This is a genomic window from Streptococcus sp. 2021WUSS109 (assembly GCF_044427305.1).
Lineage (GTDB): Bacteria > Bacillota > Bacilli > Lactobacillales > Streptococcaceae > Streptococcus > Streptococcus suis.
Window position 1 is genome coordinate 57,672 of record NZ_JAOTGF010000002.1, and the last position, 57,671, is coordinate 115,342.

A 57,671-nucleotide genomic window follows, 5' to 3' on the forward strand; every position below is an offset into this window, starting at 1 on the left:
TCTAAATGGATTTTGTAAGTCGTCTGCTCTCTTAAACGTTTCGCAGCGTCTTCCAAATTTCCTTTGTTTTTAAACGTGATTTGTAAAATACCGTGTATATCTTCACGGTTCTCTTCATTGATACGAATATTGACAATGGAAATACCCCGTAAGACTTCCAAAACCTTCAAAATCGTATCTTCCTCATCAGGAACACTAAGGAATAAATCGTAGAAAGAATCAACACCTGCACGCTTGTGAATTTCCATGGCTCTACGAGTTTGACGTCCTTTATCAAAAAAGTCCCAAATTGCTTTTTGATCGCCAGATCCGAGAACATCTGAAATTTCTGAGAGACGTGCTTGAAATTCCTCGATTCGATTTAGAATAGAATCTGCATTGGTTAGCAAAATGCTAGTCCACATGCTCGGCTCACTTTCCGCAATCCGTGTCATATCTCTAAATCCTCCAGCTGCAAAATTATTCGTAAAGGGATGATCTTGCGCAAACTCTCCAGCTTGATGCATCAAACTAGAAGCCAATACGTGTGGAAAATGTGAAATTTGACTGGTCACACGGTCATGTTCTGCTGCATCAATCTGAACAAAACGTGCCCCCGTTCCAGATAACAAGTCTGTCAATCGGGGAACCGCATCCTGCTTGGTAGCCTGACACGGTGTCATAATGTAGTAAGCATTCTCAAATAGATGGAGATCTGCTGCACTGGCACCAGATTTATGACTACCTGCCATAGGGTGTCCACCGATAAAATTAATTTGTCTTGGCGCCAAATGTTCCTCAGCAGCAGCCACAATTGCAGACTTCGTTGAACCTGCATCTGTAATCAAGACCGTATCCTTCAATTCAAGGGCACTCAATTCTTCAATCAAACGCAAAGAAACTTGAATTGGAACACAAAGAAGAATTACATCAGCCTGCTTTGCTACACTCTCCAATTCCGTTGATACCTCATCAACCATCCCCTTGCCCAAGGCAATTTGGCATGATTGTTCGTTAGGATCAAAGCCAATGAGGTGAGAGTCAGGATGGTCTTTGCGAATACAGAGCGCAAGTGAACTTCCAATCAACCCTAGACCTACAATTAAAATCGTTTTTTTCATTAATTACCTAGAAATTTTTGACATAGTCGCGATGACTGGCTACTGCAGCTTTCAATTCCTCCATATTATCGGAAGAGAACTTCTCTAGGATTTCTATCGCTAGAGTTGTAGCTACGACTGATTCCATGACTACACCAGCTGCTGGGAGAGCCGTTGGATCTGAACGCTCCACAGTAGCTTTATAAGGCTCATGAGTATCAATGTCAACCGACATCAATGGCTTATAGAGGGTCGGAATTGGTTTCATAACACCACGAATAATCAGAGCCTCGCCATTGGTCATACCGCCTTCGAAACCACCTAGATTATTGGTTCGGCGTGTATACCCTTTTTCTTGGGACCAGAGAATTTCGTCCATGACTTGGCTCCCTTTGAGATAGCCAGCTTGGAAGCCTACTCCAAATTCTACTCCCTTAAAAGCATTGATTGAAACAACAGCCTGCGCTAATTTTGCATCTAACTTTTTATCCCATTGCACATATGACCCCAAGCCAGCTGGAACTCCTCCGACAACAGTCTCAATCACTCCGCCAATAGTATCTCCATCTCGCTTGATTTGATCAATATAAGCTTTGATTTCTTCTTCACGCTCTTGGTTGACAATGGATACTTCTGACTGGGCTGCACGCTCTTTGATTTCTGCTACGCTTAAACCATCTGGGACATCAATTTCCTTCCCTCCGAAAACGACTACATGGTTAGCAATTTCAATATCCAACTCAGCCAAAATCCGTTTGGCAACCGCACCAACAGCCACACGCATAGTTGTCTCACGCGCGCTAGAACGCTCCAAGGAATTACGCAAATCATCAAAGCGATATTTCATACCACCAACTAGGTCAGCATGTCCTGGTCGTGGATGTTTGATACGACGCTTACTTTTGAGTTTCTCTTCGATGTCCTCAACTGCCATAATATCCAACCATTTTTGATAGTCTTTGTTGGTCACATTCAATGTAATCGGGGCACCGGTTGTCTTACCGTGACGAACACCAGCTGTAATCTCTACGCGATCTGTTTCAATCTGCATACGACTACCACGACCGTATCCACCTTGGCGCCGTTTTAAATCTTCATTAATATCCTCGGCTGTTAAAGGAAGACCCGCTGGAACTCCCTCAATAATGGCTGTTAGACGTGGTCCATGAGACTCGCCAGCTGTTAAATAACGCATAACTTAATTCTCCAAAATTTCCAGAAACTTACGAGTATTGCTTAAAGACATTTGTCCTGGTGCAGATGTTTCATCTAAGCTGGCAAAAGTCCAGCAGGAGCCTGTAATCACACCTGCAATACGTGTTAACTTCCCTAGTTCACCCATGGCGATTGTCGCAAATATCTGCTCAGTGTTCAGTGATTTAAAACCACGAGTATAATTCATAACATCTAGGACATCCTGCTCTGTCTTAGCCATTACAGCCATTTTAACAACAGCTGGTGATAGGCTAGTCAGTTCAGACATGATTTCCATATAATTAGACGGTGTTTCTTCAAAATTATGATAACTCAACACAAGATTAGGAAACTCCAACATCTGCTCAAAAACCGACTTATAAGAGTAGTATTCAAAATCAATATAATCTGGCTGATAAAGCGTTGCTACTTCTTTGATTACATTGACATATTCTTGATCGTCCAAATCCAAGTGACCGCCTTCACGTGTTGTCCGAATGGTGAAAACTACTTCCTTACCACTACATTTTTCAAATATAGCAGGTGCTACTCTTAAAATATCATCTTTCGGAAGATAGTCTGCTCGCCATTCAACAATATCTGCCTCTGCTAGACGTTCTACATCAATGGTCTCTACCTCTTCCAGATTTCTAGGCATAATAGGAACTACTATTTTCATTTATCTACCTGTATCGTAAAGACCTTTAGGTAATTACTACTTTCATCATTTTTATTGATTACAAAATCGGCTGGCAAGCGATAAGTTGCCTCATAGCGATGTTTTCTAACATCAAACCCTTTTTCAATCTGCCGCTTAAATTTTTCAACAGAAACATTTGCGGCGTTGGTCGAAGCGATAATAGTTCCACCTGTATTTAGTATTTCCAAAGATTGAGAAATCAACTTGTGATAATCTTTGGCTACTGAAAAGGTTTGTTTCTTATTTCGTGCAAAGCTTGGCGGATCCAAGACAATCACATCATAAGTTAAGCCTTTACGTTTGGCATATTTGAAATATTCAAATACATCCATTACTACAAAGTGGTGATTATCTAAGTCTAAACTATTAACCTTAAAGTGAGCTTTAGAAAGTTCTCGCGAGCGTTTGGCTAAGTCAACAGAAGTCGTTTCCTCTGCTCCGCCCATGGCAGCAGCAATAGAAAATGCTGCCGTATACGAGAACATGTTCAAAAGTGACTTGCCTGCCGCCAGGCCATCCACCAAGGAACCACGTACCTCATGCTGATCCAAAAAGATTCCCGTCATCAGTCCATCATTCATAAAGACCTGATAGTGAACTCCATTTTCCAACACAGTGAAATACTCAGGGGCTTCTTCTCCATAAAGATGAGCAGACTCAAAGGCCAAACCTTTAAAACGAATCTTCTCATAAGCTCCTCTTACTTCTGGAAATACCTGTTGAAATGCAGCAACAATCATCTCTTTGACAGAATAAATAAAGGTATTATACCATGAAAAAACGGCATATTCATCATACAAGTCAACCGTCATTCCACCAAAATTATCTCCATCTTGATTAAATAAACGAAACGCATTCGTCATCTCAGATTGATAAAAATGTTGACGTTTCTGTTTAGCATCCACGAATAATTTAACAAAAAAATCCATGGTCAAGTCTTGATTGCTTCTACTAAACAGCCAGCCTATCCCCTTATTCTGTTTGGACAAATAAGCCTGGCCCAAATAGCTTCCAGATTCTGAATACAAAACAGCCAGCCTGTCTTCATCAAACGAAAAACCTGAAAAATCAGCGCTATCCAAGAGTTGAATCCCTCTGTTTATTTTCTGTTCTGCAATACGGTTTACCTTTATTTTCATAGAATTATTATAACATGTTTCTTCATATATGCCAAAAAAACTCTAAACTTTGAGGCTTATTTTAGAATTATGGTATAATGAACTAAACTTTTAGAAAGGACCATGAGGTTTTATTGTGAAAAAACTAATTGACTATGTCAAGAAGAGCGGACAGACTAGACTTGGTTTCGTCTTGATTTTGCTAATCATTTACTGGCTCAAAACACTCTGGGCCTACTATGTTGATTTCAACTTAGATACACAAGGGTTTTTCCAAAATTTTATTGCTATTATGAATCCTCTACCAGTCGGGATTTTATTACTCGGTCTCTCGCTTTATATAAAGAATACAAAAGTCTTCTATAGCGTAGCGATGATCATTTATATTATTCTTTCCGTCTGGCTCTTTTCAAATGCAGTCTATTACAGAGAATTTTCCGATTATATTTCCATCTCTACTATAATGGCTACCTCTAGTGTATCTGCTGGATTAGGAGAAGCAGCTCTTAAGTTATTTAGGCTATGGGATATTATCTATTTTCTTGATTTTATCATTTTTGGAATCCTAGTCTATCGTAAACTACTCCGGTGGGATAAAAAGACATTTCATAAAAAATCTAGCTTTGCTATTACAGCACTATCAGTCATGCTTTTCTCCATCAACCTCTTTTTAGCAGAAATTGATAGACCAGAGCTACTTACGAGAGGATTTTCTAATACTTATATCGTCAGAGCCCTTGGTTTACCTGCTTTCCTTGGTTACAATGCTAATCAAACCTACAATGCCCACAAGAATCGTTCTGGAGCAAAATCTACAGATTTGGAGCCTGTGAAACAATATATTGCAGAACATTATGCTCAACCGAATGACAACTACTTCGGCATTGCCAAAGGGCGAAATGTTATCTATCTCCACCTAGAAAGCTTACAACAATTTGTTATTGACTATAAGTTGAATGTCAACGGTGTCGAGCACGAAGTCACACCTTTCCTCAATTCTCTGTATCATTCTAGCTCTACTCTCGCCTTTTCCAATTTCTTTAACCAAGTTAAGGCAGGTAAGACCTCTGATGCCGAAACCATGATTGAAACCTCTCTTTTTGGACTCAATCAAGGCTCTTTCATGGTCCAATATGGCGGAAGCAATACCCAACAAGCTGCACCATATATTCTCTCTCAAAATGGAGGATATACATCTGCTGTATTCCACGGTAATGCAGCCAGTTTCTGGAATAGGAACAACACCTATAAACAATGGGGTTACAATTACTTCTTTGATCAATCCTATTTCTCTAAAGCCACTGCTGAAAATTCATTCCAATACGGTCTGAATGATAAAATCATGTTCGCCGACTCTATCCAATATCTGGAACATTTACAGCAACCCTTCTATACCAAATTTATCACAGTTTCCAACCACTACCCCTATACAACCAGCTTGATTGGGGATGAGATTGGCTTTCCATTAGCCAATACAGATGATGAAACCATTAATGGCTATTTTGCTACTGCAAACTATCTCGATGCGTCCATAAAGGCATTTTTCGATTACTTAAAAGCGACTGGCTTGTACGAAAACTCCGTCATCGTCCTCTATGGTGATCACTATGGAATTTCTAATTCACGCAATCCTGACTTGGCACCGTTGATTGGAAAAGATTCTCAGACTTGGTCAGATTTTGACAATGCCATGATGCAACGTGTTCCATATATGATTGTTGTACCTGGAATGACCAACGGTGGGATTTTTGATACCTATGGTGGTGAGATTGATGCACTTCCTACTCTCGAACATCTTTTAGGAATCAAATCCGATAACTATCTTCAAGTTGGTCAAGATCTACTTTCCAGCCAACACAGCCAAATTGTGGCTCTTCGAACCGCTGGCAGTTTCATCACACCAAAATACACTAGCTACGAAGGTAAAATCTACTATACAGAAACTGGTCTTGAAATTACAAATCCAGATGAGACAACTCAGAAAGAAATTGATGCAATTAAAGAAGCTACCGCAGCACAACTAGCGACTAGCGATGCCATTCAAACTGGTGATCTTATCCGATTCTTCGACAATGGATTGCCAGCCTTGGATTCAAGTCAATATAACTACATTGACTCATTGGCTGCCGAGATTGCTCTGGAGAATAAACTTGGTACACAATCGACAAGTTTGTATAGTAAAAACGGCAATAAATCAACAATTGAACTATTTAAAGCACCAAGCTACCTAGAACTTCACGGTAGTACAACTGCTACCAGTACACCAAATACTGGTACAAGCACTAGCTCAACAAGTACCAGTTCAAATTCACGGTAATACACTAAAAGGCTTAGAATCATGTCAGTTACTACATTGATTCTAAGCCTTTTTATACTCAATGAAAATCAAAAACAGACTAGCTCCAAAGGTTTGGGGAACCTTTGGAGGTTGGAGATAGAGCGAACGTAGTTCGTTTCTACTTAGCAGATAAAACCCTGTTACTATTTTGTTTCAAGGTAACAGGCTGAAAGGCTCCACTGGAGCCTTTCACTCATCAAATCAAGTCAACAACGTCTGATTTTGATTTTCGAAGAGTATTAGACCACTAATTCAAATCACTCATATCTATTTCATCAAGGAAATATAAAATCCTCACTAGGCTCTTCCTCTGTTGATGATTTTTTAGGGATATCTATGGGAGCAGCAGTACTACTTTCAGTTGCTTTTGTATCTTCTGTTGTAGTTTCAGCTTCTGTTACAGTTTCTATATCTGTCGCTTCTGGACTAGGTGTCAACAAATCATCTAACCAGCTATCTGCGTCCTCTTCTCCATTAGGGACATCTGGAGTATTCGCCAATGGATTCCCAGGCAACCAAGTATCACCTGGCTCAACTGTCCCATCTTTGCTATCACTTTCAACTTTATCGAAATGAATATCGTAGACAGTATCTTCCAAAATAGGTGTATCCCATGCTACATTTGGAATAACAGGTTTTGTATAATCTCGTTTATAACCTGTATCACTCTTCAAAGATGGCGGAAAAATTCCAGCTTGGTTCAGTGTTAACCCTTTTCTAACAAGGTAAACAACTGTTTTACTAGTTCCCAAATGTGTCTGAAGTTGACCACCTTCACCTGCTCGAAATGCGAGGGCTACATAATTCTTTGGATCATGCCAATAGTAATTTGGATGTCTACTTGGGTCATTGATGTCCGTTGGATTCTCCGTATTGTTAGCAATGTAAGGTCCTATACGAGGAGCCGTTGTCCCAAATGCTGCCAAGCTCGTTGTGGCACTAACATAATCTGTATCTTTTTCTCCACCAGTAATAACTGTCCTAAACTCAATGAACTCATAATCTTTGCTTGGAACCGGTTCTGGTACAACAAGCCCCTGCTCCTTAGCTTGTTTCCAAGTTAAGTCAGATTTCACAAAGTATATGAACCCTGCTCGAATCTCACCATTTAATTTTAAACGACCATTGGCTATCGCACTATATTTAACAGGTACATAGTCTGATAGATCAATATTTGAAACATCATCACTTGGAGTGTAAATATTTTTGGTTGGCTTACGATAAACATTATCAAAATCAGCATAAAAACTTTGATGTTCTCTTGCCATCTTGCCGGACTTTGGCAAAGTAGCATTCCAACCATTAAAGACACGTCCCTTTTGTTGAAGGGTCTGCGGATAGGCGATGTTCAAATCCTCCCAATTTAAATCTTTACGAACCAAATAATAAACTCTCTTCGTTTTTTTACCATTAACGACAAAATCACCAAAATCACTATTTGTACTGAATGTTACTAGAATGAAATTTTTAATATCCTGAAGACCTTCCGGATGATACTTTTGATGGACACCATTACGTGTTAAATTTTCTGTCGAACCTTCTGTATAAAAAGGTCCATATACTGATTGTTTCTCAATAGCAAGATTTACCGTTTCGGTCTTAACATCACGCTCAGGATCATCTGGCAAACTAGGATCAATTTTATAAACGTGCGCATGATCCCCATGGCGTACACTCATATAGTTCCCATCAATTGTAATGTCCTCACGTTTTACTTTAAAACGCTCCATGTACTGTTTAATGAGACGTTCTTTTCTCTGTTCAAGAGTTTCTCCATCCTTTTGCTTAAGAATACGATCCTCCGGACTTTCAAACGGCTTCGTTGCATCAATTTCCTTTAATAAAACAATATGTGTGTGATCGCCATGCGGATATTCTAATCCAATTTGACCGTCAACAATGACTTTCTTAAGACGTGATGGCTCTAAATTCAGTTCTTTTGCTAAGTAGTCCAATTTGGTTTGATACTCAGTATTTTCTACCTCAGGTTGTGACTTCTTATCCGATTCAACATTTGGTTTATACTGATTCACAAGATAAGACCATTTACTCCTTTTCAATGTTTCAAAATGAATAAGATGCAAATGTTTCCCATGCCTTACTAGAATCCCGGTTTCCGTTACACCGCTGATATTTTGCCCATCAAACAAGAAACCATCACTCGTTTGAAAATCAATCCCCGGAATCCCTTCCTGTTGGTGAACGATAGGAACAGTTGGCGATTGACGACTATCAGAGGTCAATTGTCTGTGTGTCGTGCCACCTAAGCTTGATTTTAAAATATAGTGATAATGATCCCCATGCCGAACAGTATAGCCATTGGCATCCTCTGCGACAATATCTTTAGGATCAAAAACGTATTCATCTTCGGTCTGTTTCGAGCCTGACGATAATTGACTTCTCTTAGGTTGAGAAGAATGGTTTTTTTCTTGATAATTTTCAGGAATTAAATAAGCCCATTTTGTATTCTTTAAATCTGAATAAAAGAAAAAGTGCTTATGATCACCATGATTGACAATAATTCCTAAATCAGTTTTTTCCTCAATTTGTGACTCATCAGTGAGTAAAAAACCATCATCCGTCGCCTTATCAATCCCTGGAACTTCCTTTTTCGAATCTGAAGGAATCTCTTTTGATTGCTTTGATTGCGATGTTTCTATGCTTGTTGTTTTTTGATGGTTCGATTGCTCTCTATAGTTAGACGCTTGATAAGTAACCAATGCTACAGCACAAATAAGCGATACTCCTGCTACATAAAGCAAAGTCTTACCTTGTTTCATATCTATGTTTCTCTCCTTATTTACCATTATTATATTACCGACATGATAAATGTAATCAACTATTGTAAAATAGCATCACCACATCCACTTATTATAGTCTTTTAGTTTACTTTTATTACTAGCTTCAAAGGTTCGGGGAACCTTTGAAGGTCGGAAATGAAACAAACGAAGTTTGTGTCAACAGCCGCAGGCATAACTCAATGCTTTCTTATTTCTAGGCATTGACTTGAAACAGTCCCCCAGACTGTTTCAATCAGGCAAGGCGAGTTCAAACACTTCAGTGGAGTGTTTGAAGTTGGAAATAAGGAAACGACGTTTCCTCGCTCGTCGAAATAATAAAAGAAAAACTAAATGACGATAAAGTTAAAAACCGTCGATTTATTTACTAGTTAAGTATATCACCCATATCGAAATTTAGCAAGTGGTGAGCTACTTTCCAAAAATAAAGAACCTGGTTCATCACTACCAAGTTCTTTAGATTTTTATACTTATTTAGCAAGTTTTGCTTTAGCAGCATCTGCAAGAGCTGTGAAAGCTGCTGCATCGTTTACTGCCAAGTCAGCAAGCATTTTGCGGTTTACTTCGATTTCAGCCAATTTCAAACCGTGCATCAATTGTGAGTATGACAAACCGTTCATACGAGCAGCCGCGTTGATACGAGTGATCCACAATTTACGGAAATCACGTTTTTTCTGACGGCGGTCACGGTATGCATAGTAGTAAGAGTTCATGACTTGTTCTTTCGCAGTGCGGAACAAGAGATGTTTAGCTCCGTAGTAACCTTTAGCTAATTTTAAAATACGTTTACGGCGTTTACGAGAAACAACGCCACCTTTAACACGTGCCATTTAATTTTCCTCCAAATAATCTAAATTCTAGTAAGTCGGCTTATTTCAAACCTGTAAGCATTGATTTGATACGCTTGAAGTCACCAGCATGTACCATACCTGCTTTACGAAGGTGACGACGTTGTTTTTTAGTTTTACCGTGGAAACGGTGTGAAGTATAAGCGCGGAAGCGTTTCAATCCACCAGAACCTGTACGTTTGAAACGTTTAGCTGATGCGCGGTGAGTTTTTTGTTTTGGCATGTTAATTCTCCTTTTGCTTAAAAAGCTTATTTTTTATCTGAAGCTGGGGCCAATTGCATAAACATTTGACGTCCGTCCATCTTAGCACGTTGTTCGATAATGGCAATATCTTGGGTTGCTTCAGCGAACTCAGCTAATACTTTCGCTCCAACTTCTTTGTGGGTAATCATACGACCCTTGAAACGGATCGAAACCTTAACCTTATTTCCTTTTTCAAGGAATTTACGGGCATGACGAAGTTTTGTCTCGAAGTCCCCTTTATCAATAACTGGACTTAGACGCACTTCTTTTACAGTGACAACACTTTGTTTTTTGCGTTGTTCTTTCTGTTTCTTCTGATATTCAAATTTGAACTTACCGTAGTCCATAATTTTCGCTACTGGTGGTTTAGCTTGGGGTTGAATCAATACTAAATCCACGTTGGCGCTATCAGCAATGGCCTGAGCCTCATTGAGTGGTTTGATTCCCAACTGTTCACCCTCAAGACCGATAAGACGAACTTCACGCACTCGAATTTCATCATTGATGAACAAATCTTGCTTTGCTATGGCTTTTCACCTCATTTTGTATTTTTCGAGAAAAACGAAACGGACTTGCTAAACAAGTCCGCACTACACCATTATTCTTTCCGAAGAAATCTTAATCCGTAGAGCCAGACAACGTTAGTCGCAAGGCGAGAAGTTCTCACTTCTGCTTTTCTCAATACAACTATTCTAACATGTCTAAAACTACTTGTCAAGAATTTCTTTCGCTTTTTCTGAAATAAATTGAACAACACCTTCTATGGATACTCCTGTTGTATCAAAGGTAATGGCATCATCTGCTGCCTTTAAAGGAGAAACTTCTCGATGAGAATCTTTATAGTCACGAGCCGCAATTTCCTGCATTAGAGATTCCAAGTCTGTCTCAATGCCACGTTCCGTATTTTCCTTAAATCGACGAAGGGCACGCTCTTCAACAGAGGCAACAAGGAATATTTTGAGTTCTGCTTGTGGCAACACAACCGTACCAATATCACGACCATCCATGACAATACCACCAGCTTGCGCAATGTCCTGTTGCAGGCGGACCAATTCTTCCCGTACTAGAGGAAGCGCTGCTACCGCTGATACATTATTTGTTACTTGATTATCTCGAATAGGCAAAGTAACATCTTCACCACCGACAAAAACAAGTTGCTGACCGTTTTCATCACGCCCAAATTGAATGGGATACTGGGCAAGCAAGTCCACGATTCGTTTTTGATCTGTGACCTCTACACCGTTTGTCAAGGCTAGATAGGTAGCCGAGCGATACATAGCTCCTGTATCTAAGTAAGTGTATCCAAAATTTTTAGCAATAATTTTAGCAACCGTTGACTTTCCACTTGAAGCTGGACCGTCAATTGCAATTTGAATTGATTTCATAACTCCTCTTTATCTAATACGAACTACATCCCCAGGATGCGCAATCCAAGACCCTGTTGTCATTTTCTCTGGATTCAAACGCTCTAGCTCTGCAATTGAAATCCCACCACGAGCAGCCAGTTGTCCTACACCTTCACCTGCTTGAACAGTAAGGGTAGAGCCATCCGTTGCTTCCGCTGGGCTAGAACTTGTTTCTGTCGTGTCAGTCGAAGTAGATTCTTGTGTCTCAGCAGCCGATGAAGAGCTCTCTGCTACGACTGTTGTAGTGCTTGGGGTATAAAATTCTTTTGTTGAATCTGTTTTACTACCGCCACCGATTGAGAGATAGACAGCCATAATTCCAATAATCAGTACGATAACAAAGAAAATAATTGCCAAAACTGTAAATACCGTTGTATTCGCTACCCCCTTACTCAGACGTTCTTTACGACTAGTTGTTTCTGTGTGGTAAACTTCTTCATTCCATGGCTCTTGTGACATTATTGAGAAAACTCCTTGTATTTTTATTAAAATATGATTACAATACTAATATGAAAGTAAAACTTATTCCTGAACGGTGCATTGCTTGCGGGCTCTGCCAAACCTACTCATCTCTGTTTGATTATGATAACAATGGTATCGTTGTTTTTTCAGACGACTCACAATTAGAGAAAACAATTGAACCCAATCCAGATATTCTTAAAGCCATCAAATCATGCCCTACAAAAGCCATTTCAGCGGATTGATTTGGCTTTTTTTGTATAATACTCTTCAAAATAATCCTGTTTTATTAAATGGTCTATTAATTCAATTTTACCCTTGAAGCAACTATGAATAGCTAAATGGTTAATAAAGTATTTTTTTGTCCATTTACGCATATAATACATCCGTCCGTTGGGAAACTCTTTTGCAAATATACGAATGGCTAAATAAGAAACTTCAATTTTTTCTATGGTAGCAATTTCAATTTTCTGCACTGCAAAAGGATTAGCCGAAGCAATCCGTAAATGCTCATCTTTTATCTCGAAATAGCGATGTAAGCCGAGCACTACTAATACAGCAAAGAGTGAGACAAGTAGAATAAATAATCTTGAAACTTGCAACTTCTCCAATAAAAGTGCCATACCAATAAAAATAGGTGTGAAGGTAAGTGACCAGTATATGATGGCCCATGATAAATCCGGTTGCCAATGGTAACGAATTTTACCAAAAATTTTGATCATATCGGACCTCCATCTATTATTCTAGCACAAAAAAAGAGATTTTCCTATGAAAACCTCTATCTTTTGAAATTTTTTATTACATTTACATGACAATGTTGAATGTTTTGTAAAATTTCTGAAATGTTTTTGAAATATTTTGAGTAGGAATTGGTGGGAACACAATGATCAACAACCAAAATATTTTAGTCGTTCGTCTCTTGACTCTTAACATAGTAACTCAGGAGAAACTTGGCAATAAACTTTGGCCAAAACAACAAATACATTTCATAGTCTTCTTTTGTACGAATATTGTTTTCAATGCTATTTGTCGTCTCAGATTCTTCATGGATACGATGATACATCAAACTCTCATCTACAAAGGTAAAGCTACCATTTTTTTGTGCAATCTGATACCAAGCAAACCAATCAAGAGAAACTTTCATTGCTTCATTAAACTTGAAATCATTCAGTTTCTTCAAATTATAGGTCACAGCTGGACAAGAAATTGGATTACCAAAGGCTAAAACCCTATTCCGCCAAAATTTCCATTTGGGAAACATGGCCATTGTCCGTAACATGAGTTGCTTGATTTTCAAGTTTGAAGTTAAGGGAATAGCCACACCTTCCTTAACTTCCTGATAATCTGAATAAGCAATCAACGTTTCCTCTGTCATCTGAGACATTATTTTTTCACAATAGTCTGGTAAATAAATATCATCTTGATGAGCAATTGTAGCATAAGGGGTTGTTACAAAAGAGAGTGCTAAATTCCAATCTTTTCCAATACCTCCTCCTTGTGCGGTATGCATTACGATTGCATTCTTTTGGCAAATTTGTTCTATATATTCACTCGGAGTACTAGTGTATAGGATGAGTTGTGATTGAAGTGTTTGCTGCCTTAACGAATGGATGCATTCTTCTAGATACTTACTATCTCCATAAGCACAGATAACAAATGTATGGTTATTCTGCATGATGCTCCTCCAACTCAGAGATTCTTTTTTTAGCCATTGATACTTCTTGAATTAAATTTTTAATCTGCTGCTTTTGTTGAGATAAAGCCATACTATGCAAAAATCCAATCACCAAGAGAACAAAAATTGCCACAGATAACAAGAAATTGGAAGTCAGACCAAACCCGAATAAATAAGCCAATTTAATAGGAATAACATCAAAGAGTGCAAAAACAATCAGTCCGAAGCCAATAACAATCCACATAAAGGCATGTTCGAATAAAATCTTATTTTTATTAATATTCCTAAAAATAAAATACAAAAAACCTAGTGAGGCAAGAAACATAGCTAATGCTTGTATAGTCATTATTCCCCCTCCTTCATAAGCGAAGCAATCAAAATAGATGAGCAAACTTCTACCATGTAGCGGATGGACTTAAATGGAGTAATCGAAGAAACCCCTCCTGCTCTCTCAAACATATTAGCAGGTGCTTCTACTACTTGGAAATTTTGCTTTAGTAAATGAACAGTTGATTCTGGTTCCGGATATTTCGTAGGGTATCGTCTGGCGAATTGAGCAATTACTTTTCTATTTCCCAAACGATAACCAGATGTTGTATCCCAAATGCGTTTTCCAGTTGTTATTTTTATCATATTTGAAATAACGCCTATTCCAAATCTTCTCATAAAACTGGTTTGGAATTCTGACAAGGTTTCACCAACAAAGCGTGAGCCAATCACCATATCAGCTTGACCAATTAAGATTGGCTGAATTAAGCTATTTAATGAACGAATGTCATGTTGACCATCACCATCGAATTGAACAGCTACATCATAGTCATTATCCAAGGCATATTTATATCCTGTTTGAACAGCTCCGCCAATCCCCAAGTTTTGTACCAAGTGAATTGCATTTAATTTATTGTTTATCAAAATTTCTTTCGTGCGATCTGTTGAGCCATCATTAATGACAACATAATCCAATTGAAAATTCACACTATTTCTATAATCTATAATTCCCTGAACAGTTTGAAGGATACTTTCTTCTTCATTGTAGGCAGGAATAATCATTAATACTTTCATTTTTTCTCTCTAAAACTAGAATTCTATATAACTTTTCAGATTCTACTTACTCATTTGAAGAAACTATAATATACATATTTTAGCATAGCTATCCTATTATTCATTAAAGTCGAAGTTTATGTCTGATTTTTGTCGCGATATTGCTGATTAATCTTGCATAACGCTCCAATCTTGTTGGATGCATATTTAAAGTCAGTAACTCTTTTATGTGACTTAAATTTGTATTTTGGTATCCAATATATTCTAAGTGATTGATGCTGTTCAGTATTTCTTTATAGGCAACTTCCGGTGTATATAGAGTACGTAAACGTTCCACATCAAGCCGAGCCCTATCTGAAAAATCTCTAAAGGATTCAATCACTTGCTCTAACTTAGTCACCAAGTCTTCTATATCGCCCAATTTATAAATTTGACCTGCTGAGAATATTTCAAATGCCGTCAAATGTCCTAAATTATCTGATAGAATTACGGGAAGCCCTCTTAAGATTGCTTCAACATAGACTAAGCCAAAAGTTTCCATTGACGAGGGGAAAACACAGATATCTCTATCAGTTACTTCTTCCCATGGATTATCTAAGTTACCTAAAAATTTAACATTTTTCTGTAATTTATTTTTATGGATATATTCATCACAAATAGCTTTGTATTTACTATCCCATCCTCCAATAAAAACCAATTCAATATCCAATCTATTTAGTGTCTTATATGCTTTTATAAGTTCTAATTGATTTTTTCCTTCTGTTAATCGACCAACAGAAACAATTCTAACTTGGTTGCCTTTTTTTAAATCTTTTGTTTCTTGCTCAGTATAAGAAATAAACGGATGGACTTTCTTATTAAATAGTGGTGTTAAAAAATTATTTAACTCTCCAGTCACACTAAATAATTCTGAAGAATACTCTTCTATGAAGTCAATTTTATCAGCATAATAAGCAAACTCATTTTTAGGGAATTCATGAATTAGCCAAAAATGGGGAACCTTTTGACATGAGGCAGCAATTGCTCCCTGAAAAACATTAACAGTATTTGAAATAACCAAGTCTATCTCATTTTGCTCAATAATTTCAGCTATGTCCTGAACATTCTGGCGATAGTAGCTTGTAGCCTCTTCTCTATTAAGGATTTCTCCACCTGGTGCATCCGGCCACCACCACTTGACAGTTGGCAAATAGTAATTCTTAACCCCTATCATTTTATAAAGTTGCTCATGCTTATCTTGCGGTTCCCCTCCTATTGCATGAGTAACATTTATAACTGTGTGTCCCAGTTGAATAAGGTACTTCATTAGATAATAAATAGACTTCTCCGCACCATTATCCATACTAGTTGTAGGAGAAATAAACAAAATACGTTTCATTAGACTAACTCTTCTTTCAAAAAATCATTAATTCTATTTGCTGTAGTGCAATGATTCATTACAAATTCAAAAGCATTTTCTGCTATTTGTTCTCTCAGGTCTTGTTCAAGAATCAATCTCTCCAATTTACTTTCCCATTCGTTATCATCTGCTAGAACTCCAGTCACTCCATCTTGAATCATTTCTTCAAATGCTCCAAGATTACTTGCAACTGTCACAACTTTAACTGCTGCCGCTTCTATCCATTTAATTTCCGACTTTGCTTCATTAAAGGTTGTGGTTACAAGCGGCGCCAAATTAATATCAACTTGTGAAATTAAAATTGGAAGCTTTCTCCAATCAACATACTCATGACTTACAATCTGTTTTTTGAATTTTTGGAATGGTTTAGGAATGTCTAAATATCCTACTATATGTAATTCCACTTGCGGGTACTTTTGAAGTAGATGTAGCAATGCTTGACTAATTAAATCAAAATTTTCGTTGTGTGTAATTGACCCTGAGAAATATCCTATTTTGACTTTATTGTCGTTCGAATTTTTCTTAACTTGTAAACTACGCTCAACTAATTCTTTAGACATGACGTTGCGATTCAAGATAACCTTGTTTTTATATTGTTCAAGCTCGTCTTTCAATTTCGAAGTCGATGTGATAGCATAATCGCAGAGAGAAAGCATTTTTTTGTAAGCTAAGACACTTGTATCATAACCTTTTTTCTCTCTCTTGCTCAAGCCTTGGGTAAATTCAAGTTCATCTGTAAATTTTGTATCAAAAACCAAATCATCAATATCAAAATAAACAGGTCTGTTCTTTATGTGTGCCGCCCTACATATTTCTTTCAGCATATCATTGAATGGAGCACGATAAATAATAATATGACTAGCAAACTGTGCATCCTGAAGTTGTACAAGAGAATTATTTATCACTCGAACTGTATAACCAAGTTCTCGCAATTGCTCAGCCTTATTTAACACACGATAACGTGTACATTGTGGAATAATATTTTCGACACCATCAATAATCAAAATATAAGATTGATTTTCTCTAGTTTTAAAATCTTCTAATATAGAAGACACCACTTCAATCGGATAATCTGTTTCCTTAGCAATATACTCCATCAAATCCGGAATCTCAGATTCTCTTTCTAAACCATGCCAAAAATATTGTTCTCTGTCATAATTTCTAAAGGCCGAATACTTAACTAATGGACAACCTTGCTTTAATAATTTAAGCGGATGAATATACAATGCACTATCTTTCGTGTCTTTAATCAATGCATCATACTTAAAGCCTCGATCATAAAAATATTTTGCAAACACAGTTTCATGTTTTCCAATTGCCTTATTACGAGAATCCGTATCAGAGAGCTTTTCCCAATAATCATAAAATCCTTCATACCTAAGCAAGCTATTTTCAATAACAACAAAATATGATTGTAAGTGCTTAGGAATTTTACCATAAGGGTTATAACCAGTAAAGTCTAGCTGCTCCTCACCCATCGAAATTCCCCAAAAGTCTAGCTGATTGGAATTAAACTCAGAGAAAACCTCTTCCAAATCCCTAAAAGGACCAATATTCGTATCATTAACCAAGATGAGCTGATTATATTGTTGTAACGCCTCTTTTCCAGTATGTATTATCCCATGTCGGAAAGCCGCAACATCATACCCCTCATTTTCTCTTTCCACAACCTTACCATATTGTGCTAAACGATTTATATCAGCCTGTGGAAGTTTACCATTTACAACAATTAAAACATCTCGAGAAATTTTAGCCAATGCCTCTAAAAAAATTACTTTATAGTCCTGTAAAGACGATTGATGTTCATAAATTGTGTAAATCAAGTATCGATTTTTGATATCTGAATAATTATTTCTACGTTGCTTATCACGTTGCAAAGCTAGTAGAGTTCGCTTTATATATTTTGGAATTCTCCAGAAAAACTTTGCAATATTTTTGGTAAGCTCTAATATATAAAACAATAGCTTGTATTTACCTGATAAGATAAATAATCGCGTTGTGAAATTTCTAATCCACCTTTTCACAGTGTTACCAATCACTTTCTATTATTATCTACTTTTATAAATTTTCAAAAGTTTGTTTTGAATAAATGTTGATACATATATCCCCAGAACTCTGGTCATTAAACCTGAGATTCTAAACGAAACAAGTTCTACCCTCTGTGAATATTTTAGCAAATATCTAAATTTTTTCACAAACATTTTTATATCAGAATTATTCAGATATGGAAATACAAATGGCAAGATGGAAATATAAGAATTTGATAAATAAATCAAAAGTGCTTCTTGTTTCTCATTCGATAGTTGTTTAAAATTCTTTAAATTTTCTTCAATTCCTCTAAAGGCATGATAGACTTTTTTTTGTGTAATTTTGTTAGTAAAACTTCCATCTCTATTTTGTCTATACATATAATTAGAATTTTCAATGACACAACAACAAGTTATTATTTTTAATAGGTCTGCACACCAAATACCATCTTCGTACATTAACCCGTCTGGAAACATCAAAGAATCTGCAAATAGTTCTCTGCGGACACACTTGTTCCAAACAGGAGCAATCAATGCGCCTGTTTCTACAAGTAGAACAGAATCAGTAATAATTTCATGTCTAGGTAATTTTTGAGGGAAATCACGAACTCTTATATCAGCATTACCATACCAGTATGAAAATGGATAAATTACTGCATCTACCACTTCCTCGTGAGAATGTAGTTCATCATTGATTTCATCTAAAAAATGCACATCAGTCCAAAAATCATCACCATCTAGGAATAAAATATAATCACCACTAGCATTTTTTATTCCTGTATTTCTCGCAATTGATTGCCCACCATTAGACTGATGAAATACCTTCACCCTATCATCTTTAGCTGCTAATTTATCGCATATATTGGAGGTTATACCATCTGTAGAACCGTCATCTACCAACAATATTTCAAATTCTTCATAAGTCTGATTCAGTACACTATACACACATTCTTCCAGATAATCAGCAACATTGTACGCTGGGATAATAACGGAAAACTTCACACCTAGACTCCTTTTTGTAATCTAATTTTCCTATATTTCATGAATACAGGAATTAAGACTGTAATAATTTTATAGCGCAACATAGGAAAAGGCTTCATAACCATGTTAAAAAGATTAAAGCAGAAAAAGTAAAGCTGCCAACCACTCTCAAATTGAGTACCTCTCCATGGCGTCTGATTTAATGCAGAAACATAGTCCTCTCTAAATCGATGTTTATTTCCGATTCTCCATGGGCGTTCTTCGCCTAAAAAATGAACAATACGTGGTTGCTTACGAATTTTTACAAATTCTTCTTTTGAAATAAACGTTGAAGGCCTACTTAATTTTTCCAATGTACGATATGGATAAACATCAAAAATATTAAAATAATTATAAGTGATTGAGAGTGTTTTTATCTCTTCTTTCAACGCTCCATTCAGTGCATCTTGATCATTAGCAAAAAGCTCTCCATTTTTTTCTTTATAATAATCAAAAATAATTGTTCCTATACTTTTTGAACGCCACCGTTTCAAATCGATTAGAAGAACTCCCGCATTATGATATGTATACGTACCCAAATTTAAGCCTTTTCTTCTCTCAGACGAAGCTGTCGGTTCTGGGCACATTCCAAGGACTTTCCCCTCCAAATCTACTTCCCATAGCTCCCGAATATTTTCTAAAACTAAAGTATCTCCATCTAAATAGATGATTCTTTCAACTTCTTCGGGCAGTAATTTATCTACAAGTAATCTTGCAAGTACAACCGAAGCCCAACCATTTGTGTCAATTTCAAAATCAAAATATGATTCCAAGTTTTCCAATTCAACGATTGTCAATTTATTTCCTCCGTCGGTAACAAATTGATGAAGTTTTTCTTTATTCTGTTGACTAATACCATCTGAGAAAAGATAAAAATGGCATGTATCGTCTTCGTTTAATGTTCGCATGATTGAGCCCATACAAGCTGCTACTTGCGGGACAAAAGCATCATTCAATGTAAATAATATATTCACGTTTCCCTCTTCCACTATCTTCTTACAACCAATAATAATCCACTATCAAAAATAGATACATGATAAAGTTAATGACTACTGTGACAGTGATCAACCGTATCAAATACTTCTGTTTTACCGATACACTTACCTGCTCTTTTAACATTAAACATGCCGGAAATAGATAGACTAAAAACGGAGTAAAGTATCTTCCTTGTGCCCCCTGAGAAATTATTGCATTTGGTCCAATAGCTGTCGGTGTCCATGCAAAATACATGCCCGCTACAATGATAGCTACCTGAACAGGGAGTACAAATAACGAAGCAAGACCTTCTGTTTTACTTATCTTTAAATTTCCATCATTAAATAATAATAACGTAAAAATGAAAATATCTATGAAAATTAACCAAAGAGGTAATTGAGTGACAAACCAGCCAAAATAACCAAAAATACCAACCGTTAAAATACCATTAAGATGATCATTTCTATTATTGATAAATAAACTGTTTATCATCACTTTAACAAAGTGCACGACACCACCTCTATTATGTAGGAACAGATAGCTAACAAGTAAAACTAGTCCTAATCCCAAAATAAGAATTGGTAATCTTCTCTTTTGAATCCATTTTAAAATCGAATTAAACTTAGATAAGACACCTTCAAATTCAAAATCAACAAAAAACAACAATGCCAAAAGTAAAATATTATTTGCTTTTGTTAAATATAGTAGCAAGGATAATAATATTAAATTAATAAATTTCCTGGTGGTCAGTACCTTGTCTACCAATAAGTTAACATAAAAAACAAAAAATGCAACAACAGCCAGATAGTTCACCACATCATAAGACAGTGAGCCAGCCTGCTGAATCATCATAGGTAAAAGTGAGACAAAAAACAGCGTCATCTTCCCATACTTTATTTTTTTTATCAAATAGTAGATACCTATAATATAGACTATTGTATTAAAAAGGCGCCCTATAGTGACCATCATACCATATGACGGATAAATCAATTTACCTACAACTAGACCAATTAGCTGAGGTGTACTCATTAACGATTTCAGAGAAAAATCGATAGATAATTTGTCCTTTGAAAAATCACGAATTTTGGTAAAAAGGCTTGAATATTCTGTAGAATCAACTGCATGAATCTCCGGTTCTGAATACGTAAAATCTGCTGCCCGTAATTCATTCATTGCCTCTGTATCTCTACTTGTAGGAGAATCAAATAATATATTCCACGACATAAAAGCATGTGTTGCTTCATCAGGAACCTTTGTCACAGGCATAACAAATATTGAAATTAACAAAAAGGGGATTGCTAACCTTAAAAATAATTTTTCTATCTTCATTCTTGTACTTCCCAATTCAAATGTTTTTGCAATTTTAGATATATTACTAAAGAAATTAAAAACCAAGTCCACATCGAACTCACAAAAGCAATAGCTGCCCCCAATATTCCATAATATTCTACCAGTGGATTAGAAATCAATATGGATAATAGACAAGAAATTGCAAATGAAATTACGAGATACTTTTGCTTCCTCAAAACAGTAAGCATGTTATCACAAATGGTTGCAAAGGTACTCGCAATTCCCCCAAGCATTGTTATAATAAAGCTTAGCCAGTATTTATTAAGATTCGTTCCATAGAGAATATTTAATGCTGGAATCCCCAATACTATCCCCCCGACCAAAACTAACACAGCCAACCCGACAACCATTTTAACGATACGCTTCTGATATTGTTTAAATTGATTATAGTCCCCAGCTCTTCTATATATAGCCAACTGAGTTATCATGGGTCTAAACAAAATCAATAAAATATTCATTGAAAAAACAGGCATAAATAAAATGTTAAAATCCCTTTGAACACCTGTTCCTATAACACCTCTCTCAAAAAAAGTATTGAGAGCATATTTAGGTTGATTATAGATAGTAACAAGTAAAAATGCATTAATAAATAACGGCAAGCATTCTAACAATATATTTTTAATGGCTTTCAAATTAATTTCTTCTTTGATAACCCTCGTAAATTGAAACAAATTCGGAACATCAAAAAAGAAAACAAATAAATATGAGCTAATGACTAGATAGATTAATGAGAGTAGCAGGTTATTGGTTATAAACAAACCAAGTCCAAATGTCAAAATCACAATAGAGTTTCTCAAAAAAAGTGATTTACCTGCAATATCTAGCCGAGCATTTTGTTGGAACAATCCTTGAAAAACATCCGACAGAGCGTCACTTCCACGATACAAACATATTAGGAAAATACAGGCAGATTTTTGAAATTCATATTTAGACAGAAAAATATAGCTTAAGGCAAGTAATAGCATAATAGTGATTGTTATAAGCCTTGTTGCAAGATACTGGCTAAACGAAAACTTTTTCGAAACATCAGTCGCTTGATAATCTCTTACCTGAAAACTAGCAATGATTACAAAAAGATTTGCTACTGCATAAGCAAAACTAAAAATATCAGCCTCTAATTCCGTCAACAAACGTGTTACTAGTAACAATAAAAATATTGATATTGCTGCTGAAGAAATACTTCCTAATAAATTCCAAATAAATATTGTTTTTGGTGATACTATTTTGCTCTTCACACTATCTTCCCCTTGTTTGTCATCCGTTATCCCTAATTTTTTAATAGAGATTTCTTTATCATCTTAAACACACTCACAATCCCAACAGATATTATCTTTAGTGTCCTTCTCAGTCCAATTTGTAAAAATTCCTTCTCTTCAATAATTAAACGCAATTCCCTTTCGCTGAAAAAACTAATCTTTTCCAATATTGGACTCACATTTTCAGTATTCTCGACCACTGCATAATCATTTGATAAATCCCACGCGCTATAAATAAATAATATTGGAACTAGCAATAATCTATCTTCTTTTGAAAAATCAATGTTTCTAAATTTCTCCTCAATCTTTTTATAGTGTTCTGTTTTTATCCAATACCAACTTACTTCTTCTCCGATTATATAAGGCACTTTATAAAAATCAACTTTCTTAGTTCTCGCAAGTGATTCATAAAGTATATTCAATTGACGAATAAGTTCTGGATTGGCCTCACGAAGACTTTTTCTATCATATCTTTGATTAGTTGTTAAGTCTGGAATAACTACAGACAAATTAGATTGTGATTCAAAATTAGAAATCACTGCATCAAATGATGTAAAAAACATTTTCCTCAACTGATACCTGTCAATAATATCCTCTACAGAATATTTTATTTCGTTTGTTTGTTTGACAGTTATATGAGCAAGATATTTGGCATCTCCCATATAGTTATTTACTATTTCAAAAAAATGCAATTCATCTGTGAGTTTTACAATCTGTGCTCTCAATTGGTAGGTGAATAAATATCTCTCAACTATACTAAAATTATTTGAAAAATCAGTTTCTGGCAATGTTATTAGTAACTGGCACCTATCGGCTATTTTGCATAACTCTTCAATATACTCTTCAAAAATAGACACTGATTCTATGTGAACATGAAGAAGTACCGATGTCGAAGATAGAACAGTTTCCATCGTTTGCGAAACCCGTATTTGAGGAATAAAACTCGTACCCGGAATAATTATCTGCCTCAAATGCCTCTCAATTAATTCAACTGGATATTTCGTTTTCATCCTAATAAGATGTAATAAAGAGTATATTCTGTCTGGGTATTCGGTAAAACTCTTTATTTTTATGAATGGAACATTATTTTTAAGTATAACTTCTGGATATTCTAGTGTAACATTTCTATTTTCAAGGGTTTTACAACAAATGGATGTATCTAATACACACTTATAGCTATAGCCCTCTGATAAAAGTATTTTTGTCAATTGACTCTCGTATAATTTTATAACATCTTGAATATCTGTTAACTCACTTACCGATGACCAAAAACCAACAAATGCTTGACTCTGCAAGATTCGTTTTTTAAATACCATAAAATATGACTGTAAATGTTCAGGGACAACTACACTATCTATTTTTGTCTCTAAGTGATTGGTCATTCCCCAAAAATCTACATCAACATCACTGTCAAATTGACTATAATAATCCTCTAGGTTCCAGAGGGGGCCGAAACATGTATCATTCATCAGAGTTACCGAATCATATTGATAAAATGTTACTTGATTCAGCCCTTCTTTCCATGCCGCAAAATCATAACCAATATTATCTCTTTGGATAAAAAAATCAATCAATCGTTCCGACTGTAAATATTGTACTATGTCCTTTGAAACATGGCTGTTAGAAACAAAAACTATGTCTGAATAAATACTTCGTATCGACTTTAATTGATAATAAATATATTCACTGACAACATTATATTTATTATAGTGAACATATACCAACAAACGCGACATTCTGCCTCCGTTATATTTTATTATTCTAGTAGCTCCCATTGGCTATTTCTCTGAATAAACCCGGTTGCTGCGTCTTCCTCTGCAATATTATCAGTGCTAAACTTCCTACTAATAAAAATAGCTGGTGTGTCAGAAGTCTTTGCAAATAATAACGGCTGCTTATTACTATTTCGTACTGACACCGCCATTTTTAATTTAGCCTGATTAATTGAAGGTAGCTTACATTTCACTCGGATAAACTTCTCACCTTTGCCAAACGTTTTTAAATCCATAGAATTGTCGTTATATACATCAAAATGACGTTCTAAATCTAAAAATGTAAATGCAACATGTGTTTCAATATCTTCTAAAACCGTATATTTAAACTCGATTTCAATTGATTCATCTGGTTCAATTTGATTTTTTGAGACCAGGTTAATCTCCAAATCTTTTACAATATCACTCTGATGCAGAGGTTCTTCGTTTTCTGTAACTTCGCTTATTGAGGCAAGCACATTATCAAAACTGTATTGATTAGCTACATCATCAGGTTCTCCTAATGCCTTGACGTATCCTTTCTCTATAAGAAGAGCTTTATTACAATACTTTTTCACAGCTCCCATATCATGGGTGACAAGAATGGTTGTTTTTCCACTTTTTTTACGCTCTAGGAAGTAGTCATTACATTTACGCTGAAAGGCCTCATCACCGACTGCTAGAACCTCATCAAGTATCAGAATATCTCCTTGAGCTTTAATGGCAACTGAAAAGGCTAAACGTACCTGCATACCACTAGAATAATTTTTCAGCTTTTGATTCATGAATTCACTTAATTCCGCAAATTCAACAATATCATCATACATTGCATCAATTTCTTCTGCAGTAAATCCTAACATCGCACCGTTTAGGTATACATTTTCCTTACCAGTTAGTTCCGGATTAAAACCAACACCAAGTTCAATAAAAGAAACTAATTTACCATCCACAGCTACAGTCCCTCTTTCAGGAACATATATTTGAGATAAAATTTTTAACAGTGTCGACTTACCAGAACCATTGCGACCAACAATTCCAAAAAAGTCCCCTTTTTCAACTTCAAAACTGATATCCTGCAAAACATTATACTCTACGTAGCCTTTAATCCCTTTAAATAAATTGACTAAAGTAGTTCTTAGACTCTGACTACTCTCCGTTGGAAGCTTAAAACTCTTGCTAACATGTTCTACTTTTACAGCAATATTATTATTTTTTACCATTACAAAATCTCCGCAAACTTTTTGGCATTTTTTCTAAACACAGTTATACCCAATAGGTAAACAACGACTGGAAGAATATACGGAATTGCCACAATAACAGGATTTTCAATCAATTCACTAACTGTAGTATTCCCAGAATAAACAATAAAATGTCTCAAGTCTTGAATAATTTGTGCAACAGGGTTCAACATCATCAATTTAGCAAATGTTACTTGCCCACGCTGTAAAATAAATGTCAATGAATAAATAATTGGTGTCGCATACAATCCAGCCTGTAAGAACACTTCCCAAATTGGACCAATATCTCTAAATCTTACAAATAAAGAAGATAGGATGAAAGCTATACCTGTTGCTAGTAATGCCAATTCAAAAAACAGTGGGATTATAACTAAAACGGACCAAGTAAAGGGAACCCCGTTAATAGCAGCAAATACAAACACAACCATTAAGTTAATGGCGTAATTAATTGCAGCTCCTGCAACTGAAGAAAGGACGATTATCTCTTTCGAAAAATTCAACTTCCGCAACAAATCCCCGCGTGAAACAATAGACATCATCCCCATATTAGTTGCTTCTGTAAAAAAGTTCCATGTTACCATACCCAATAGTAGCCCTACTGCATAATGAGGAGTTCCATCATCAAAGCGCAAAAAACGAACAAATACTAAATACATAATTGTAAAAAGTAACATCGGTTTCAAAATCGACCAGAGATGTCCAATGAGAGAACCTTGGTAACGTAATTTAAAATCTGTTTTAATCATCTCTCTTAAGAGTATTTGATTTTCTTTATTTAATAAATTCATAGCTATTCCTTATAAGCAAATTTTGTAATAATGAGTGTTGTAAATACCAATGTATGGAAAGCCTTATTTTTCCTCAATCCATATTTTCTTAAAATCCTGAATCGTTCAAGCATTGGTTTATCCATAATGGTTACAAATGCTTCAATTAATTCTCTATTTGACTGAGATAGAGGCATTTGTAGTAAGTGTCGGGCTTGTTTTTGGCTATTTTTGATCAAGTCCCAATAGACCGCAAATAAAATGTGAGGACGAATCCATTTTTTAAAGCGTTTTGAGAGAGTTCGAGCACCTAGTACATTATCCGAATGTTGGCGGTACAGTTCCCCTGGTTGATCAATAAACACCAAATTCCCAAAGGCTGAAGCAAGTAAGGCCAAGTACCAATCGTGCATGAGTATACCATCCGTCTCTTGCCACATTTCAGCGAGAGTATGATTAATCATGGCGACACCGCCAGTCACAGTATTCTCAGTCAACTCTTGCACCAATTCCGTATTGGCATGATGAGATTGAGATTTTACCATGCTTTCAGTCATAATCTCTAAATCTTGATTCACCACTTTTAAATCCATATAAACCATTAAGGGGAGATTAGCTGGATAGTTTTGGGCTTCGTTTAGACTGAGTTCCAATTTATTTGGCAACCAAACATCATCCTGATCACTAAAAAAATAATAGTCAGCCCTATCGTGGTTCACTAGTTTGTGAAAACTTTTAATAACTCCAAGATTGTCACTCTTATCACTATCAATAAGATGAATTCGACTATCTTGACGCTCAAAATCTTTAAGTATTTCTTTTGTATTGTCACTGGAACCATCATCACGGATGAAGAGAGTCCAGTCTGTGTATGACTGTTCTTGAATAGAACGAATTTGCTCAGCTAAGAACTGTTGACCATTGTAGGTCGACATGAGTATGTTTACTTTCATTGTAAAAATAATTCCTCGTACTCACGTGCAATTTTTTCCCATGTATAGGCTTCTTGCATGTGTTTTTTTGCAACTTTTCCAAGCTCAATGGATTCCGCTTGTCCATCTATTTGATCAATCAAATGAGCCAAATTTCCTGCTTCTTTGCTCCAATAATGAGCACCTTGCAGGGCAACTTTTTTATTAAAATCAACACCTAAAACCAAATTTTCATTGGTTTGTGCCAAGGCCTCAAGTAGACCAGGATTAGTACCACCAACTTCATGTCCATGGATATAAGCACGACACTCCTGTCGAAGATATTTAAGCAGTTCTTGATCGTACACCGTTCCAACAAATTTGATACGTGAATCAGATACAAAATCTGTTTCTTCTTTGAGCTGTTGGAAATAAGCAGAGCCTTCATGATTGGCTATAATGACCAAATCGCGTTTTGTCTTGCTGGCCATAAATTCCTTGATAGCTGTTACATAATTATTTTCTGGAACAAAGCGACCAACTATCAGGAAATATTCTTTCTCTTTAATGTTCCAATTTGCAAAATATTGGCGAACTTGTTCAGATTCTTTTGTTAACTTAGTCGGACTTAAATCTGTACCATAGGCAATAAAAGTTGTATTTGTAGCTGAGTATTCAGACTGCAAGTAATCTTCAATACCTTCATTGTCAGCGACAATCAAATCCGCATAACGAACCATCATTTTCTCAGAAAATTTTAGATAACGTTGAACTGGTTTAGCCCATTTTGCTCGTTTCCACTCCAAACCATCTGGATTGACAAACAAGGTACCTCCAACAGAGTGAATCATTTTTGCAAAAGGCACTATGAAGCCACCTATGGTATTTCCCAAAATATAGAAAATTGGTCGCTCTATCTGCTGTTCCTTGATGATTTTAAGGGCATAAGTAATCGCCATCATATCATAAGCAATCACACGAGCCGGTCCAAGTTTTGGTGGATTAATGGTGAAGCAATCTGCACCCAGGTAGGTCGAATGTTGGTGATGACTTGTATCAGACAAGCACGCCACATGGTAATGAATCTTTTCAGATTGTTGGTGACTGACCAATTGTTGGACAAAGGTCTCAAAGCCACCATATTTTGCTGGCAGTCCACGACTACCGATAATAAAAACGTGTTTCATGAATCCTCTCCATCAAATTGCAGTTCTTTTCATTATACCATTTTTTAGTTTTTTTTCCTAATTCTATCCTAGTTTGGTTATAAAGGCTTTTCTTTTTCTACGCCTCTGACTCCACAGTATAGATAAAAACAAATTTTGAGTTAATAAGAAAAATTTGATATAATGTGTACTGGATTTTACACAAAAATATAAAACTTAGAAATGTTAATAAATATGAAATTAATCAAACAGCTTATTCACATACTAATCTCCATCGGATTGATTGGAAGTTTTTTTCTCTATGCACATCTCATTCGAAACGAATTAGGTTCTACAAAAAATGATGGAATGATAGAAATCATCGCAGAACAACCAAACCAAGTAATCGACAGCATCCAAATAAATGGACGCTATATTCATTCATCAGAAATTATAGAAAACCAATGGGGAATCAATGATGCTGATTTAATCCCTAATTTCTCTTCTCTAGGTGAGGAAAATTCACTCATAATTAAATCTTCCTCTTCTGTAAGAACCTTATCATTTGAATACTTTGTTAGTGAAAATCCGACTATTGTAAAAATTAAAGTTGGTGGACAATTGGTTGAATCTGTTGACACATCAACTGGAGATAAATATAAAAATTTAGCCTTTATTGAGCTTCCCTATACTTTACGGATAACTAAAGATAATCAATTTTGGTACCTCCACTTAATAGTCCTTGCTTTAGGTCTAATATGCTTTATCTTAAATGGAGTAACATGGAGAATCAAAAGAAGAGATATCCGTATCTTAACAATATTATTAATCGTTCAATATATATTCACTACTTTTACATTTCCACGTTTATATCGCAATGAATTAGTGCTATTTAATTCGAACTTTAATAAAATGGAAACTCAACAGCTATTAGTTGCACTGACTTACCTTATATTTTTTAGTCTTTTGGGATACAAACAACTCCGAGGTCATATCTCTAAAGCCTTCAAAACGATTAGTCTATCAGTGATTTATCTTCTAGTTCCCATTTTTTCATTATTTATTATTGAAAATAGCTATTCACAATTCTCTACTCTTTCCCCAAACAGTCTTTGGAACAATCTAATCATTATCGGAGTCCTCTACCTAATACTGGTCTTTACAACTAATCTACGATTTGCCAGCCTATTAATTCTATCTGCTTCAGTATTTATTGGTATAAGTAACCAACTTTTGATTGACAGCCGTGGTGCTCCTCTATTATTTTATAATCTTTTTCAAATTACAGACGGATTAAATGTAGCTTCTAGCGTAGCAATTAATATCAACAATCGAATGCTACAAAGCATGGTATTTTCTTATATCTTATTGACCTTCTTTTTCTTTATCCCCAAATTATATTTACCAAAACTTCTACCTTCTAGAACGTTTTATTCTAGTTATGATTTCAAATGGCCGAAACGTTTCAGCAGAATTTTACTGGGCTATATAACTTTAATAACAATCGTTCCAATGATTAATAAAACTGTCGTCTCTAATGCAAATATATCATTAAACTACTGGAGAATGTACGTCACCTATGGTCAATTTGGGCTACCACTCTCACTCGCCTCTTTCTATGAAGATAGTAAAATAACTAAGCCTGAGGGATATTCACTCCCAAAACTTAATGAAGTTCTTGAGAAGTACCCTCCTGAAACAGAAAATCAAACAATCAGACCTAATATTATCTTTATACAGAATGAATCACAGAGTGATTTTTCAAACTTACAGGGCTTAAATATGGAGCCTAATCCGCTATCAAACCAACATGCTTTAACAGACAATACTATTCATGGCACCCTAAACGTCTCTGTTTTCGGCGGTGGTACTGCAAATACCGAGTATGAAGTGCTGACAAGTAACCCAATCAGTTTATTATCCTCTAATTTATTCCCATATCAGCAGATTATCACACAAGAACGTCCAAGTTTCGCAACTTATCTAAAAAATAAAAATTACGACACCGTAGCTCTACATCCTCAATCTGGAAATAATTACAACCGCAATGCAGTGTATCCTCTACTAGGGTTTAATAAATCTTATTTTTTAGATTCGGAACCTGCTATTAGTAGCTTAGCACCACTAACAATTGATCGTGGCTGGCCATCTGATCAATTCTTGTTCAACGGAATAAAAGAACTTTATACCCAAAAAGGAGACCAGCCTCTATTTAGCTTTGTTGTTACCATGCAAGGACATGGAGGCTATCCAAGTACGGAAGAAATTTATCCTCGCGAAGTCAGCATTAATGGTTCAACATCTGAATACTTAGCTGAAACAGAATTTTTGACCAGCATGAAAAGAACAGATGAAGCATTTGCAGATTTAATTACTTTCTTTAGCACTTACAAAGAGCCAACGGTCATCGTCATGTACGGCGATCACCAACCTAGTTTGACTCAAGAATTTTACGCACAATTTATGGATGAAAATAATCCTGCCGCTAAATATTCTACCCCTTTAGTGATTTGGTCGAATTTTGATATTAGGGAGCGCGAATCTACAACAATCAGCCCAAACTATCTCGTTCCATATTTGATGGATATTTTATCCGAATCCGACTATGCCCTTCCTCGATCACCTTACCAACAATTTTTGAGTGATATGCAAATCCAAGCACCTATCATTACTAGCTGGGGAAATATCGATAATAATGGCCAACAAATTGAAGATCTATCAACCCTACCACTTTACCAAACATACTTACAACTAGAATACAATAGTGCCATTGACAAACAACCTTTAACAGATTTATATGAGTGATAAAAATAGCCTTGCTCGTTCTTGAGCAAGGCTATTTTATCATCAATCATCCAAAAAACTTAATTATCTAAAAGATAAAGCTTGTAATTCTCGATAATTGATCGTAATTTTTCACCATATTTCGGATCAGTAGCATATCCTGATTGTCTTAGCGCAAGAATCGCTTGTTGATAATCAGTTGCCTCTCTGAAACTCTGGTAATTTTTTATTCTCCACGGAGTAGAGGTAAAGAACTTAGCATAGTCTGCTACACTTTCATTCCATGAATTATATTTTCTAAACAAGTGCTTTTCTTGCTTCTTCTCACCATCACGGTATTCATTGGTAATGATTTCAATTGTAGCACCTGTCCACGCAGCATCCGCTTTGATGCCAAAAAGATTATTCCCATGAGTTGCCAAGTATGACGTTCCCCATGCACTTTCGAGGATGGCTTGAGATAACATGACGCTCGAAAGGATAGAATTAACTTTTGAACTTTGTTCAATTGCAGGTACTAGATTAGCTATGAAACTTTTTTGATCATTAGAAAGTTTTCCTGTTTCAATACCTGTACCTGCAATTTCTACTTTCCCTCAACAGCACCATACCAATTCATTACGCCTTGTGCCAATGCTTTCGCAAGGCGAGTGTGGTAAGAATCTTGTTTGATAACTTGCAACTCCGAAGGATTATCCATAAATCCTAGCTCTACTAGAATAGCAGGAATTGCTGTCTCACGAAGGACTGCAAAAGTTTCTCTTCTTACGCCACGGTTAACTGCACCTGTTTCTTTAATTAAACTCTCCTGGACCTTGTTGGCTAAAATCTCACTTTCAGCTAAACGAGTAGGGTTATTATGCATTTCTTTATTAATTTTAGGTTGGTATTCTGGATTATATTGATACCAGTATGTTTCGATACCAGTCGCATTCGAAACTCCTGCTCCCGTCGCATTAAAATGAATACTAATAAATAAATCTGCGTTACTTGCATTCGTCATTCGTGAACGCTCTGTTTTGAAGTCTACATCATAATCACCTGTACGGGTCATCAAAACATTGATTCCATATTTCAAGAGATTTTCACGCAACTTATTTGAAACAGACAATGCAAGATTTTTTTCATGTACGCCACCGTAAGAAGCGCCCGAGTCTCGCCCTCCATGTCCTGGGTCAATATAGACTGTGTAGGATCGCTGTGCTGACGGATTTGATAAGTGAGTCGTTGTACCACCTGCACCTGTCAAACCACCATTTGAATCTTTATAATATAAATGAACCGTGTAGGTACCTGTGCGGTACTTATGGTCCTTCTTATTGACAGTTAACTTATAACTGCCATCTGATTGACGAGTGGCTTCATACCAACGTAAATCATCCGTCTGGGACCAAGTAGGTAAAATAACACTTGCTATATCTTTCGGCGATGAAACATTAGTAACACGAACATCAAAGGTACCTTGGGCATCGTTACGATTTTCAATTGTGATGGTGCCTGTTGGCTTCGCTTCTGATAAATGAGTCGTTGTACCACCTGCACCTGTCAAACCACCATTTGAATCCTTATAATATAGATGAACCGTGTAGGTACCTGTGCGGTACTTATGGTCCTTCTTATTGACAGTTAACTTATAACTGCCATCTGATTGACGAGTGGCTTCATACCAACGTAAATCATCCGTCTGGGACCAAGTGGGTAAAATAACACTTGCTATATCTTTCGGTGATGAAACATTAGTAACACGAACATCAAAGGTACCTTGGGCATCATTACGATTTTCAATTGTGATTGTACCTGTTGGCTTCGCTTCTGATAAATGAGTTGTTGTTCCACCAGCACCTGTCAAACCACCATTTGAATCCTTATAATATAAATGAACCGTGTAGGTACCTGTGCGGTACTTATGGTCCTTCTTATTGACAGTTAACTTATAACTGCCATCTGACTGACGCTTTGCTTCATACCAACGTAAATCATCTGACTGCGACCAGGTCGGCAAGATAACACTCGCTATATCCTTAGGAGAAGAGATATTGGTAACACGAACATCGAAGGTACCTTGGGCATCGTTACGATTTTCAATTGTGATGGTGCCTGTAGGTTGTGTAACATTGACCGAACTGGAAGCTGTACTGACTCGAGCACTTGGAACACTTGTAGAGCCATTCGAACTTCCTGCAATCGTATTGGAAGAACTTCTGGTCAGCAAATTCGAAGTACTACTTGTTGCACCTGTTGTCAAACTAGAATTAACCGTTGAGCTTGTAGTAGTCGAAGTTGCTTCCTCCTCAATTTTAGACGAGATTGCATTGCTATTATTCAAAGCAGTAGGCTTCTCAGCCGCGCTTACGACATCCTTCTTCCATTCAAAACTATAATCTGATAAGGTCTGAAAACTTCCATCTGTTAATTGTGCCGTTAACTTCAGCGAAAAGACTTGGTCTTCCTCCGCAAATACAGACCGATCCAAAACCGCTACGTATCTACCTTGCTCATCCATTGAGAATGCGACAGTAATTCCGCTATTTGCTTCAGAGCGAAACTGGGCTGTAACACCAATAATTTCCCCTTGAATGTTCGACAGAATAGCTTTAATCTGTCCAGCCTCATCAACGACAGATAACTGCCCGCCAGTTTCAGCAACCTGAGATGAAGAAACTTGACTAGATGGGGCATTTACCACATCCGCTTGAACAAGCTGAGCATTCAACGCGGATGCACACAAAGAAAGAAATAATAACGTTCTTTTTTTCACAAATATCTCCTTTATGTATTTCACATGTAAAAACAACTATATTTCTCAAAATAGATGCAATTACACTAATCTTCTATTTTTCTTCTTGCTTCTTTGTCAATAACCAACCAGCAAAAATTGTTATGAGTCCTAGTACAGTTAATGGAAGACTAGATTTCCCTGAAGTTTTTGGCAATACCTTAGCATTATCATTTGGGATAACCTTTTTCTGACCTGCTTCGGAAATATTGCCTTTGCCTGTAGCTACATCAGAAATCTGACCGCCCCCTTGACCTGGAACGGTCTGCAAATCATTTGAGCCATTTGTAGCGCTTTGACTTGTTTGTACCCCGGTATTTTCAGTCTTAGCTGTACTTTTATCCTCGACTTTTGATTGTAGACTAGCAGTTAGTTCTGCAATCTGTCGGTCCATTTCTGAAAAGTCATACGGAAATTTTGGTTGCGAAGCAGTTGCAAGAGCTTGACCATATCCTATAGTGGCAGATGTAATAGTTTCTAAATTAGAGTTTCCACTTTCCAACAATCCAGCTAATTCTTGTCCGGTTGCTTCTGCATAAGCAATATAATTATCAATCGCTGCCGACTCTTTATTCAGTAGTTCAACGATAACTTCTCTAGCGTATTTCAATGCAGCCAATTCTGCTTCAGGAGTACTTGCATCATCTTCAGCCTCGTACTTAGAAACTATAGCCGCTGCTTCTTCTCTTCCGCTTTTTCCAGCGACTGTAAGTGTCTCAAATAAGTAATGGTAATGTTGGGCTATGCTACCAATTAAATTTGCTTTAAGTTCATCTAAAACAACAGCTTGCTCTGCTGTTAAGCTTGCCTTCAAGTCTGCAATTTCTTCATCCCATGCAGCTTCAGCACTACCCGATGCCATTTCTTCCATCATTCCCTCAAGAAACGCTAATCCATATTCTTGCATATCGATAGTCATTTTAGCTTGAATATATTCACGTACGGCAACTTTTTCATCATCAGTTAAATGATAGGTCGTACTTTGACTTGTCTCTGCTGCTACAACTGGAACAGCTCTGGACGGTAATGTAGCACCTCCTAGTAAAGCCAGAAAAATTCCTGACATCAACAACGACTTAACAATCGCTTTCTTTTTCATACACATCTCCTGTAAACTATTTCTTTTCTTGTTTGTAAAATGCTTCCAAAGCTTCTTGCCAAGTTGGGATGACAAAGCCTGTGGCTTTTGCCTTGTCCAAGCTCATGGTTGAGTTGAATGGACGTTTTGCCTTAGCTGGGAATTGGCTAGAATCCACTGGCAATACCTTGGTATTGGTATCCTTGAGGATTTCCGTAGCAAAGTCAAACCAAGTCGTATCTTCTGCTGCATCGTTTGACAAATGATAGTAGCCAAATGCTTGCTTGGTGTCCACCAAGTGTACCATGAATTCCGCAAGTGTGCGTGTCCAGGTTGGGCGACCGTGTTGGTCATTGACAACCGTCAAAGTATCGCGGGTTTCCGCAAGATTTTGCATAGTGAAAACAAAGTTTTTACCGTAGTTCCCAAAGACCCAAGCCGTACGAACAATGTAGAACTTGTCTGCAAACTTCTCAACTGCTTCCTCACCCAAGCGCTTGGTACGACCGTATTCAGATTGCGGATCTGGTTGGTCATCTACTTGCCACTCTTGACCCACTGGCAAATCACCATTGAAGACATAGTCTGTAGAGATATAAACGAGGGTTGCACCGTATTTAGCAGCTACCTTGGCAACATTTTCAGAGCCTGTTACGTTAATCTTGTAGTTGAGTTCTTTGCCTTCATCTTCTGCCATATCAACAGCTGTATAGGCTGCACAGTGGTAAACAACGCTTGGCTTAACTTCTGCAAAGAAGGCATCCACCTTGTCTGCATCCGTGATGTCCATTTCTGCTACGTCAGCGGCAACGTACTCAACACCACGCTCATCCAAGAGATAACGCAATTCTGTACCCAACTGACCATTTGCACCTGTAATTAAAATCATATTTGCTCCTCATTTCAAGAAAGGCTTGGGCATGAGCCCCAGCCTTCAATTGTCTTATTTAATAACTTCTTGCGTCTTCGCATAGTTGGCTTCAACGGCTTCTTTTTCAGCCATCCACCAATCTTGGTTGTCTGTGTACCACTGGATTGTTTCTTCCAAACCTTGAGAGAAATCTGTGAATTGTGGTGTCCAACCAAGCTCATCACGAAGTTTGCTTGCGTCAATAGCATAGCGTAAATCGTGTCCTGCACGGTCAGTCACGTGGTCATAAGCATCTTTTGGTTGACCCATTTTTTCAAGAATCAATTCAAGCACTTCTTTGTTGTTCTTCTCACCGTCAGCACCGATTAGGTAAGTTTCACCCATACGGCCTTTTGTCAAGATCGCCCAAACACCAGTCGAGTGGTCATTAGTATGAATCCAGTCACGGACGTTTTTACCTTCACCGTAAAGTTTTGGCTTGATACCTGCCAAGATGTTGGTGATTTGGCGTGGGATAAATTTCTCGATGTGTTGGTATGGACCGTAGTTGTTTGAACAGTTTGAAATAGTCGCTTTAACACCAAATGAACGCACCCATGCTTTAACAATCAAATCTGAAGCAGCCTTGGTTGATGAGTAAGGTGATGATGGGTTGTAGTTGGTTTCTGCAGTAAATTTCTCGCCTGGACCTTCGCCATGACCTGGCAAATCTTCACGCAAAGGAAGGTCACCGTATACTTCGTCGGTCGATACATGGTGGAAACGGATGTCGTATTTACGAGCCGCTTCAAGAAGAGTATAGGTACCGATAAAGTTGGTATGGATAAATGGGCTTGGATCGTTGAGAGAGTTGTCGTTGTGGCTTTCTGCCGCATAGTGAACAATGGCATCTGCCTTAGCAGCCAATTTGTCAACCAACTCAGCATCTGCAATGTCGCCAACAACCAGCTCAACACGGTCACCAAGAATAGCTTCCAAGTTAGCCTTGTTTCCTGCATAAGTAAGTTTATCCAAAACAGTTACGTGAACGTCTGGATGATTGTTATATACATAGTGTACAAAGTTTGAACCGATGAAACCAGCGCCACCAGTCACGATAATATTTTTAAATTGAGACATTTTTTTCTCCGAAAAGTTTTTTTCTTTTTTGTGTGTCATCTTAGGTAGTGGGGTCGTAAGCAACCACCAAGGTGTTTCATTACTAAACCATGAGCCTAAGGTCTCATGGTTTCCCCCGCTCCTTAGCAAAGCAAAGGAGCTTCTCACTACGGCGATGACACACAGAACTGCTCGCTTCGCTCGCTTTTTTACCTCAAGATTTCCTTCAAGTAAGCAATCTTGGCAAAATCTTTTTGATTGTTATTTTCTGCACGGTAGGAATCTTTTGAAGAGGCTTTGTAGATTTTCAGGTATTGTTCGAGTGTCGGTAGGTAATAGCGAACACCTGCAGTTTCTAGTTCTTCCAAATCTTCTAGCTCTACACCAGCAAATTCAGGCAGTGAATGTAGACCTCCGAATTCAACAGATAAGCCATCTTTATGAAATTCATGTTCGTGACGATCAACCAGGACATAGCCGAGTTGATTCATCATGGCAATCAGCTCATCTGCACGGTAAATCCGCTCCTCATCTGGCGCTTCCCATCCCCGTGGATCACTAGGCACATGAATATCAAGGTCCCTTGCCTGCCAATCTCGTCCTGTCCGCCTTTCCAGGCCGACAGAGCCCATCAGCAGGGGAGTGATCCCAAGCTTGTTTAACTGCTCTGCTATTTCTAAAAAGGCTTGAAACATTAGAGGTCCTCTTTCCTTAAAGGCTTAACGTCTTTGAGGAGTGGGTGGTTTTTATCTGCTTCTGAGACTTCTGCTTCTTCTAGGTTCTCCCATTTAATGTCGAGACTAGGGTCTGCGTAGTTGACAAAGGCATACTTGGGCTTGAGTTCCAAAGCCCAGTAGTCGTTAACCAAGTAGCTGTATGATACAAAGTCTGACAGAACTTGGAAACCATTGGCTACTCCGCGCGGAACGAAGATACCTTTTGAAGCATCTATAATAGTTTGATAGGTATTCCCAAAAGTCTCACCCTCACGAAGATCGACCCAAGTTCCCAAGACCTTACCACCGTCCGCCACAGAGATGTATTTATCCCAAGGCTCTGCATGAAGACCACGAAGAACGTTTTTGCGAGAGAAGGAAACATTATTTTGCAATTTTCCTTCTGCAAAGAAGCTTTCAGGGAAGCCGAGCGGCACCATTTTTTCCTTTTGGAAGTTCTCCTTGAACCAGCCACGGTTGTCACCATGAACAGGAATGTCGAATTCTAACATTCCTGGAATGGCTTCAACAGGACGAGCTGCTAGTGTTTTACCGAAAAAGTTTTCTGTCATTAGGCTTCTCCAATCAAACGGAGCAAGTATTGTCCGTATTCATTTTTCTTAAGTGGCTGTGCCAATTCATGTACTTGTTCTTTTGTAATGTAACCCATGCGGTAGGCAATTTCTTCCAAGTTAGCCACTTGAACGTTTTGCAAACGTTGAACCGTTTCAATGTACTGTGCAGCTTCCAAGAGGCTTTCATGCGTACCTGTATCTAACCAGGCAAATCCACGGCCCATAAGCTCAACAGATAAGTCACCACGGTCTAAGTAAGCCTTGTTGACATCTGTGATTTCCAACTCACCACGAGGTGAAGGCTTGATATTTTTCGCAATCTCCACCACATCATTGTCATAGAAATAAAGACCAGTAACAGCAAAATTCGATTTTGGCTCTTCTGGCTTTTCTTCGATAGAAATAGCATTCATATCTGCGTCAAACTCGACAACACCAAAGCGTTCTGGGTCTTTTACTTGGTAACCAAAGACAGTCGCGCCCTTTTCTTTGCTGGCTGCACGTTGCAACATCTTGGTCAATCCATTGCCGTGGTAGATGTTATCGCCAAGGATCAAGGCTACATTGTCATCACCGATAAATTCTTCACCGATAATAAAGGCTTGCGCCAAACCATCTGGACTTGGTTGTTCTGCATATGAAAGTGAAATTCCAAGTTCAGAACCATCTCCTAACATATCCTTAAAACGTGGAAGATCTTGCGGAGTTGAAATAATCAAAATATCTTTGATTCCAGCCAACATCAATGTTGACAATGGATAATATATCATTGGTTTATCGTAAATTGGCATCAACTGTTTTGAAGCTGCGCGCGTTAAAGGATACAAGCGTGTACCTGACCCACCAGCTAGAATAATACCTTTCATATAAGAGTACCTTCCCTAAATTAATATCAGTTCATTATACCATATTTTTAAAGATATTGTCATAAGAAAAAAGCCTGTGACGACAGACTTTAACAAATTATCCTAAGGCAACATCCAAAATCATCATGATGATAAAACCGACCATTAAGCCCAGAGTTGCAATATCCGTATTGCCATTTGTCTGCGACTCTGGAATGAGCTCTTCTACGACGACAAAAATCATGGCTCCTGCCGCAAAGGAGAGGGCATAAGGTAAAATAGGTGTCATAAAGGTAACCGCAAAAGCACCGATGACTGCTGCAATCGGCTCGACAATCGCTGACATTGATCCCCAGTAAAAAGCTTTCCACCTAGATGCGCCGTCTGTACGAATTGGAATAGCTAAGGCTGCACCTTCAGGAATATTTTGTATACCAATCCCAATAGCAAGGCCGATTGCGCCGATAAAAGCTGCTGGACTATAGTTAGAAGCAAGTGCACCAAATGTAACACCGACTGCCAAGCCTTCAGGAATATTGTGAATTGTAATGGCTAAGAAGAGCAGGGCTGTTTTGGATAGATTTTTTCTCTCCTTCTCACCACCGCCTTCTGCCTTATCTTTATCATTTCCCAAATGCAAATGCGGAACCCAGGCATCTACCAAGCGTAAAAAAATACCACCTGCTGCAAAACCTACTGCTGCTGGTATCCAAGCCAAATTGCCGTATGAACTTTCAGCATACTCAATCGATGGAGCTAATAAAGACCAAAAAGAAGCCGCAATCATAACACCTGCTGCAAAGCCTAGCATGGTGTCTAGCAAACGACGGCTAACTGTCTTAAAGAAAAATACAACGGCAGATCCCATAATCGTACAAAACCATGTGAATAAACCACCTAGCAAAGCCTGTAGAACTACAGACTGATTAGTAAACCAAGTCATAACTAACATCCTATCCTGTTTAATCTTGCATATCCTATAAATTAAGATACCCTAATTTATTATAAAATTCAAGCTTTTTCACTTAAATAAATAAGAAAATATCTAAAAAATAAAAGACCTAAAACTACATTAAATGTCGTCTTGGTCTTTCCATAATTAGGTACTGATTAATTTATCACAAATGTCTAAACGGATTGGTTGAAACAGTTGAAGGTAGAATTTCGACATCCCAACCTTCATTTGCCTTCCATGTTTCCAACAATTCAGCAATTTTCTTGATAAACAAGGCTTCGATATGATGACCTGGATCAATAGCCAGCAAGCCTTGTGTCAACATATCCTGACCCGTATGGTAGTAAATATCGCCTGTGATATAAACATCTGCTCCCTTGGCAAGAGCCTCATGGTAATAGGAACCACCACTGCCTCCACAGATGGCTACACGGCTGACATATTGCTTGGCTTGATGCCCATAGGTCACTAGACGGACAGCATCTAGACCAAAGACAGACTTGACTTTCAATGCCAATTCTTCCAAGGTCTGCTCTGCTATTGTCCCCACACGACCAAGCCCCTGCCCCTCGGCAGTTTCAATCAAGTAGGTAGTATCTTGAATTTCTAATAGTTCACAGAACCAGTCGTTAAGACCACCCTCAACCACATCAATATCTGTATGACTAACATAGACTGCAATATCATGCTTAATCAAATCAAGATACATTTTAGTTTGCGGATTATCAGCCACTAAATCCTTTATTGGACGAAAAATCGGAGCATGCTTGACGATAATCAAATCCACCTTTTTATCAATCGCCTCTGCCACTGTTGTCTCACGAATATCCAGAGCCACCATGACACGTTGAATCTCTTTATTAAGGGTACCGATTTGCAACCCTTTGACATCGCCTTCCATAGCCAAAGAAGGGGGACAAAAGGCTTGATAGCGCTCAATAACTTGACTAGCTAACATGGACTACCTCCTGAATTTGTTGGATCTTTTGGGAAATGGCAAAGCGGTCACCTTGGCGTTCAGATGGAACTTGTTCCAAAGCAAAACTTAATTTTTCAAGTTCTCTTCTCCACTTTTTGACGAAAACTGGTGAGGCCTCCTCTAGTAGATAGGGACCAAAACGATGTTCAACTTCTGACAATCTCATCTGTCCTGATTCTGCAACGAGGACTTCATATAACTTGCCATTTTCTTCCAGAATCTTTTCAGCAACCAATCTAAAACCATTTTTTTCCAACCATCGCCGCACATCATCTTCACGATTATTTGGCTGGAGTATCAAACGTTCAATAGTCGCAAGTTTTTCTTTACCTGCTTCTAAGATTTCCGCAATCAAGCGTCCCCCCATACCTGCTATGGTCACGGCAGTCATCTGGTCAGACGTCTCAAATGCGCCTAAGCCATTTGCCAAACGGACTAGAATTTTTTCTGTTTGTCCCGCCTGCTCTACATTCTGGAGCGCTGACTGATAGGGACCTTGAACGACTTCCCCCGCAATGGCAAAATCAATACGCCCCTGCTCTACCAAAAAAAGAGGGAGATAAGCATGGTCACTCCCTACATCAACTAGACGTGCCCCTTGTGGGACAAAACTTGCGACTGTTTCCAGCCTTTTAGATAATTTTGTTTCCATATCAATCTTTCCAGAGATCCATTGCATCAAGAAAGTCACTTGAAACAGTCACATTCTTAGGAGTCTGAATTTCTCTTTCTGCATTTTTCGCTTCTACTTGCGCAACTGTAGTAATTCCCTCACGGCGCCAGTTTCGTAGAATAGCTTGGATGTATTTCCAATTTGTTTTGTTGTTAAAAACAGCTTCTTTCAAGGCTGCACGAACCAAATCAATCGAAGTTTTGTCTTCCTCAATAGTCTTCTGCAAATCTTCGATTTCAAACGGCGATAAAAAGCGGCCCAATTCACGTTCAAAATCACCCACCAAGGTCTTCAAATCATTCTCTGGTTGCACAATCTCAACTGCCTGTTTTGGAGTTAACAGAACATCCAATTTTTCAAAAGCAGGAAGTGCATCGAATATCATTTCAATTTCACCAGCAATACTGATTGTCTTAAATTCTAAGAGTCCAGCATCTTGGAGATTTTCAATAGCTTGATTGACCTGAGCAACTGTTTTACCAGTAGCTTGAGCAATCTCACTAGGCGCTAATGATTCGATAGCTGAAGAATTTTGATATAAGAAAAACTGCCAAATCAAAAAATCATCTGCCGACGGAAAAAGCTCTTGATAGTGGAATAATATTGCTGCTGGCAGGACCAAATGTCCCTGACGAAATTGCTGTGAATAGTTCATACTTCCTCTTTAAAGACTAGCTGACTGGGCTGATTGTTCAAAGATATGCCAGTCGTATGGAGTTTCTTGATAGACAGCATAATTCACCCAGTTGGTAAAGAATTGTGCTGCTGGTAAATTCCAAGAGAGAGATGGTTTGCTTGTAGGGTCATCTTCTTTGAAATAATTTTCCGGTAAATGGGGATTTTTTCCAGCTATACAATCACGTTGATATTCCTTAGCTAGTGTATCCCTATCATACTCTAAATGTCCAAAACTATAAATTTCTCTTAAATCCTTGCTGGCTAAGATGGATAGGCCAACTTCTGGACCTTGTGATAAAATCGTCAACCCACTCAGATGGGCAATATCTACCTCCCTTACTTCCGTATAACGGGAGTGTGGTGAACGAAATTCATCGTCAAATCCACGCATAAGAGGGCTAGTTGGATTAGTCACTTCTTGACAATATACGCCTGATAGTTTTCGAGACATACTGTGTTTGGGTACACCATAGCGTGCATACAAACCTGCCTGTGCACCCCAACAAATGTGCAATGTTGAATAAACATGTGTTTTTGACCAATCAAAAACTTGAGTAAGTTCTTGCCAGTAATCAACTTCCTCAAAAGGTAAATTTTCAACTGGTGCTCCTGTCACGATGAGCCCATCAAAATAGCTATCCCTGACCTGCTCAAAAGTCTTATAAAACTGCTTCAAATGGTCCGAGTGTGTATTTTTGGACTCGTGACTAGCCATGTAGAGAAATTCAACCTCTAGCTGTAAAGGAGTGTTAGCCAAAAGACGGAGCAACTGAGTCTCCGTCACTATCTTCTGTGGCATGAGATTGAGAATAAGGATTTTGATAGGACGAATGTCCTGATGACTAGCTCGGTCACTATCCATCACAAAAATATTCTCTTTTCTCAAAATTTCAACTGCTGGTAATGATTTTTCAATTTTAATTGGCATAAGCAACCTCCCAATTTTCTTATATTTATTATAAGACAGGTTGCTATGCAATTCAATTAGAATAAAAATAGGACCAGTTATAAGTTTTGGCTATAACCTTAGATTAATAGTGCATCAAAACCTTGTAGTCGTAATCACCGATTGCTTCGCGGCCTTTCAAATCATCTAGCTCAATCAAGAAGGCACAGCCAGCAACGATACCGCCAAGCTTTTCAATCATTTCGATCGTTGCTTTTACAGTACCACCAGTCGCCAACAAGTCATCGACAATCAAGACACGTTGTCCTGGTTTGATTGCGTCTGCATGCATCGTCAATGTATCTACACCATATTCTTTTTCATAGTCAGCTGAGATAACCTCACGTGGTAACTTACCTGGCTTACGAACTGGTGCAAAACCGATTCCCAATTCAAAGGCAACTGGACATCCAACGATGAAACCACGCGCCTCTGGCCCAACAATCATATCGATTTGCTTATCTGTCGCATACTGAACGATTTCACGTACTGCATAGCTATAAGCATTTCCATCTGCCATCAAAGGGCTAATGTCACGGAATTCGATACCTTCTTTTGGATAGTTAGGAATTGTTGCGATGTAATCTTTTAAGTTCATTTGTCTCTCTCTTTTTAAAAATAATTTTTACTCTTCATTATACCATGAAATTGTTATTTGGTACATTTCAGACCTATATCTTTAGCAAATCGTCTCCTCAAATTCGCAACACAAGCTGCCCTACTATGTCCACCATAGGAAAAGCTTCCTTGATGATTAAAGTAAGACCGCTCCCAGCCAACCTCATTTCTTCCTTTATCAACTGATAAAAGCTAGTTGAGGCAAAAATAGTAGCTTCTTTTATGAAATTTTGAACAAATGCTGGGATGTCTTCTTGTTTTAGAGGCAACAGTTGTTTCAGGAAAACCTTTTTGATAGCTCTTTCTGACCATCCTACCCGCCGTAATTCAATTAGTGCGTGCTTTATTTCGGTTATCTGTTCAAGATTTTTCAACAAACCTTTTTGCCTGATAAACCAATAAGTGTAGAGAAGCGTTCCAATCACTCCAACAACAACCAGAGCCTCTACTGTCATCAAACGCGACCACATAGCCATTCATAAATTTCCTGAACGGTGCCAAGCGCCATCAACTCTTGTTGGATAACTGTTTCTTTCAATTCTTGATATATTTGACTTTCTGAAATCTCTCGCTTCTGTGCCTCTTTGTTGACCCGCATGACCCCATCCGTAATCGTGACAAATTCTAATTCTTGGAAAATCTGAATCATTTTAACCAATAGACTGTCCTTAATTTTTAAGTAAACAGCCAAATCTTTCAGTTTGTAGCGAACATCAAACTCATCAAATTGGTAAATAGTCTTATACAATTTAGCGAATTGTTCTCGGCTACCATAACCATCTAGATAGTACGGTTTGGCAATTTCGTTTTTAAAATAAATGGCTTCAAATTCTCTTTCCTGAAAATAGCTACGCAGACTACTGAGGTCCTCAGGCAAGTTAGCCAAGACAATTGCTTTGTTATCTGCTACTGGATTTTCAATGTCCAAAATTGGGACTCCTGCAGGAATAGGATGTTGTTTTCCACGAATATTATAAAGTTGAACACCGTTGACCCGAGCATCAACCAACATGAGCTGAAGACTAGTATTGCCATTCCATTGATTGACAGACAAGGTGACAGCTAGTTCTAAGCCCTTGGCCTGTGAAAATTCCAAGGCTAGATTGCCCTTACCAAAAGCAACCACATCAAATCCTGCAGCACCTTTAGTAATGCGTAGTTTCAAATGGGCATTATTCTGCCCCATGGTTCTTGCTGATTCCACCTGAAAGTCTCTGATGTAGAATACAGGCTTTTTATTATCCATGCCGTAAGGCGCAAGCTTCTCGAAAGATTTTAGAGTATCTAGGGTTAATTCCTCTAAATCCAATTCTTCATCTAAGACCAGCGAAGACTTGCTGGATAAATCCAATTTATTTTCGATAATGTAGTCTGTCAAGGTCAGAGCAAGCTCTTCAAGTTTGTCAACTTCCAAGGTCATACCTGCTGCACCAGCATGACCACCAAAGGCGATAAATAGGTCCTGATGATCTTTAAGTGCCTTGAAAATGTCAACTGCTTCAACAGAACGAGCCGAACCCTTTGCCTTACCATCTTCAATAGACAAGACGATAACAGGCTGGTGCAATTCTTCTAGTAGGCGTCCTGCTACAATCCCTAAAACACCTGGGTTCCAACCTTCTTTAGCCAGAACTTGAACAGGTCTATCATGACGGAGCATGGTTTTTGCTTCATCGTAAATTGCTTGGACAACATCCTTACGCTCGACATTCTTACTGTCAATCATGAGAGCAATCTCATGGGCCTCTTCGTCATCAAAACCAGTCAGTAATTCGATGGCTGGATTAGGATCATCAAGTCGACCAAGGGCATTCAACCTCGGAGCAAGTTGGAAACCAACTGTTTCTTCATCAATACTGTCGATGTCAATACCAGCTATCTTTATCAACTCTTGCAAACCTGCTCGCTCAGTCTGTTTGAGAAGCGAGAGACCATATTTGACCATGACACGATTCTCATCGGTCAAGCTAACCATATCAGCGATAGTGCCAATTGCGACCAAATCCAGCAAGTCTGCATGAACCGTTTCAAGAAGGGCACAGGCCAATTTGAAAGCCACACCGCAACCTGCCAAATGTTTGAAGGGATAATTTCCCTCTGGATGCTCTGGATGTACAATCGCATAGGCATTGGGAAGGGTTTCCTGCATGGAATGGTGGTCTGTCACGACAACATCGACACCCATTTCCTGGGCATAGGCAATCGCTTCATGACCCGCTACGCCATTGTCCACCGTCACAATAAGAGAAATCCCCTGCTGCTCGATAAAATACTTGTAAACTGATTGATTTGGCCCATAGCCATCTGTGAAACGATTGGGAAGATAAACTTGGACTTCTGCCCCCATTTCCTCCAGGGTTTCTTTCAGAATAGATGCCGAGGTCATGCCGTCTGCGTCATAATCTCCATAAATCAAAATTTGTTCGTAATCTTCGATTGCTCGGCGAATCCGCTCTACCGCCTTGTCCATATCATGTAGTAAATAGGGATCGTGAAGGTCTTCTAAGCTTGGTTGTAAGAAAGTATGCAATTCTTCCGCCGAATGGATGCCACGTTCATACAGCAACTTAGCCGCTACCGAGTCCACTCCTTCTTTTTTAGCAATTTTGATAAATTGTTCATCAGAAAAACCGGTCAATAATTGCCAGTCATAATTGGGTTTTATCACGTTTTTTTACTCCTTAATACTCAAAATCACAAGTAACCTGTAACTTTTCCGAGTATAAACTATCTTTCTATTATACCATTTTCCAAGAAAAATGGAGCAAGGTAAGACCGAAACAGAATGTCGATCCCTTGCTCCATGAAGAACTAATAGTGCAATTTATAATAAAGGTGAAATAATTCGCAGTAGGGCTCCTCCCAAACGCTTATACCAAGAGTACGTTTTATGGAAGGTTAGAAGGTTAATTTGCTGTGATTTTTTGAAAGAATGAGTAAAGTCATCCTTAATAGCTGCCAAAACTGCCGAATGATTGTAAATATAGAGACCACATTCAAAATTAAGATAAAAAGAGCGAAAATCCATATTCACCGTACCAACAGTAGCTTTCTTATCATCGACCAAAACAACTTTGGAATGGACAAATCCAGGCTGGAATTCAAAGATTTCAATTCCTGCTTCCAAGTAAGTAGGAAAATCAGTACGGGCAGCCAAATAGGCTGATTTTTTATCATAGATATGCGGGAGCAGAATGCGAACCTCGACTCCACGCTTCGCAGCATAAGTCAAATTATCAATCATTTCATCATCCAACACTAAGTAGGGTGTCATGATATAAATATAATCCGTTGCCGACTGAATCATGTCTAGGCAGACTCGTTTGGCTACCTCATCTCCATCAAATGGATTCTCGCCATACGGAAGGAAGAAACCTTCAGCATCAACGGTTTCCGTCTCTAAATCTTTATGCGTTTTGAGATATTTTAGATCATCTGTCTCTGTCTTTTCATTGTAATTCCACATTTGAAGGAACATCAATGTAAAGTTTGCAACAGCTTCTCCCCTAATCATAATCGCCGCGTCTTTCCAGTAACCAAAACGCACTTTCTTGTTGATGTATTCATCTGCGATATTAATGCCACCAGTAAAGGCAACCTTTCCATCAATAATCGCAATTTTTCTATGGTCACGGTTATTTTGCACCGTAGATAAGGCTGGGATAATTTGAGAAAATACTTTGGCTTTTATCCCATATTTTCTCAAGGTTTTATAGTAATTATAGGGAAGATTGGTCAGTGAATTCATCCCATCATACATAAAACGAACTTCCACTCCTTGCGCTGCCTTTTCCTTCAAAATGTCAAGGATGGAATCCCACATATATCCCATATCGACAATAAAGTACTCCATGAAAATATACTGCTCTGCCTTTTTCAATTCTTCTAGTAGAGCTTCAAATTTTTCCTGACCTGTCGAAAAATAGACGGCATCCGTATTGGTATGAATTGGGTAGCCAACGTACTCACTCATGAAGTGAGCTAATTTCAGTTGCTCCTTATCTTCCCGCTCTAATGCCTTCATGACCTTTTCAGACGTCTTACTATACTCCCGAAGTCTTTGTGCTTGCTTATGAAAATTTTTACGATAGCGTTTGGTTTCGATGTTGGACTGCAAAATAAAATAGAATAGAGCACCAAAAATCGGAATACCAATGACAAAAACAATCCAGGTTAACTTAAAACTGGTATTCATCGGTCTATTGATGATTGAAATAGCTACAAAAATCGAAAAAATTTGCAAAACAATCAATAGAGCAGGCATATAGGTAGCTGCCGAACCTACCAACCATAGAATAAGGAAAATGGTTAGAACGATCAAACTAATGACGATAAAGGTCCGACTGTATATAATTTTCCAAAGTTTTTCCATACATCTCTCCCTTATTTTTTTACCATTATAACAGATTTTAGTTCATTATCCTACTCAAAATAAATAGTCTTTATGATCCGATATTTCTGAATATTTTAAATATATAAACATATTCAATTCATATTGTAAAGACATATATTTTTTGATAAGATAGGCATGAAATAACCCGTTTTAATTTACTACCCCGTACACATTATCAAAAGGAGGAAGTTCGTATGAAACTTTCATATAAGAAAAGGCTGTTGAATCAAGTCCTGCTTGCCTCAACAGTTCTTTTAGCTGCATCTCTCGCTCAGGGAACGGTCTTCGCAAATACAGAGGAGATGCCAACTACTGCTAGTAAAACAGTGACTCCACTGCCTGAAGAGACTCCTATCATGGAAACTAGCACAAGCGAAGCTACAGATAATCTTGCAGAAGGGAAGGAGATAGAAAAACAAACTGAAGAAATAGCAGATACTTCTCCTACACCTGTTTCCACAGGAGAAGATACAACATCTTCCGAGCCCAATGCCGAGGAAACTACGCTCAGATTAGCTAATAATGATAATCAGGATACTACAGAAGAAAAATCTGCCGTACCGACTATTGATACAATTACACTCGAAACAAAAACTGTCTATCTATCGGAAGCAGTCACTATCACAGAATCCGTCACTCTTCCAGATACGACTGAAAAAATAGAATGGACATTGGATGGAAAGCCTATTTCCGAATGGAAAACCTGGAATTTGAAAGAGGGAGATTTCACAGGCGATACATTTATCACTGTAGAAGAAAGCAGACAGGATAACCAACTTCATTTGAATATCCAGCTCGCAGCTCTCTTTGGAGAAGATTTGAGTAAACGGACACCGAGTAATATTCGCCGTACCTATCGACATTTTATAAAAGATATGCTGTTGGAAGGTACTAGTGCCGATGGAAACCTGACCATTTCAAAAACTCTTCATTTCCGTCCTTATGAAGCCTACCGTACACATGAGGAAATGTTGACAGAGATTGAGGAAACTAAAGATAATGCTGCGACCGACCGCTTAGTAAGGATTGAGTCAATTGGTCAATCAGCTGAAGGTAGAGATATAAAAATGGCTGTTGTGGCTAAAGATCAAGCAAGTATTGATAAATATCTTACTGAAACAACGCCACTCATGCTGACCCAACCTGACCAGATGCTGAAAGAGTTGCAAGCTGGAACTTTCGACTATAAATTACCTATTCTCATCAACAACACTCATGCTGATGAACAACCCGGCATAGATGTGGTAACTAGCCTATTCAAAGAATTTGCACAAAAAGATACCATCACCTTCCCATCTACAGATGCCGATGGAAATCCTGTTACTCTTCATTTAAAAGTGACAGATTTGTTAGATAAATTTATCTTCTTGTTCAATTTCACAGAAAATCCTGATGGCGATGTTAAAAACTTGCGTTCACTAGTAAATGGTTTGGACCCTAACCGTGATACTGGTTTCCAAGTGAATCCAGAAACACAAGCCATCGTCCGTCAAATCCACAAATGGAATCCAATATCTGTTTTAGATATTCATGGTTTTGTATCTGGATTTCTCATCGAGCCTGCCACTCCGCCACATGACCCGAACTTTGAATATGATTTACTAGCCGATATTATGCTGGAAAAAGCTCATGAAATGGGCCGAGCAGGTATTGCAAATTCTAAATATGAACGCTACACCATCCCTAAAGTCCACTGGGGAAATGGGTGGGACGATTCCTTCTCAGGCTATACAGCAGTATATGCAATGTACCACGGTATTCTTGGACATACGATTGAAATTCCAGAAGGAAATCAAGAATCATTCAAGGCTGGATTCTTTGCTGTTTTGGGCGGTGTTCACAATATGGCAACCAAGCCAGACAGTCTCATGGAAATGCGTCTCAAATACTATTCTCGCGGCGTCAATAAGATAGAAGATCCAAAAGCAGAGTCTGAATTAGTCGGACCAGACGGAGCTGTTGTTGGACGTCTCAAAAAAGACCAGCCAAAATTCTTCCCAGACTACTATGTGATTCCTATGACGCTCGATAAACACAATGATATGCAAGAAGCCTTTAAGATGATTGAATATTTCAATCGTAATGGGGTTGTTGTCAAGGAATTAACTGAAGATGTTGGAAACTTCCGCAAGGGCGACCTAGTTGTCGATATGGCTCAAGCCAAACGAGGATTCGCTAACCATGTCCTCTACGCTGGTTCTGATGAATCTGCTTGGGGAGCCATGTATGCTGAATTGGTGGTCAACTTCCCTGATATGAAAGGCTTTAGTGCCAAGGCTGTATTTGAAGAAAACGCCTTTAGCGGCAAATTAGGTAGCATCACATGGACAAAAGCTCCACGTACTATGGAAATTGATTTCAAAGCGCCTTACTATGTCGTTGCAAACACATCTGAAAGCGCCGTTCAGGCCATTAATCAAGCCATCAAATCAGGTGCTAAGGTCTACCTTACAGACGATGGCTACATCATGGAAACTAACCAATTTAGTCACTTACTGGACACCTATGCTCTATACGGCGAGCCTCTCTATAAGAAGCCTCTTGGACAAGAATTGAAAGCAATGAAGGTGTACGCTCCTTCTCACTCTTATAGTTGGGCAGGCGACTTTGCCATTCTTGCAAATGCTGCACTTGCGGTAGAACGAATGGGCTTTGAAATTGTCAATAGCGCAGATGAGGCTGATGCTATCATTCTCGAATCAGACCAATTCGATGCCAGTGTATTTGGTAAGAAACCAATTATCATCGTAGGTGGTGTCGCCATGCAAAAACTGGAGGAATTAGGAATCTTAGCAGGTTTCAATGCGGAACAATTTACAGATGGTGGTGACTATGAAGGTCTCATGCGGGCTATTATTGATGATAAAGATCCATTAACAAGTGGCTACGCCATGAATGGACTTTTCTATTCCAACTCCGGTAATTGGATTGAAGGTATTCCTGAAGGATTTAAAACGCTTGTTAAAATAGCTGACAAAGATTATTATATCGCAGGTTGGTGGCCTGGTCATGACAAATTAGCCAATAAAATTGTCGCCATCGCTGGAAATTATCAAGACCAACCTGTCTTTATCTATGCAGGTAATCCAACAAACAAGGTCCACCCTGTTCACTTCTTCCGTTGGGTGTCCAACGCCCTATTTGGTAGTCAATTAGCAACCTTAGAAGACTTACCAGCTGTAGAAATTCTTGTACCACAACCTGAAATGCCAAAAAATATTTTGGATGAGGCGCCAAAAACTGCTATAGTAGTACATACCACCAAGTCTACCGATGCAAAACAACTACCTCAAACAGGTGAAAAAACAAACTATATCGCTATCGCATTAGGTAGCCTACTTCTGGGCAGTATCGCCTTACGTAGAAAAGAGCGTAGCTAGTCTACACGAAAACGCCGAGTTTTATTTCGGCGTTTTTCTATTTCAAATTAAATACTGTACTGGCCAAGTAGTCTGCTATTCTCGGAAAGAGAGTATAGAGTTTATGAGCAGCTGCTAGTGACCAAGGCAAATTGATGTCTCGTTTTTTCGTCCCCATAGCCGAAACAATCTTCTTGGCAACATAGTCTGGTTGCAGCAAGAAAGCCTTGACGCTCTCTTGATAGCTTCCATCCGGGTCAGCCTGATCGAAAAAGCTGGTTGCGATTGGACCTGGGTTAACAGTTGTAACTGTCACACCATACTGGGCTAATTCCAAGCGAATGGTATTGGAAAAACCCATAGCTGCAAACTTGGTTGCCGAATAAACGGATGACTTGCTTGAAGCAATCAAGCCTGACATGGAAATGATATTGATAATCTGCCCGCTCCGTCTAGCTTTCATCCGTTTACCCACTAAACGGCACATGGTCATCAGAGCAAAAGTATTGATGTCAAACATAGCTTGCACCTGCTGGCTGGAAAAATTCTCAAAATCATCGTAAATGGCATAGCCTGCATTATTGACTAAAATATCAATCTGACCAAACTGACTATCCAGTTCATCGAAAAATGCCGTCAGAGCTATTTCATCTCGGATGTCTACATCAAAGACAGCCTTTTTTTCATGGTAAGCATAGAGCTGCTCAATTTTTGCCACATCACGACCTAGTAAAATCAAAAAATCATCTTTCAGCAATGGCACCATTTCCTGTACCAAGCCACCAGAGGCACCTGTGATTAGAATGGTTCTCATAGCTCAATTTCCTCTAAATCCTTGACAATATGAACCTGCTCGAAAATAGTACTTGCATCTTTCCGTAATTGACTAATATCCTTGGATAAAAATCGTGGACTGATATGATTAAGCAAGAGCTGCTTGACACCAGCATCCTTGGCAACCTGAGCGGCTTCCATATTGGTCGAATGCCCGTGCTTGCGAGCGATCTTCTCATCGCCTTTTCCGTAAGTCGCCTCATGCACCAGCACATCAGCATTGACAGCCAGACGGACACTGGCATAACACTTGCGCGTATCACCAAGAATGGTCACTACCTTACCAGGCCGAGGAGGAGAAATATAGTCACTCGCGATAATTTCAGTCCCATCTTCTAGCGTCACGTTTTGACCATTTTTGATTTTTCCAAAGAGGGGACCAAATGGTACACCTGCCGCGCGCAGAGCCTCTGCATCCAGTGTCCCTTCCAAATCTTTCTGGATGACACGATAGCCGACACAAGGAATGGTATGGTCCAGCTTTTCAGCGAATACCGTGAATTTGTCCGTTTCTAGGACCTGACCTACCGTCTCCACATCAAACTCATGAAAATGAATACGATAAGGTAGGCGTGTCCCTGATACTTTCAGACTGGACAAAACAAATGAACGAATGCCAACAGGTCCATAAATATCAATATCCGTCTGTTCCTCACTTGACTGGAAAGAACGGCTAGACAAAAAACCTGGCAGTCCAAAAATATGGTCTCCGTGCAGGTGAGTGATAAAGATTTTTGCGACCTTACGCGGACGGATAGTCGTTTCTAAAATTTGATTTTGAGTTCCTTCGCCACAGTCAAATAGCCAAACCTGATTGATTTCATCCAAGAGTTTCAAGGCCAAACTGGATACATTTCGAGCCTTGGAGGGCTGACCAGCCCCCGTACCTAAAAATTGAATTTGCATTGTTTACTTTCTAATGTTTTATATATAAAATTGCAGAGCGACCCGACCAGACATAGTAATACTGACCAGCATAGCCGTCCGCCACTTCCCGCACTTCTTCCTGATTAAAGCCTGAAATCTTGACCAAACCTTTCGCTGTCGCCACTTGGGTCAAAAGGTAGTCTGTTTCAACTTCCTCTAACTCGGCTTCCTCAAAGGGATTGACTTTCATGAAAATCTTGTCCTCCTCCACAAAGACGGCATAGTGTGGAAAGACTTGGGCGATTTCAAAGAGCAAGCTATCCGTCACTTCCTCTACTCCTTCCGAAAAAACCTGAGCCAGACCGTCCGCCGACACATAGGCAAATCCGAAAGACTTACCAGATAAATTCAGGCGGACAAAGGGCTTGTCTTCAGCAAAGCTGGGTTCTTTTGGAAAAAGGCTCAGCTGCTGAGATAGAGTGAGATAGTAGTCCGTCGCCTCTTCTGCTCCTTGTTTCTGGTAGATTTCCGCAAAATAAGCATTGATAACCGAAGGCGGTGGCGTGATAAAATCTAGTTTTTGTTGGTCAGTCAAATCAGCTAATTTCTTAGCCAGATAGACCTTGTCCAGACTGGTAAAGCCACCGTATTTGATTGCCAAATCAAGATAATCCGTCATAAAATTCTTCCAACTTCCATTTATTGCTGGAAGCGATATAGCCTGATACCACTTCCACATCCTCTTCGTAGGTCCGATTTTCTATCAGAGCTAGAGTAGCTAAATCGTGCAACTTGTAAGCTTCAGCTAGTGGGACCCTGACCTCAAACCGTTCAAACATGGTCTTAATCTTGGCCAAGACCATCATCTGAATATGGCCTTTGGCATTTTCATCCTTAGCAGACAACATGACATGAGGAAACTGACTAGGGGTAAAGTTGTCATCGGTCTTGTCCAACTTGTTGTAGAGAGCTAGACGTGGAATATCCAGCATATCCAGGTCTTTCAAAATATCCAAGACTACCTGCTCCTGCTCGCTGTGATTGGGGTCAGAAGCATCGATGACATGGAGCAAGAGGTCCACATTCATAGACTCCTCCAAGGTGGACTTGAAGGCAGAAATCAACTCAGTCGGCAGGTCCTGAATGAAACCAACCGTATCAGTCAGTGTCACGTTGAACTTGTCAGCCAAGTTAATCTGCTTGGTCGTGGCATCAAGTGTCGCAAAGAGTTCGTCCGCCTCGTACTGTCGCTTGTCGGTCATGGCATTCATAATGGTGGATTTACCAGCATTGGTATAGCCAATCAAGCCAATCTTGAACACGCCTGATTGCAGACGGCGTTCACGGACAGTCGCTCGGTTCTTCTCCACCGTTTTGAGCTGGCGTTCGATGTCGTGAATCTGGTTGCGAATGCTTCGACGGTTGAGCTCCAACTGGCTTTCACCTGGTCCACGAGAACCGATACCACCCGCCTGACGGCTGAGCATGATACCTTGTCCAACCAAGCGTGGCAACATGTACTTGAGCTGGGCCAAGTGGACCTGTAGTTTTCCCTCGTGGCTCCGTGCTCGCATGGCAAAAATATCCAAAATCAACTGCATACGATCAATGACCTTAACCCCCAGAATCTCCTCCAAATTGACATTCTGACGGGGCGTCAGTCGGTTATTGACAATGACCGTATCAATCTCGTCAGCTTCGACCATCTGGGAAATTTCTTCTAGTTTCCCTGAGCCGACAAAGGTCTTGCTGTCGTATTTTTCACGTTTTTGAGTGTAGACTCCCTTGACAAGAGCGCCAGCCGTCTTTGCCAGGCTTGCCAACTCCTCCATGGACATGTCAAAATTATCTGTTTGCTGTAGTTCCACTCCGACCAGGAGGGCGCGTTCTTGTTCTTTCTGTGTTTCAATCATTTAAAAATTCCTCCACGGCGGTGAAAATCTGCAACTTGTAATCTGGCTCGCCTACTGAATAAAAGGGAACCTGCATCCGATTTCTGAACCAGGTCAATTGGCGTTTGGCGAAGCGGCGGCTATTTTGCTTGACCTTTTCAATTGCTTCTTCTAGGCTGATTTGACCTGCAAAGTAGGGGAAAAACTCCTTGTAGCCAATTCCCATAGCAGCTTGGGCTTCTGGGTGTTCTTGGTAGAGCCAGCCAACTTCATCTAGTAAGCCCACCGCCATCATCTTATCCACTCGCTGATTGATGCGGTCGTAAAGAACCTGTCTGTCATCCGTCAGGCAGATGTAAAGAGGCTCATATTCTGACTCTGTATTTTCTAAGTTTTTGCCAAATTTTTTCAACTCTAACCCACGAATGATTCTCCGTCGGCTGTTTCCCTCGACCATCAAATCTGCCTGCTCTGCCATTGCTTCCAAAACCTCGTCAGACAAGCAGTCGAGTTCCGCCCGATAAGTCAGAACTTGCTCTTGGTCAACTTGACCGCCCAGATGGTAGCCTTCCAACAGACTTTGGATATAAAGGCCTGTCCCACCCACAATAATAGACAGCTTACCACGACTAGTAATGTCTGCAATTAAAGCCTTGGCTTCTGCTACAAATTCATAAGCCGAATAGCCCTGGGTCACATCCCGGACATCAATCAGGTGATGAACCGCAGCAGCCTGCTCTTCTGGGCTAGCCTTTGCCGTACCAATATCCAGTTTTCGATAGACTTGCTGGCTATCACCGCTGATAATTTCTCCCTTGTAGCGCTGGGCCAATTCAATTCCTAAAGCAGTTTTTCCTACCGCAGTTGGTCCAATGACCACAATAACTTTAGTTTTCATCTTTTTCCTTGAAAATATTTTGTTTTTTCGCTAAAATCTATTATAACACAAGTAAAGGAGAAATAACTATGGCTAAAGGTTTTGGTAAAGGTTTCTTGACAGGTGTTCTTTCTACAGTTGCTCTTGCAGCAGGCGCAGTCTTCACTGTTCACAAAACAATCATTGAACCAGAAGAAAAGAAAGAAGCCTTCATTGAGGAAAATCGTAAAAAAGCTGCTCGTAAACGTGTAGCACATTAAAAAGCTGGCAGGAGTCCAGCTTTTTTGTTTGACAAAAAATCCCTTAGAAGCTCTGCCATTTTCACAGAAAAATGCCAGCCTTCTTAAGGGATTATACTTTATAAAATAATATCTTCTCTTTCAATGAGAACAATAGTCCACATCATGGCAAGTGTGACGATAGCCAGAGCAAAAATCAATGGCATCCAGTTTCCGAAGATTGGATAGCTATAACCGAGAAGGCCTGGTCCAAATGCTGCAATGAGATAGCCACCTGTCTGCACCATTCCTGATAGCTGAGCAGTAGCCTGGCTGTTGCTTGTTTTCAAAGTAAAACTCAACATCATATAAGGGAAGAGCGCTGCATTTGAAAAACTTAAAATAATGTGAAGTGCTGACCAAAGAATGAGGTTGGTCGGAATCAATGCCATCATAGCCAAGCCAAGCAAGGTAACAGATGAAATAGCCAGCATGATATTTCGACGCATTTCTTTTGTCTGACGGGAAAGAACAGCTGGGATAATCATTGACATGGGAATAGCTGTCATATTAAAGAAACCAGCCATTAGACCTGCTTCTGCCTTACTAAAGCCAACTGATTGAGAAATAGTTGGCAACCAGGTAATCTCTGTATAGTAGAGGACTGATTGTAGCCCACCAAATATCAAAAAGGCAATCGCTGCTTTATTTTTCCAGATAGATGATTTCTGTTTTCCTTGGTTCTCACTTGCAAATCGATGGTTATTTTTTACATTAGGCAACCAGATTAGGAAAGCCATAAACACCAATCCTGTAATTAATAGAATAAAAAATTCCCAAGAACTAGAGGATACAATTGGAACAGCAATCATGGATGCAACTGTTGCCGCCACCCCCATG

The 57,671-nt window shown here is 38.6% G+C and carries 52 protein-coding genes, 2 pseudogenes and 1 other annotated feature (2 of these 55 cut by a window edge); of the genes and pseudogenes, 5 read left to right on the top strand and 49 right to left on the bottom strand.

From position 1 onward, the window contains the following. The 4 genes in view from ODU37_RS01200 to ODU37_RS01215 are tightly spaced (at most 7 nt apart) and all read right to left on the bottom strand, a layout consistent with a single transcriptional unit that may run on beyond the window. Nucleotides 1-1,100 carry the 5' portion of a prephenate dehydrogenase gene (locus tag ODU37_RS01200; protein ID WP_249562231.1) on the bottom strand. The gene continues 4 nt to the left of window position 1, outside the view, so the window shows 1,100 of its 1,104 coding nt (coding positions 1-1,100); it begins with the start codon at nt 1,098-1,100; the stop codon falls past the left edge of the window. 7 nt (nt 1,101-1,107) lie between these two features. Continuing rightward, nucleotides 1,108-2,274 (bottom strand): chorismate synthase, encoded by a 1,167-nt coding sequence (gene aroC / locus ODU37_RS01205; protein WP_249562232.1) that lies wholly within the window; start codon nt 2,272-2,274, stop codon nt 1,108-1,110. Nucleotides 2,275-2,277: 3 nt separating this feature from the next. Then, nucleotides 2,278-2,952 carry a type I 3-dehydroquinate dehydratase gene (gene aroD / locus ODU37_RS01210; protein WP_004194719.1) on the bottom strand — a complete coding sequence of 225 codons (675 nt, stop codon included), beginning with the start codon at nt 2,950-2,952 and terminating at the stop codon, nt 2,278-2,280. Further along, nucleotides 2,949-4,112 carry a class I SAM-dependent rRNA methyltransferase gene (locus ODU37_RS01215; RefSeq protein WP_249562233.1) on the bottom strand — a complete coding sequence of 388 codons (1,164 nt, stop codon included), beginning with the start codon at nt 4,110-4,112 and terminating at the stop codon, nt 2,949-2,951. The genes aroD and ODU37_RS01215 overlap by 4 nt, the downstream gene beginning before the upstream one ends. A gap of 115 nt (nt 4,113-4,227) precedes the next feature. On the opposite strand from ODU37_RS01215, the gene ODU37_RS01220 reads away from it, so the two are divergent. Continuing rightward, complete coding sequence (locus ODU37_RS01220; RefSeq protein WP_398580402.1) at nt 4,228-6,408, top strand: LTA synthase family protein; 2,181 nt, start codon at nt 4,228-4,230, stop codon at nt 6,406-6,408. A gap of 296 nt (nt 6,409-6,704) precedes the next feature. Here the strand turns inward: ODU37_RS01220 and ODU37_RS01225 are convergent, their stop codons facing one another. The 6 genes from ODU37_RS01225 to ODU37_RS01250 all read right to left on the bottom strand — a co-directional run bounded on the left by ODU37_RS01225 (nt 6,705) and on the right by ODU37_RS01250 (nt 12,184). Further along, nucleotides 6,705-9,209 (bottom strand): pneumococcal-type histidine triad protein, encoded by a 2,505-nt coding sequence (locus ODU37_RS01225; RefSeq protein WP_105202490.1) that lies wholly within the window; start codon nt 9,207-9,209, stop codon nt 6,705-6,707. A 488-nt stretch (nt 9,210-9,697) separates the two neighbouring features. Then, the gene (gene rplT / locus ODU37_RS01230) at nt 9,698-10,057 is read right to left on the bottom strand and encodes a 50S ribosomal protein L20 (RefSeq protein WP_012028296.1); all 360 of its coding nucleotides are present in this window, start codon (nt 10,055-10,057) and stop codon (nt 9,698-9,700) included. A gap of 40 nt (nt 10,058-10,097) precedes the next feature. Continuing rightward, the gene (rpmI, locus tag ODU37_RS01235) at nt 10,098-10,298 is read right to left on the bottom strand and encodes a 50S ribosomal protein L35 (protein ID WP_012027223.1); all 201 of its coding nucleotides are present in this window, start codon (nt 10,296-10,298) and stop codon (nt 10,098-10,100) included. Between the two features lie 26 nt (nt 10,299-10,324). Next, nucleotides 10,325-10,831 (bottom strand): translation initiation factor IF-3, encoded by a 507-nt coding sequence (gene infC / locus ODU37_RS01240; protein WP_002940606.1) that lies wholly within the window; start codon nt 10,829-10,831, stop codon nt 10,325-10,327. A 40-nt stretch (nt 10,832-10,871) separates the two neighbouring features. Then, nucleotides 10,872-11,000, bottom strand: a sequence feature (ribosomal protein L20 leader region). 26 nt (nt 11,001-11,026) lie between these two features. After that, entirely contained in the window at nt 11,027-11,704 is a 678-nt protein-coding gene (cmk, locus tag ODU37_RS01245) for a (d)CMP kinase (RefSeq protein ID WP_398580403.1), read from the bottom strand. A 9-nt stretch (nt 11,705-11,713) separates the two neighbouring features. Beyond that, the gene (locus ODU37_RS01250; RefSeq protein WP_044671322.1) at nt 11,714-12,184 is read right to left on the bottom strand and encodes an SAG1386/EF1546 family surface-associated protein; all 471 of its coding nucleotides are present in this window, start codon (nt 12,182-12,184) and stop codon (nt 11,714-11,716) included. A gap of 50 nt (nt 12,185-12,234) precedes the next feature. Here ODU37_RS01250 and ODU37_RS01255 point away from each other — a divergent pair, with 50 nt between their 5' ends. Beyond that, nucleotides 12,235-12,429 (top strand): ferredoxin, encoded by a 195-nt coding sequence (locus tag ODU37_RS01255; protein WP_249562237.1) that lies wholly within the window; start codon nt 12,235-12,237, stop codon nt 12,427-12,429. Here the strand turns inward: ODU37_RS01255 and ODU37_RS01260 are convergent. The 15 genes from ODU37_RS01260 to cps2T form a co-directional block, all read right to left on the bottom strand. After that, nucleotides 12,418-12,906, bottom strand: a complete 489-nt coding sequence (locus tag ODU37_RS01260) for an EbsA family protein (protein ID WP_012027226.1) — start codon at nt 12,904-12,906, stop codon at nt 12,418-12,420. The two genes, ODU37_RS01255 and ODU37_RS01260, sit on opposite strands and share 12 nt — an antisense overlap. A 182-nt stretch (nt 12,907-13,088) precedes the next feature. After that, on the bottom strand, nt 13,089-13,859 hold the full coding sequence (locus tag ODU37_RS01265; RefSeq protein ID WP_249562238.1) for a glycosyltransferase: 771 nt from the start codon (nt 13,857-13,859) through the stop codon (nt 13,089-13,091). Beyond that, nucleotides 13,849-14,205 (bottom strand): DUF2304 domain-containing protein, encoded by a 357-nt coding sequence (locus tag ODU37_RS01270; RefSeq protein ID WP_002937073.1) that lies wholly within the window; start codon nt 14,203-14,205, stop codon nt 13,849-13,851. The genes ODU37_RS01265 and ODU37_RS01270 overlap by 11 nt, the downstream gene beginning before the upstream one ends. Further along, nucleotides 14,205-14,921, bottom strand: a complete 717-nt coding sequence (locus ODU37_RS01275; protein ID WP_044754523.1) for a glycosyltransferase family 2 protein — start codon at nt 14,919-14,921, stop codon at nt 14,205-14,207. Before ODU37_RS01275 ends, ODU37_RS01270 begins: the two co-directional genes overlap by 1 nt. 103 nt (nt 14,922-15,024) lie before the next feature. After that, nucleotides 15,025-16,278, bottom strand: a complete 1,254-nt coding sequence (locus ODU37_RS01280; protein ID WP_249562239.1) for a glycosyltransferase family 4 protein — start codon at nt 16,276-16,278, stop codon at nt 15,025-15,027. After that, nucleotides 16,278-18,338 (bottom strand): rhamnan synthesis F family protein, encoded by a 2,061-nt coding sequence (locus tag ODU37_RS01285; RefSeq protein ID WP_172068810.1) that lies wholly within the window; start codon nt 18,336-18,338, stop codon nt 16,278-16,280. Before ODU37_RS01285 ends, ODU37_RS01280 begins: the two co-directional genes overlap by 1 nt. A 9-nt stretch (nt 18,339-18,347) precedes the next feature. Further along, a complete protein-coding gene (locus ODU37_RS01290) occupies nt 18,348-19,328 on the bottom strand; it encodes a glycosyltransferase family 2 protein (protein ID WP_249562241.1) in 981 nt (326 codons plus the stop codon). A 2-nt stretch (nt 19,329-19,330) separates the two neighbouring features. After that, nucleotides 19,331-20,320 (bottom strand): glycosyltransferase family 8 protein, encoded by a 990-nt coding sequence (locus tag ODU37_RS01295; RefSeq protein WP_249562242.1) that lies wholly within the window; start codon nt 20,318-20,320, stop codon nt 19,331-19,333. 22 nt (nt 20,321-20,342) lie between these two features. Further along, a complete protein-coding gene (locus tag ODU37_RS01300; RefSeq protein WP_249562243.1) occupies nt 20,343-21,650 on the bottom strand; it encodes a DUF2142 domain-containing protein in 1,308 nt (435 codons plus the stop codon). Then, nucleotides 21,647-22,906 carry a polysaccharide biosynthesis C-terminal domain-containing protein gene (locus ODU37_RS01305; RefSeq protein WP_024378821.1) on the bottom strand — a complete coding sequence of 420 codons (1,260 nt, stop codon included), beginning with the start codon at nt 22,904-22,906 and terminating at the stop codon, nt 21,647-21,649. Before ODU37_RS01305 ends, ODU37_RS01300 begins: the two co-directional genes overlap by 4 nt. A 32-nt stretch (nt 22,907-22,938) precedes the next feature. Then, nucleotides 22,939-24,702, bottom strand: coding sequence for a rhamnan synthesis F family protein (locus ODU37_RS01310; protein ID WP_249562244.1), 1,764 nt, complete (start codon nt 24,700-24,702; stop codon nt 22,939-22,941). Then, nucleotides 24,684-25,898: an ABC transporter ATP-binding protein gene (locus ODU37_RS01315; protein ID WP_148115686.1), complete on the bottom strand. Its 1,215-nt coding sequence runs from the start codon at nt 25,896-25,898 to the stop codon at nt 24,684-24,686. The genes ODU37_RS01310 and ODU37_RS01315 overlap by 19 nt, the downstream gene beginning before the upstream one ends. After that, on the bottom strand, nt 25,898-26,704 hold the full coding sequence (locus ODU37_RS01320; protein WP_136670608.1) for an ABC transporter permease: 807 nt from the start codon (nt 26,702-26,704) through the stop codon (nt 25,898-25,900). The genes ODU37_RS01315 and ODU37_RS01320 overlap by 1 nt, the downstream gene beginning before the upstream one ends. A gap of 2 nt (nt 26,705-26,706) precedes the next feature. Beyond that, a complete protein-coding gene (locus ODU37_RS01325; RefSeq protein WP_249562245.1) occupies nt 26,707-27,636 on the bottom strand; it encodes a glycosyltransferase family 2 protein in 930 nt (309 codons plus the stop codon). Beyond that, the gene (cps2T, locus tag ODU37_RS01330; RefSeq protein WP_249562246.1) at nt 27,633-28,781 is read right to left on the bottom strand and encodes a beta 1-4 rhamnosyltransferase Cps2T; all 1,149 of its coding nucleotides are present in this window, start codon (nt 28,779-28,781) and stop codon (nt 27,633-27,635) included. The genes ODU37_RS01325 and cps2T overlap by 4 nt, the downstream gene beginning before the upstream one ends. Nucleotides 28,782-28,994: 213 nt before the next feature. On the opposite strand from cps2T, the gene ODU37_RS01335 reads away from it, so the two are divergent. Further along, nucleotides 28,995-31,544: an LTA synthase family protein gene (locus ODU37_RS01335; RefSeq protein WP_249562247.1), complete on the top strand. Its 2,550-nt coding sequence runs from the start codon at nt 28,995-28,997 to the stop codon at nt 31,542-31,544. A 59-nt stretch (nt 31,545-31,603) separates the two neighbouring features. On the opposite strand, the gene ODU37_RS01340 is transcribed toward ODU37_RS01335, so the two are convergent. The 17 genes from ODU37_RS01340 to cls all read right to left on the bottom strand — a co-directional run bounded on the left by ODU37_RS01340 (nt 31,604) and on the right by cls (nt 48,703). Further along, nucleotides 31,604-32,107: a glucosaminidase domain-containing protein gene (locus ODU37_RS01340; RefSeq protein ID WP_347269329.1), complete on the bottom strand. Its 504-nt coding sequence runs from the start codon at nt 32,105-32,107 to the stop codon at nt 31,604-31,606. Between the two features lie 2 nt (nt 32,108-32,109). After that, nucleotides 32,110-34,281 (bottom strand): GBS Bsp-like repeat-containing protein, encoded by a 2,172-nt coding sequence (locus ODU37_RS01345; RefSeq protein WP_172001777.1) that lies wholly within the window; start codon nt 34,279-34,281, stop codon nt 32,110-32,112. 73 nt (nt 34,282-34,354) lie between these two features. Further along, on the bottom strand, nt 34,355-35,398 hold the full coding sequence (locus tag ODU37_RS01350; RefSeq protein WP_044753558.1) for an LPXTG cell wall anchor domain-containing protein: 1,044 nt from the start codon (nt 35,396-35,398) through the stop codon (nt 34,355-34,357). Nucleotides 35,399-35,414: 16 nt separating this feature from the next. Next, nucleotides 35,415-36,266, bottom strand: coding sequence for a dTDP-4-dehydrorhamnose reductase (rfbD, locus tag ODU37_RS01355; protein WP_105121787.1), 852 nt, complete (start codon nt 36,264-36,266; stop codon nt 35,415-35,417). Between the two features lie 54 nt (nt 36,267-36,320). Beyond that, nucleotides 36,321-37,367 carry a dTDP-glucose 4,6-dehydratase gene (gene rfbB / locus ODU37_RS01360; protein WP_249562250.1) on the bottom strand — a complete coding sequence of 349 codons (1,047 nt, stop codon included), beginning with the start codon at nt 37,365-37,367 and terminating at the stop codon, nt 36,321-36,323. Between the two features lie 188 nt (nt 37,368-37,555). Further along, the gene (locus tag ODU37_RS01365; RefSeq protein WP_249562251.1) at nt 37,556-38,041 is read right to left on the bottom strand and encodes a phosphoribosylanthranilate isomerase; all 486 of its coding nucleotides are present in this window, start codon (nt 38,039-38,041) and stop codon (nt 37,556-37,558) included. Further along, nucleotides 38,041-38,634 carry a dTDP-4-dehydrorhamnose 3,5-epimerase family protein gene (locus tag ODU37_RS01370; RefSeq protein WP_105095450.1) on the bottom strand — a complete coding sequence of 198 codons (594 nt, stop codon included), beginning with the start codon at nt 38,632-38,634 and terminating at the stop codon, nt 38,041-38,043. The genes ODU37_RS01365 and ODU37_RS01370 overlap by 1 nt, the downstream gene beginning before the upstream one ends. Then, nucleotides 38,634-39,503 carry a glucose-1-phosphate thymidylyltransferase RfbA gene (gene rfbA / locus ODU37_RS01375; protein WP_014637723.1) on the bottom strand — a complete coding sequence of 290 codons (870 nt, stop codon included), beginning with the start codon at nt 39,501-39,503 and terminating at the stop codon, nt 38,634-38,636. The genes ODU37_RS01370 and rfbA overlap by 1 nt, the downstream gene beginning before the upstream one ends. Nucleotides 39,504-39,600: 97 nt before the next feature. Next, nucleotides 39,601-40,425, bottom strand: coding sequence for a ZIP family metal transporter (locus tag ODU37_RS01380; RefSeq protein ID WP_249562252.1), 825 nt, complete (start codon nt 40,423-40,425; stop codon nt 39,601-39,603). Between the two features lie 175 nt (nt 40,426-40,600). Next, complete coding sequence (locus tag ODU37_RS01385; protein WP_105155277.1) at nt 40,601-41,395, bottom strand: Nif3-like dinuclear metal center hexameric protein; 795 nt, start codon at nt 41,393-41,395, stop codon at nt 40,601-40,603. After that, nucleotides 41,385-42,068, bottom strand: coding sequence for a tRNA (adenine(22)-N(1))-methyltransferase TrmK (locus ODU37_RS01390; protein WP_024386905.1), 684 nt, complete (start codon nt 42,066-42,068; stop codon nt 41,385-41,387). The genes ODU37_RS01385 and ODU37_RS01390 overlap by 11 nt, the downstream gene beginning before the upstream one ends. 1 nt (nt 42,069) lies before the next feature. Next, the gene (locus ODU37_RS01395) at nt 42,070-42,744 is read right to left on the bottom strand and encodes a DnaD domain-containing protein (protein WP_105141342.1); all 675 of its coding nucleotides are present in this window, start codon (nt 42,742-42,744) and stop codon (nt 42,070-42,072) included. A 9-nt stretch (nt 42,745-42,753) separates the two neighbouring features. Then, a complete protein-coding gene (gene metA, locus ODU37_RS01400) occupies nt 42,754-43,695 on the bottom strand; it encodes a homoserine O-succinyltransferase (RefSeq protein ID WP_024394391.1) in 942 nt (313 codons plus the stop codon). 103 nt (nt 43,696-43,798) lie between these two features. Next, nucleotides 43,799-44,311: an adenine phosphoribosyltransferase gene (locus ODU37_RS01405; protein WP_002937136.1), complete on the bottom strand. Its 513-nt coding sequence runs from the start codon at nt 44,309-44,311 to the stop codon at nt 43,799-43,801. 97 nt (nt 44,312-44,408) lie between these two features. Continuing rightward, nucleotides 44,409-44,786, bottom strand: a complete 378-nt coding sequence (locus tag ODU37_RS01410; RefSeq protein WP_238140463.1) for a hypothetical protein — start codon at nt 44,784-44,786, stop codon at nt 44,409-44,411. Next, nucleotides 44,786-46,999, bottom strand: a complete 2,214-nt coding sequence (recJ, locus tag ODU37_RS01415; protein WP_249562253.1) for a single-stranded-DNA-specific exonuclease RecJ — start codon at nt 46,997-46,999, stop codon at nt 44,786-44,788. Before recJ ends, ODU37_RS01410 begins: the two co-directional genes overlap by 1 nt. A 156-nt stretch (nt 47,000-47,155) precedes the next feature. Beyond that, nucleotides 47,156-48,703, bottom strand: coding sequence for a cardiolipin synthase (gene cls / locus ODU37_RS01420; protein WP_105159164.1), 1,548 nt, complete (start codon nt 48,701-48,703; stop codon nt 47,156-47,158). Between the two features lie 215 nt (nt 48,704-48,918). Between cls and ODU37_RS01425 the strand changes: the two genes are divergently transcribed. Next, nucleotides 48,919-52,104 carry a M14 family zinc carboxypeptidase gene (locus ODU37_RS01425; protein WP_398580404.1) on the top strand — a complete coding sequence of 1,062 codons (3,186 nt, stop codon included), beginning with the start codon at nt 48,919-48,921 and terminating at the stop codon, nt 52,102-52,104. 37 nt (nt 52,105-52,141) lie between these two features. Here the strand turns inward: ODU37_RS01425 and ODU37_RS01430 are convergent, their stop codons facing one another. From ODU37_RS01430 to miaA, 6 genes and pseudogenes are all read right to left on the bottom strand, one after another. Continuing rightward, entirely contained in the window at nt 52,142-52,897 is a 756-nt protein-coding gene (locus tag ODU37_RS01430) for an SDR family oxidoreductase (RefSeq protein ID WP_024382566.1), read from the bottom strand. After that, complete coding sequence (gene rnz, locus ODU37_RS01435; protein WP_398580405.1) at nt 52,894-53,823, bottom strand: ribonuclease Z; 930 nt, start codon at nt 53,821-53,823, stop codon at nt 52,894-52,896. Before rnz ends, ODU37_RS01430 begins: the two co-directional genes overlap by 4 nt. Nucleotides 53,824-53,833: 10 nt before the next feature. Next, nucleotides 53,834-54,463, bottom strand: coding sequence for a cystathionine beta-lyase (locus ODU37_RS01440; protein ID WP_249562257.1), 630 nt, complete (start codon nt 54,461-54,463; stop codon nt 53,834-53,836). Further along, nucleotides 54,447-54,593 (bottom strand): annotated as a pseudogene (locus ODU37_RS01445) (GTPase HflX); the annotation flags it as partial. The pseudogene ODU37_RS01445 and the gene ODU37_RS01440, both read right to left, overlap by 17 nt. A 74-nt stretch (nt 54,594-54,667) precedes the next feature. After that, nucleotides 54,668-55,697 (bottom strand): annotated as a pseudogene (gene hflX, locus ODU37_RS01450) (GTPase HflX); the annotation flags it as partial. Further along, complete coding sequence (gene miaA / locus ODU37_RS01455) at nt 55,690-56,574, bottom strand: tRNA (adenosine(37)-N6)-dimethylallyltransferase MiaA (protein ID WP_249562258.1); 885 nt, start codon at nt 56,572-56,574, stop codon at nt 55,690-55,692. The gene miaA and the pseudogene hflX, both read right to left, overlap by 8 nt. Before the next feature lie 68 nt (nt 56,575-56,642). On the opposite strand from miaA, the gene ODU37_RS01460 reads away from it, so the two are divergent. After that, on the top strand, nt 56,643-56,813 hold the full coding sequence (locus ODU37_RS01460; protein WP_012775205.1) for a DUF3042 family protein: 171 nt from the start codon (nt 56,643-56,645) through the stop codon (nt 56,811-56,813). A gap of 98 nt (nt 56,814-56,911) precedes the next feature. On the opposite strand, the gene ODU37_RS01465 is transcribed toward ODU37_RS01460, so the two are convergent. Continuing rightward, nucleotides 56,912-57,671, bottom strand: the 3' portion of a protein-coding gene (locus ODU37_RS01465) for an MFS transporter (protein WP_249562259.1). Its footprint extends 407 nt past the window's final position; 760 of the gene's 1,167 nt are visible here — the last part of the coding sequence; the start codon falls outside the window, past its right edge; the stop codon is at nt 56,912-56,914.

Excerpts from the sequence above, each read along its gene's own strand:
- aroC (WP_249562232.1), bottom strand. The coding sequence starts at position 2,274 with ATGCGTTATTTAACAGCTGGCGAGTCTCATGGACCACGTCTAACAGCC.
- aroD (WP_004194719.1), bottom strand. The coding sequence starts at position 2,952 with ATGAAAATAGTAGTTCCTATTATGCCTAGAAATCTGGAAGAGGTAGAG.
- ODU37_RS01215 (WP_249562233.1), bottom strand. The coding sequence starts at position 4,112 with ATGAAAATAAAGGTAAACCGTATTGCAGAACAGAAAATAAACAGAGGG.
- ODU37_RS01225 (WP_105202490.1), bottom strand. The coding sequence starts at position 9,209 with ATGAAACAAGGTAAGACTTTGCTTTATGTAGCAGGAGTATCGCTTATT.
- rplT (WP_012028296.1), bottom strand. The coding sequence starts at position 10,057 with ATGGCACGTGTTAAAGGTGGCGTTGTTTCTCGTAAACGCCGTAAACGT.
- rpmI (WP_012027223.1), bottom strand. The coding sequence starts at position 10,298 with ATGCCAAAACAAAAAACTCACCGCGCATCAGCTAAACGTTTCAAACGT.
- cmk (WP_398580403.1), bottom strand. The coding sequence starts at position 11,704 with ATGAAATCAATTCAAATTGCAATTGACGGTCCAGCTTCAAGTGGAAAG.
- ODU37_RS01250 (WP_044671322.1), bottom strand. The coding sequence starts at position 12,184 with ATGTCACAAGAGCCATGGAATGAAGAAGTTTACCACACAGAAACAACT.
- ODU37_RS01255 (WP_249562237.1), top strand. The coding sequence starts at position 12,235 with ATGAAAGTAAAACTTATTCCTGAACGGTGCATTGCTTGCGGGCTCTGC.
- ODU37_RS01260 (WP_012027226.1), bottom strand. The coding sequence starts at position 12,906 with ATGATCAAAATTTTTGGTAAAATTCGTTACCATTGGCAACCGGATTTA.
- ODU37_RS01265 (WP_249562238.1), bottom strand. The coding sequence starts at position 13,859 with ATGCAGAATAACCATACATTTGTTATCTGTGCTTATGGAGATAGTAAG.
- ODU37_RS01270 (WP_002937073.1), bottom strand. The coding sequence starts at position 14,205 with ATGACTATACAAGCATTAGCTATGTTTCTTGCCTCACTAGGTTTTTTG.
- ODU37_RS01275 (WP_044754523.1), bottom strand. The coding sequence starts at position 14,921 with ATGAAAGTATTAATGATTATTCCTGCCTACAATGAAGAAGAAAGTATC.
- ODU37_RS01280 (WP_249562239.1), bottom strand. The coding sequence starts at position 16,278 with ATGAAACGTATTTTGTTTATTTCTCCTACAACTAGTATGGATAATGGT.
- ODU37_RS01300 (WP_249562243.1), bottom strand. The coding sequence starts at position 21,650 with ATGAAGATAGAAAAATTATTTTTAAGGTTAGCAATCCCCTTTTTGTTA.
- ODU37_RS01310 (WP_249562244.1), bottom strand. The coding sequence starts at position 24,702 with ATGGGAGCTACTAGAATAATAAAATATAACGGAGGCAGAATGTCGCGT.
- ODU37_RS01315 (WP_148115686.1), bottom strand. The coding sequence starts at position 25,898 with ATGGTAAAAAATAATAATATTGCTGTAAAAGTAGAACATGTTAGCAAG.
- ODU37_RS01320 (WP_136670608.1), bottom strand. The coding sequence starts at position 26,704 with ATGAATTTATTAAATAAAGAAAATCAAATACTCTTAAGAGAGATGATT.
- ODU37_RS01325 (WP_249562245.1), bottom strand. The coding sequence starts at position 27,636 with ATGAAAGTAAACATACTCATGTCGACCTACAATGGTCAACAGTTCTTA.
- cps2T (WP_249562246.1), bottom strand. The coding sequence starts at position 28,781 with ATGAAACACGTTTTTATTATCGGTAGTCGTGGACTGCCAGCAAAATAT.
- ODU37_RS01335 (WP_249562247.1), top strand. The coding sequence starts at position 28,995 with ATGAAATTAATCAAACAGCTTATTCACATACTAATCTCCATCGGATTG.
- ODU37_RS01350 (WP_044753558.1), bottom strand. The coding sequence starts at position 35,398 with ATGAAAAAGAAAGCGATTGTTAAGTCGTTGTTGATGTCAGGAATTTTT.
- rfbD (WP_105121787.1), bottom strand. The coding sequence starts at position 36,266 with ATGATTTTAATTACAGGTGCAAATGGTCAGTTGGGTACAGAATTGCGT.
- rfbB (WP_249562250.1), bottom strand. The coding sequence starts at position 37,367 with ATGTCTCAATTTAAAAATATTATCGTGACTGGTGGCGCTGGTTTCATC.
- ODU37_RS01365 (WP_249562251.1), bottom strand. The coding sequence starts at position 38,041 with ATGTTTCAAGCCTTTTTAGAAATAGCAGAGCAGTTAAACAAGCTTGGG.
- ODU37_RS01370 (WP_105095450.1), bottom strand. The coding sequence starts at position 38,634 with ATGACAGAAAACTTTTTCGGTAAAACACTAGCAGCTCGTCCTGTTGAA.
- rfbA (WP_014637723.1), bottom strand. The coding sequence starts at position 39,503 with ATGAAAGGTATTATTCTAGCTGGTGGGTCAGGTACACGCTTGTATCCT.
- ODU37_RS01380 (WP_249562252.1), bottom strand. The coding sequence starts at position 40,425 with ATGACTTGGTTTACTAATCAGTCTGTAGTTCTACAGGCTTTGCTAGGT.
- ODU37_RS01385 (WP_105155277.1), bottom strand. The coding sequence starts at position 41,395 with ATGTTAGCTAGTCAAGTTATTGAGCGCTATCAAGCCTTTTGTCCCCCT.
- ODU37_RS01390 (WP_024386905.1), bottom strand. The coding sequence starts at position 42,068 with ATGGAAACAAAATTATCTAAAAGGCTGGAAACAGTCGCAAGTTTTGTC.
- ODU37_RS01395 (WP_105141342.1), bottom strand. The coding sequence starts at position 42,744 with ATGAACTATTCACAGCAATTTCGTCAGGGACATTTGGTCCTGCCAGCA.
- metA (WP_024394391.1), bottom strand. The coding sequence starts at position 43,695 with ATGCCAATTAAAATTGAAAAATCATTACCAGCAGTTGAAATTTTGAGA.
- ODU37_RS01405 (WP_002937136.1), bottom strand. The coding sequence starts at position 44,311 with ATGAACTTAAAAGATTACATCGCAACAATTCCTAACTATCCAAAAGAA.
- ODU37_RS01410 (WP_238140463.1), bottom strand. The coding sequence starts at position 44,786 with ATGACAGTAGAGGCTCTGGTTGTTGTTGGAGTGATTGGAACGCTTCTC.
- cls (WP_105159164.1), bottom strand. The coding sequence starts at position 48,703 with ATGGAAAAACTTTGGAAAATTATATACAGTCGGACCTTTATCGTCATT.
- ODU37_RS01425 (WP_398580404.1), top strand. The coding sequence starts at position 48,919 with ATGAAACTTTCATATAAGAAAAGGCTGTTGAATCAAGTCCTGCTTGCC.
- ODU37_RS01430 (WP_024382566.1), bottom strand. The coding sequence starts at position 52,897 with ATGAGAACCATTCTAATCACAGGTGCCTCTGGTGGCTTGGTACAGGAA.
- rnz (WP_398580405.1), bottom strand. The coding sequence starts at position 53,823 with ATGCAAATTCAATTTTTAGGTACGGGGGCTGGTCAGCCCTCCAAGGCT.
- ODU37_RS01440 (WP_249562257.1), bottom strand. The coding sequence starts at position 54,463 with ATGACGGATTATCTTGATTTGGCAATCAAATACGGTGGCTTTACCAGT.
- miaA (WP_249562258.1), bottom strand. The coding sequence starts at position 56,574 with ATGAAAACTAAAGTTATTGTGGTCATTGGACCAACTGCGGTAGGAAAA.
- ODU37_RS01460 (WP_012775205.1), top strand. The coding sequence starts at position 56,643 with ATGGCTAAAGGTTTTGGTAAAGGTTTCTTGACAGGTGTTCTTTCTACA.